The organism is Hyunsoonleella ulvae, from assembly GCF_016827605.1.
Taxonomy (GTDB): Bacteria; Bacteroidota; Bacteroidia; order Flavobacteriales; family Flavobacteriaceae; genus Jejuia; species Jejuia ulvae.
Map to the genome: position 1 here is coordinate 403,700 of NZ_JAEPJQ010000002.1, position 57,671 is coordinate 461,370.

A 57,671-nucleotide genomic window follows, 5' to 3' on the forward strand; every position below is an offset into this window, starting at 1 on the left:
ACATTAATCTTATTATTAGCCATTAGTTGCTTTTCGCTTTCTTATTCGCAAACTATTTCGGCAGATGACAAACTCCACTTTGGTGCTGGTGCCATTATCTCTGGAGGAACCTATGCGTTTATTTACACAGTAACTAAAGACAAAAAAAAGGCGTTTTGGTATAGTTTGGGAGCTTCCACATTAGCTGGCTTGGGAAAAGAAATATATGACAGTGGACAAAAGAATAATAAATTTGATACTGGTGAGTGGGTTGCTACTACTTTAGGTGGATTAACCGTAAGCACAACCATTAGTATCTTTCATGGAAAACAAAAAAAGAAACGTAAGCACGCTCTTGTTAATTAAACGCGCTCTATTCTGGCTCCAATAGCTCGAAGTCTTTCATCAATATTTTCGTAACCACGGTCTATCTGCTCAATATTTTGTATGGTTGATGTACCCTTGGCGGATAATGCTGCAATTAATAATGAAACACCTGCCCTGATGTCTGGGGAGGTCATTGTAGTAGCTTTTAATGTAGATTTAAAATCATGACCTATGACGGTAGCCCTATGCGGATCGCAAAGAATAATTTTTGCTCCCATATCTATAAGCTTATCCACAAAGAAAAGACGACTTTCAAACATTTTTTGGTGTATTAAAACACTACCTCTTGCTTGGGTAGCAACCACTAGAATAATACTCAACAAATCTGGAGTAAATCCTGGCCAAGGGGCATCTGATATGGTTAAAATAGAACCATCAATAAAACTTTGTATTTCGTAACCATCAGTATGTGCTGGAATGTGGATATCATCGCCTTGTTTTTCAACAGTAATACCTAATTTTCTAAATACATTAGGTATTACCCCTAAGTCATTCCAACTTACGTTCTTTATGGTAAGTTCACTTTTTGTCATAGCAGCTAGGCCTATCCAACTACCTATTTCAATCATATCAGGAAGCATTCTATGTTCAGTTCCTCCTAAGCTTTCAACTCCATCAATAATTAACATATTAGAACCTACACCAGAGATTTTGGCTCCCATCCTATTCAACATCTTGCACAATTGTTGTAAATAAGGTTCGCAAGCTGCATTGTAAATTGTGGTTTGTCCTTCAGCCAGAACAGCAGCCATCACGATATTTGCTGTACCTGTTACAGAAGCTTCTTCAAGGAGCATGTATGTACCTTTTAGCTTTTCGGCCTCTACACCATAAAACTGTTCTTCTCTACTGTAACCAAATTTTGCCCCTAGTTTTATTAAACCTTCAAAATGGGTATCTAAACGTCTACGTCCAATTTTATCACCTCCTGGTTTTGGAATATAGCCTTTACCAAAACGTGCTAATAGTGGTCCAACAATCATTATAGAACCCCGTAACCCACGACCATCAATTTTAAATTGATCGGATTCTAAATATTTTAAATCTAAATCATCAGCTTGAAAGGTATAACTACCTTTTGATAGCTTTTCAACCTTAACACCTAATTTTTTAAGTAAATTAATGAGCTTATTAACATCAATAATATCTGGAATGTTGTTAATGGTAACTTTTTCTGGAGTAAGCAAAACTGCACAAAGAATTTGTAATGCTTCGTTCTTTGCACCTTGAGGTTGTATGCTGCCTTTTAGCTTATGACCTCCTTCAATTTTAAATGTTCCCATAAATAAACTTAGTGACGTTTTCTAGAGCGGTTAGAGTTTTTCTTCTTTTTATTGTACTTCCCTTTAGAACGTAAAAGACTACTAGAATCTGATAAATCTTCATCAGAATTTCGTAAGTCTATCTTACCATTGGATAATTCATATAAATGATCATAAATTACCATGTCTTCAACCGTGTCTTTATTCCAGTTTAAAAAACACTTCTTCATGTGATTGGCTATAGTATAGACCAATGCTTCTTTAAGCTCTCCCTCTTCCCATGTATTAGCAACGTCTATCATGGTCTTTATATTGTTACCATAAAAACGATACTTTGGATGGTTTTGAGGATATTTTAAAGGATCTGGACGCTCTGACAGAACTTCTTTAGATGGTTTTGGGAATGGAGATTCTACATCCAATTCAAAATTAGACATGATGAATAATTGATCCCAAAGTTTATGTTGAAAATCTGGAACATCACGTAAATGTGGCTGTAAATTCCCCATTACAGATATTATAGCTTTTGCCAACTTCTCGCGTTCTTCTTTTGTCTCTCTCGTCTTAGCATGGTTAATCATCTTTTGCAGATGACGTCCGTATTCAGGAATAATTAAATGCTCTCTTTCAGTGTTATATTCTAAATTATCAATCAAAATTATGGTGTTAAATTTTCTAATGAAGTATGCGCAAAATACGAAAAAAATCTAAAGACTGATAACGCCTTCTACTTTTTCTGCAACCTCTTTGTATTTGGCAATTACCGCATCTGGATTTTTCATTCTAACATTAATGGAAACACTGGTATATTTTCCATTTTTAGAAGCCACGGTATTAATTACTGCCCCCATGTTATTAAACAAACTTTCTACCTTTTTTATTTTAGAAGTATTTGTCTTTACTATAAATTTATAGAGATACTCGCTAGGCCACAATGCCGTATCATGCAATTGTGCCTTTAGTTTTTTATAAAATTCTTCTTGATTCGAAGTCTCGCCCATATACTTTTTTGAGCTGCAAATATAAGCTTTCCTTTCCATTTTTTTAATAGAAGTTTAATTCCGATTTTTACAAACAAAATCTAAGCATATTGGGTGTAAAACGAATTGTAATTACAGGAGGACCTGGAACAGGAAAATCTACGATAATTAATGCGCTAATTAAGCAGGGTTATACTTGCATGGAAGAAATTTCTAGACAAATAACATTAGATGCTCAAAAAGAAGGTATAGAACAGTTGTTTTTAACCAATCCACTATTGTTTAGCGAGTTACTATTAAAGGGACGTATAGATCAATTTAAAAGTTCTGAAAAAACCGAAAACCCCACGGTTTTTTTTGACAGGGGCATTCCTGATGTTTTAGCTTATATGGACTACATAGGAGATATCTATCCAGATGATTTCGTAACACACGCTAAAGATTACACTTATGATGAGGTTTTCATTTTAAAACCTTGGAAAGCGATTTACAAGAGTGATAATGAGCGTTATGAAAACTTTGCCCAAGCCCAAAAAATCCACAGTTGTCTTCTAGCAACTTATACAAAGTTTAATTACAAACCAATTGATGTACCGTTTGGAACAGTTGCAGAACGTACCAATTTTATCTTAAACACACTTAACTTAAATTGAGTTTACACCCCATTAACATATTAGAACGTTATTGGAAGTTTACCTCATTTCGTGGTAACCAAGAAGCCATCATAAATGCTGTTTTAGAGGGTAATGATGTTTTTGCGTTAATGCCTACCGGAGGTGGAAAATCTATATGTTTTCAAATACCCGCTTTAATAAAAGAGGGTATCTGCATAGTAGTGTCGCCATTAATCGCACTAATGAAAAACCAAGTACAGCAGTTAAACGAAAAAGGTATAAAAGCACTCTGTATTACCAGTGGGATTTCTAAAAGTGAGCTAGACACACTTTTAGACAATTGCATTTACGGCAATTATAAATTTTTATACCTATCGCCTGAGCGTTTACAGCAAGAATTGGTACAAGATCGTATTCGGCAAATGCAGGTAAACTTAATAGCTGTAGACGAGGCACATTGCATCTCGCAATGGGGAAATGATTTTAGACCCTCTTACGCCAACCTTCTGGAATTGAGAAAAATTAAACCTTCGGTTAATATTATAGCCCTAACTGCTACAGCAAAACAAAATGTTGTTGATGATATTACCCATCAATTAGATTTTATAAAACCTAAAATATTTAAGCAGTCTTTTTTTAGATCCAACTTGAGGTATATCGTGTTACATGAAGAAGATAAATATTATCGTTTAGAAACCATTTTAAAAAAGCACAGGCAATCTTCCATTGTGTATGTTAGAAATAGGAAAGCTACAATAGATGTTAGTCATCTTTTAAATTCCAAACATATAAGTACTACCTATTACCATGGTGGTTTAAATCCAACCGAAAAAGAAACTAACATGAATGGTTGGATGAACAATAACATACAGGTTATGGTAGCTACAAATGCATTTGGTATGGGTATAGATAAGCCAGATGTAAAAACCGTAATACATTTAAATTTACCTGAGAGTATTGAAAGTTATTTTCAAGAGGCGGGTCGTGCTGGAAGAGATGGCGCTATGGCATTTGCCGTTGTTTTAAAAAATAAAAATGATGAAGTGCTGGTTAAAAATCAGTTTCTAAAAATATTACCATCGGTAGATTTCATTAAACATGTTTACAGAAAACTAAGCAGTTACTTTCAAATATCGTATGGAGAGGGGTCATACCAAACTTTTGATTTTGATTTTAATAGTTTTTGTAAAGCATATAATTTTAACAGTACGTTGTGCTACAATGCACTTTTAACCTTAGACCGAAATAGTATTATAGCTTTATCAAAATATTTCAAGAATAAGGTTTTAATCAAATTTACAGCGACTAATGATTCTATATACGAATATTTAGAAACACATCCTCAGTTTAATATAGCTGTGAAGTCCATCTTAAGGTCTTATGGTGGTATTTTTGATCATGATACAAACATTAATCCTTCTAAAATAGCAGATAAAGCTTCAGTATCAGAACATGAACTTATTCAAATTTTAAAGCAGCTAGCTAAAGATGAGATCATCACACTGCAACATTCCAAAACCGATGCTCAAATCACTTTTATAGAACCACGGGAAGACGATAAAACCATCAACAGGATTGCTACTACTATCAAGCAGCAAAACACACTAAAAGCACAACAAGTTACATCTGTAATTAATTATATTAACACTAATGATGTTTGCAGGAGCATGCAGCTATTACATTATTTTGGAGAAAAAGATGCCAAACCCTGTGGCGTTTGCTCTGTGTGTACGAAAAACAAAAAAAAACCAATTACCAAAGATTTAAAACATCAAATTATAACACTTCTGGAATCTGGCGAGAAATCATCAAGAGAGATAACCAAAATTTTAGAATGTGATGATGCAGAGACCAAAGCTATGCTAAAATTATTACTGGAGCATCAAATAATAAATATTACAAAAACTAATACATATAAGTTAAGGCATTTATGAGAGATTTAAGAATAGTGTTTATGGGCACGCCAGATTTTGCTGTAACTACATTAAAAACACTAGTAGAACACAAGTACAATATTGTTGGTGTAATTACCGCACCAGATAAACCAGCTGGTCGTGGCAGGAAACTTAACCAAAGCGCCGTAAAAAAATATGCTGAAACTGCTGGACTGCACCTTTTACAACCCAAAAACCTAAAAGACGAAACGTTTATTACTGCATTAAGGGACTTAAAAGCCAACCTACAAATTGTTGTAGCTTTTAGAATGCTACCCAAGGTAGTATGGCAAATGCCAGCGTACGGTACATTTAACCTACATGCGTCCCTATTACCAAATTACAGAGGTGCTGCCCCAATTAATTGGGCCATTATAAATGGAGAAACTACTACAGGGGTTTCTACCTTTTTTATAGATGAAAAAATAGATACTGGGGAAATGATTTTACAGCAAGAAACTACCATTGAAAGCAATGAAGATGCTGGGAGCTTACATGACAAGTTAATGCACATTGGTAGCGAGTTGGTTTTAAAGACCATAAAACTTATTGAGACAAACAAGGTTAAAACCATACCACAAATTGATAGTAAAGATATTAAAACCGCTTACAAGTTAAACAAAGACAATTGTAAGATTGATTGGAACGACAATATTGAAACCATTCATAATAAGATTAGAGGACTTAGTCCCTACCCCGCAGCTTGGTGCGAATTGGTTAACAATGAAAATGTCTTGGATATTAAGATTTACGAAGCTGAAAAGGAGCTCTGTTTGCATGAAAACGAAATAGGAAGTATCATTACCACTAAAAAAAGTATGAAAGTATCAGTAAACGGTGGTTATATACATATCTTAAAAATTAAACTGCCGGGTAAAAAACTCATGGATACAACATCATTACTAAATGGATATAAATTTGAAAACAACGCAAAAATGCGCTAAACCCTTATTATTACTCATTTTGTAAAAACATCGATAAAATGCAGTTCCTTTATTAACAAATGCAATAAGTTATCAACAAAACCTTGTATTTCCCTTGCTATTACTTGCATGGAAGCATAATCCGTATAAATTTGTAGAGGATTTAACGAAAAAAGTTTAACCAATTTATTAATAATTAAAATTTACATTATGAACAAAACAGATTTAATCGATGCAATGGCAGAACACGCAGGAATCACTAAAGCAGCTGCTAAGAAAGCTTTAGAATGTGCACTTATTGAAATAGAAGGTGCTTTACAAAAAGGAAACAGAGTTTCTTTAGTTGGTTTTGGTTCTTGGTCAGTTTCTAAGAGATCTGCAAGAGAAGGAAGAAACCCTCAAACTGGTGCGACTATCAAAATTAAAGCTAAAAACGTTGTTAAGTTTAAAGCTGGATCTGATTTATCAAGCGCTGTAAACTAAGTTTTAGTTTCAGAAAAAAATATAAAAATGCTTTCCTTACTGGAAAGCATTTTTTTTATGCGCCGCTCAAAAGTTGCTTTTTTGATAAAATAATCTTAGATTTAGTTGATTTAATATTATAAGCATGACGAGCACAACCCCAAAAAAAGGCGACTTACTAATTGCAGAACCAGCCATCATTGGAGACGTTTCCTTTAACCGCTCCATTGTTTTATTAGCAGACCACAGTGAAGAAGGCTCTATTGGGTTTATTCTTAACAAACCGTTAGAGTACACCATTAAGGATCTAATCCCTGAAGTAGAGGCTGCATTTAAAGTATATAATGGTGGTCCCGTGGAACAGGACAACCTTTATTTTATTCATAAAGTTCCCAATTTGATACCTAATAGCATTGAAATTTCACTTGGAATCTTTTGGGGAGGAGATTTTAAAAAAGCAGCTGAATTAATTACCGACAATACCATAAGCGAAAACGACATACGTTTCTTTTTAGGGTATTCTGGATGGGATGCTAACCAATTAGAGAATGAACTCAAAGCAAACTCCTGGGTAGTTTCTGAAAATATCTACAAGAAAAAAATTATTGAAAAAGATTATGCCTCTTTCTGGAAAGAGAAAATGCTAGAGCTTGGTGGCGAGTACAGCATATGGTCTAATGCGCCAGAAAACCCTAATTATAACTAAACCAATCGCACTGCTACATTAAGTTTATCTAACAACATTTTTGCTACATCATTAGCAAAATGCTTTTTGCGGTATTTGGTAATGGGCTGTATTCCAGTTATCACATTTGTAATAAACAATTCATCTGCTTTTTGAAGCTCGAAAGGAGAAATTGATGTCTCTTGTAACTCAAAACCATCCAACTGTTTTGCAAACTTTAGTAGTTGTGTTCGCATAACACCTTTTAAACAACCATCGGATAAGGGAGGCGTTTTAATATTATGCCCTTTCACTAAAAACAAATTACCATTTAAAGCCTCAACTACACTTTTATTTGTATTAAGTAGTAAACAGTTGTCTAAATCATTTTCATTAGCGAAAATACTACCCACTACGTTTAAGGCTTTGTTGTTTGTTTTTAATGTAGACAACAATGTAGGTGCCATATAATAGTCTTTAAATAAATCTACCTCATAATCTGCCGTATTAAGTGTATACACATCAATATCCAAAGCTCTGGTACTGATAGTATAACCTACCGAATGCTGTTCTGGCAAATACAATCCGCCTTCTGCCCTATACACAATTAACTTTACTCGGGCATTACCACTCTTTAACCCATTTGCTTCTAGAATCTCTTGAATTTGGGCATTGAGAAACTCCATGGTAAAATCCATAGGTATATCCATACGCATTACCCGCATAGATGCCATTAACCTAAAGTAATGGTCCTCCCAGAATAATACTTTACCATTAGATATTTTTATAGTTTCGAAAACCACATCTCCATAGGCAAACCCCCTATTTTGTATGGAGATACAAGTAGTATCCTCTAGAATCTTACCGTTAAAATTTATCATAAAAAAAGTCCGCTACTTTTATAGATTTAAGTGCGGACAAATATAAGATTAAATAGTGTGGTTTATGCAGAACCCAACACTTGTTTTAAATCTGAAATTTGATTTTCCCAAAGCATTTTTGCCTCTTCTACCTCATCATCCTCAGCAAAATCTGTTACCATTAGGGATACATCTTTTGTAATTTCATCTACTTGAATTCTAATTTCAAAATAACACGAAGCCCCATCCTCCTCATCAGCTAACCATCTAAATTTTACACGCTCTCCACTTTTTTTACTTAGTAACTTCGCTTGCTCTTCACTATCATCCCAAATAAAAGTGAATAATTCTCCACGGGAATTTACATTATCAGAAAACCATTCAGATAAGCCTGATGGCGTAGAAATGTATTGATACAACAACTGTGGTGAGGCGTGTATAGGAAATTCTATCTCAAACTTAATTTTATCGTCCATAAAAGCTATTAAAATATTGTGTGCTCAATATATACATTAATTAATGAGTTTTGCAATTATTTTCAATAATATTTTGCACAAGTTATGTTTGCGAACGTAAATATTGTTTTTATATTTGCAACCTTAAAAAACGGCGAGGTAGCTCAGTTGGTTAGAGCGTCGGATTCATAACCCGGAGGTCACGAGTTCAAATCTCGTTCTCGCTACTAGAAAAGATAAGGGTTTCAAGAAATTGAAATCCTTTTTTATTTTACGATGTACAACATATGTACAACAAAAAGGCCTTAAGTAGATTTAAAAATACTACTCTTTTAAATATTTCTTATTAGTTCTAATTCCTATATCTTTATGAGCCATATACTTCTTCGATATTTGGAACATAATTAACATGAACTGGAACAATATAAGGCCAATAAATGGCTCAATAAATGAAGGCTTTGAAGAGTTTGTCTGTCAGTTAGCCCGAAAAGAAAAAATTCAAAATCAAAAAAAATTTATTAGAAAAGGAAAACCTGATGCGGGTGTCGAGTGTTTTTGGGTCTTTGAAGATAAAACTGAAATCGCATGGCAAGCTAAATTTTTTACGCAAAGTTTCTCTAGTTCGCAATGGTCACAAATTGATGAGTCAGTAAAAACTGCTCTTAATAAACATCCTAACCTTGTAAAATTCATTATCGCCATCCCTCTTGACCCTCCTGATGCTAGGAATGAAGGTACACAATCGTTACTGGAAAAATGGCAAGAGAGAGTTCTTAAATGGCAAGAATGGGCTTCTGAAAAATCAATGAATGTCGAGTTTAAACCTTGGTGGGCATCAGACATGATTAGTCTTATACAAAAACCAGAAAATGAAGGATTACTATATTTTTGGTTTAACAAAGAAGAATTTACAACACCTTGGTTTGTGAATCAAAACAACTATGCAATTGAGGATTTAGGTAAGCGATATACACCTCAACTGAATGTAGAACTTGATATTTCAACAATATTTGATGGTCTCTCTAGAAACACTTTGTTTAAGAAGCGGTTGGAAAATCTCGTCGATAATTTCCTAATCCAAGGTAAAAAGGTTTTAACGGATAAGCATAATGAAATAAGAAAAGATAGCGAAGCATTAAATAGCTTACTAGAACGAGTACATTCTTTGGCTAATGCTATTAGAGTAATGGGAGTAGATGAAATCCCAATAAACTCAATTGAAAAAATATTAGAACCTATTTATTCATTGGCTAACAGAATACAAGATTTTTATTTCTCAGAAGAAAGCAAAATATCTAATGGCGACCGATACTACAAAAAGTTCGGTGGTGAAATTCATCATACAAGAAAATTTTTGAACCAAGCTTATAGCCTAGAAGATTATATTGGAAGCATTGAAGTTAAACTTTCTAGCCTCCCAAGTTTAATCTTGACAGGTAAAGCTGGAATGGGTAAATCTCATTTATTTGCTGATGTTGTAAATAAGCGAAACACCAACAATCAGCTAAGTTTATTTATTCTTGGTCAACAACTCGTAACAGAAGAAGACCCTTGGGTTCAAATTCTAAAAAAACTCCAGATAAGCTGTAATACTGATACATTTTTAGGTGCACTTAATGCTAAAGCAGAAAGCTCTGGACATCGCTTAATCATATTTGTTGATGCCCTTAATGAAGGGAAAGGAAAATATTTTTGGGAAGACAATATTAAATCTTTCATTTCTAGAATATTAAAATATGAATGGCTTGGAGTAGCTTTATCAATACGTACATCATACGAAGACTTGATAGTCCCAATTGATAAAATTGATGAAAGCTTAGCATCGAGATACACGCACTATGGTTTTTACAATATCGAATACGAAGCATCCAAGATTTTCTTTAGTAATTACGGCATAGAGCTTCCAAGCGTACCAATGCTTCATCCTGAGTTTCAACAACCTTTATTTCTTTTGCTTTTTTGTGAAGGTCTGTCTAAAGCTGGATTAACTCGCATTCCGAAGGGGTTTCAAGGAATTACAAAAATTTTAAAGTTTTATTTGGATACAGCAAATAAAAATCTTTCTCATCCCAGAAAGCTTGAATATCCAAGTACAATTAATTTGGTAGAAAAAGTAATTGATGCCTTTGCTGAAATTGAGTTATCGCGCAACATTAATTATATTACTTATGAAGAAGCTTTTGTTGTAGCTGATAAAATCTTGGCCAGTTATTCAAACAAACGTGGATTTTTAGATGATTTAATTTCAGAAGGTGTTTTTTCTAAAAACCTTTTTTGGAATAGTAAGGACGATAAATACGAAGAGGGCATTTATTTTTCCTATGAAAGATTTGAAGACCATTTAAAGGCTAAATTCCTTTTAACCAATATTGAAGATATCGACTCTGCCCTTAGTAAAGAGGGTACACTTTTTAAATATATTGAAAATGGAGATGCTTGTTTGAAAAACAAAGGGTTGTTAGAGGCCTTTTCTATTCAAATACCTGAAACGTATAGTAAAGAACTTCATGACTTTCTTGGACACATAGAAGATTGGGCAGACTATCATACTGCCGAAATTTTTCTTGATAGCCTTCTATGGAGAAAAACAGAAACTATTACTTCAGATTTAACCGAACATTTGAATGTATTATCTGAAAAAAACTATGAGTTAAGTGAGAAAGTATTAGAAACTTTAATAGCGGTTGCTACAATTCCTAATCATTATTTTAATGCCAATTTCTTACACAATCATTTATTAAAGTTCAATCTTCCTGATAGGGATGAATGGTGGATTCCATTTTTAAAAGACCAACTTCATAATCAAGGAAGTGTAACTAGATTGGTAGAATGGGGCTGGAATATGAAAGACAAAAGTCATATTTCAGATGAATCCACCCTTTTAGCTTGTACAATGCTTTCATGGTATTTAGCGAGTTCTGACCGCAAATTAAGAGATTATAGTACCAAATCGCTTATATGTTTATTATCTGAAAGACTGCATCTTGTCCAAGCTCTGTTGCAAAAATTTACTGATATAGATGACCCTTATATATATGAAAGATTGTTTGCCGTTGCCTATGGTAGCTCACTTCGTGCTTCCAATACAGAGTCACTAAAAAGCTTGTCCCTGTATATATACGAAACAATTTTTAACAAAGAGGGAGAAATATACCCCCATGTTTTACTAAGGGATTATGCAAGAGGTGTTATTGAATACGCCGTGCATTTGAGCATCGATTTAGGGATTGATATAACGAAGTGTCGCCCACCATATCAAAGTGATTTCCCTGAAACAATTCCATCCGATGAAGAAATTGACAAATATGATTTTGACTATAAATCTGAAGATTTTAAAGATTATTTCTGGGGTCAAAATATGATTTTGTCATCAATGGGAACTGAAGGCGGAAAGCGTTCTTATGGAGATTTTGGACGATATGTTTTTCAAAGCGCATTCCACGATTGGGAGCTTGACGCAAATAAATTAAGTAATATAGCTGTCAAATGGATATTTGAAAAATATGGATACGATGTTGAAAAACATGCCTCTTTCGATAGGCGTATCGGTCATGGAAGAGGCAGAGATTCTGCCCCTAACGAGAGAATAGGAAAAAAATATCAATGGATATCATTTTATGAAATGTTAGCTCGTGTTTCTGACAATTTCCCGAAATACGAAGGGTACTGGAAAAATAAAAAGGAAGTTGACTTCAATGGACCATGGCAACCATACGTAAGAGATATCGACCCTACTTTATTAATTTCAAAAAAATCTGATTATGATGAAGACGAACAACTCCTAACTAACTGGTGGGATAAGACGCACTCTTTAGAAAATGAAACACCTCATGACAAGTGGCTTGGAGATTCTTCCGATGTACCAAATCCAAAGAGAATTATTAATGTTATTGATGATGAAAAGAATGAATGGCTTGTTTTAGAGGGGTATCCGGAATGGGCTAGTGAAAAAATGTTAGGAGAAGAAAAGTGGGATATACCACATAAACGAATGTGGTGGCATATCAAAAGTTGTATCGTAAGAGAAAAAGACTATGAAACTCTAATATCGAAATTAGAGGATAAAAGATTTTTTGGAAGTTGGATGCCCGAAAGCTCTAACCGATATGAAATTTTTAATAGAGAATATTATTGGTCTTCTGCTTATCAAGATTTTCAAATCCCATACTATGGAGGTGGGCTATGGGAAGAAATTCATCATGATGATTTAGGCTATATTGGAGAGGTTTCTGTAACTGCCGAAAGTTATTCATGGGAAAAGGGAACAGATGCATCTAAAGAGGAAACGATAAATTTCTTAAAGCCAAATAAAATTATCTTCGATGGATTAAAGCTAAAACATGCATTTAAAGCAGGGCAGTTTGTTGATGATGATAATAATCTTATCTGTTTTGACCCATCCGTATACAACCCTAGCCGTAAGTACTTACTCATCAAAAAAGAACCTTTTTTAAAGTTCCTTGATGACAATGACTTTAAGATTTTTTGGGTAGTCCTAGGTGAAAAACAAGTTATAGGTGGTCACATGTCAGGAAGAGAGTTTAATGCTTCACATTGGTTAGAAATTAATGGACTCTATAAAATTGAAAACAAAAACTTAAAAGGCCATCTAAGAACTGAGAAAAAACAATAATTCCCAACGAAACATTATAAAAAGAGAAAAAGAGATCGCTTTGACTTTTGAGGGTCAGCGACCTCTTTTTTTGTGTGTTAAACTATCAATTGCTAAGCTTAATATTCTTTTCTTGAACTTCAAGTAGATTATCATTTACTGGCGTTTTACATACAAGGGAATTATCATTGGCTAATTCCTTTTGAAGCTGATTGATCAATACATGTGTTTCAAACTCTTTTGCTATAATTGCCAATTTACTTTTCAAGGCATCAAGTGAATAGTGTTATACCAATAATAAAAGGCTTCAAGGTTATGTTTCTTTAACTTATTCAATGCAGAAAAATTATGATTAGAAATAACCCAAGATTTCATATCAATTGCTTTATCAAACCTTTCTATATTGATAGCATCAGTATCGAGTTTTTTTGATAAATATGCTGCTTTTGCTACGGCAATTTGTGCTTGTGGTTCTCTAAATTTATCTCCATAAATAAAGCTATTTAACCTACTAACTCCAGATTGCATAACTGTGTAGGTTTCTTTGTCTAACTTACCATAAACACAAAAATTGTGAGAGGTCTTAATGATATCATCAAAAATAATTTTGAAATTGTCATTTTCAAACCCTCTATATATTAACTCTCGTTTAGCTACTTTAATGAAATTTTGCTTTACCGTGTTTAAAGTAGGTACTCTGTCAAAAATACCAGCAATATCATATACTTGTTTCATCACTTCCATAGGTTTAGTTAAAGGCACTCCTGTAGTATTTGGACCAAAGGCTGTTAACTTGTCGCCAAGTATTGCTTCTAACGTTGGTGTTACAACTTTAATGGGAGAGTTATCTTCGGCTAACAAAAAATGAGAAACCTTAGTTTGTTGAATGTTAGCATATGGATTGGTTTCGTAAACTACATCCAATAAGATATAGTTCAGACTACCTTTCATTTTTACTAATGGTTCATAGAATAATTTGAAATGACGTTTTTCAATCTCAGAAACCGCTTTCCTTTCATGCGGCTCCCATTTTATAAAATCGGACTTATTTATGATGTTATCTAAAATAGCCTCTAAATTCTGATCTTTGTTTTCAATTAAAATATCTATATCAATTGAGAATCTTCTGGGTTCTTTTATCATTAACATCAATGCAGTACCACCTTTGAAAATGAATTCTAAATTTTCAACTCTTAAAAGCTCTAATAGAATCAATGCCCGAATTACTTTTTCGATAATTATGGGATCTCCTTTAAATTCTTTTGCTTTTGAAGATATCCATTCACTGGACAAGCTATTTGGAGATATCATCTATACAACGTTTTTTATGAATTGTTTTATAAAATCTCTTTTCCCTCTTCGGTTGGCATAACGTAATAACTTGTCTTCTTGAACAGAATGAAACTGATATATGTTATCGATAATACTTTCCAAATCACGACCTTGATATTCTGGAAAGGTTTTCTCATCAAGGATTAAATCAACAAGTATCTTTTCTATAGTTGGAATTCGTAGATTATTTATTTTTTGAAGTGGTGCATCTGTAATCAAATTCTTTATAATGATTTGATCTTTATTTTCATCAGTATATTTATCGAGTATATCCCTAGTTGGGTTAATAAAAATATTTTTTCTAATATCAGACAGAAAATAAAAAACACTCTCTTCTGCTCCTTTTTCCACTTCTATGATAATTTTATTAATTCCTGGTACGTGAAGCATCCATTGTGACACCCATTCTGTTGACCAAATGGAAATATCTAAGTAAGGGTATTCTTTTTTTAGTATTGCGTATAAATCTTTTATTGCTTTATTTATTAGAGGAGCAAAACGCTTATGCCTTCCAAGTCTGTATTTTCCTCTTCCTATTCTTTGTATGATTCCTTTTTCAAGAAGTTTATATATTCTCCAATTGACTGTATTTTTTTTAACCAAAGAATCTTTATCTTGATAAAAATCGAAAATATTTTTTACCGTTATTGTATCAACATTCTGAAACTTAGCTTTAAAGGGCTCTATGTGTAATTTTTTATCTGCGATAATTTGTACGTTTTAGACAAAGATATAAAAAACTATAATTCGTCACTAAACTTTATTTACTGCCGAATTATAGTTTCATTTTATATAGCAACAAAACACATAAACCACTTATGTTTTGCCAAATTCATAACCCGGAGGTCACGAGTTCAAATCTCGTTCTCGCTACATAAATAACAAAACTAGAATATTAAAAGTCTAAGTGTTTTTTCTAACACCATAAAAATACATGGAATGTTTATCAATTTCAATATCGAAAACTTCTTCAATAGTTTTTTTTATTTCTTGCAAACGCGGATCACAAAACTCTAAAACCTCTCCTGTATCTGTCAAAATAATATGATCATGTTGCCTGTTAAAATAAGACTTTTCATATTTAGCCATATTATCCCCAAACTGATGTTTTCTTACGAGTTTTATTTCCAATAAAAGCTCTATAGTGTTATATAACGTTGCCCTACTAACTCTATAATTTCTAGCTATCATTTTATCATATAGTTCATCAACGCCAAAATGACCTTCACGACTATAAACTTCCTCTAAAATTGCAAAACGTTCTTGTGTTCTTCTCAATTTCTTTTTTATTAAAAAGTCTTCAAATACCTTTTTTACGATTGCAAAGTTTTTGTTTGAGTCCATATTTTTATTTTTAAGAATTAGGTTTACCTACAAAATTTTGATTATTTAACATCATATCAATTCCCAATTCCAATAGAGAACCTTCAATCAAGTTTTGAAGTAAAACTAAGTTTTCATAATCCATAACAAGACTTATTTGAGGTATAGGAGTTTCAAGGAATGTTAATTCATCTACATCACTTTTACTAGTATTTTTAATTAACCTATTTAGTGATTTATTAATAAAATCACTAAACATCAATATTTCTGCTTCAGTAAGATGAAACACGGTTTTACCAAAAACAAAATTTATTTTTTTAAAGTGCTCTAGTGGACAGCGCTTCCATTTAAAAGCAATTCCATAATCATTCTTATAAAGCATATTGATATCATCCATAAACTTTAGTTTAAAAAGAAAACATAATCTACATCTGGTACTGATAATGCAGTAAATGGCTTTTTTGTTTCCTGTAATACTAAATCCTTTAATGCCGAAAATTCTTGCCTATTAAATACCAGGGTTAGATTTTTTTGTAATGTTTGAATAGGTATTTTCCGTTTTACGGGTGTTCTATCGTACACAGCTTGCCAATATTCCACCTCAAGTTCACTAACAAAACTTTGAAATACCTTAAGTTCTTTTTTAGTAAATTCTATACTTATATTATTGAACAGTAAATTATATAATTGGCAACTTTCACAATAAGCAAGTTGTCCGTTACAATTTTTAGCTATTACTTTATGACACATAGTAGTTTTGGTTTTTTAGTAGCAATCGGTTAATATTTGGTTATGCTTTTCAAAAGAAGATATAGGCAAGTTAAAACGTGTTTCCGTGAGATTGTTTAAGGTTGCAAGTACATCATTTTTCATTTCTAAAGAGCCACAAATCATAAGTGTACCACCATTTTTAAGGACACGACATACCAAATCCGCTTTTTCTACTAAAGAATTTTGAACATATCTTCTTTGACTTTCTTCTTTTGAAAAACTCACAAAAAGCCCCGAAAGATTTTGCTTGTAAAATGCAGAATCAATTAAATTGCTATATAACTTAAAAGATGTTTTGGTTCTGCCTCCCCAAAACAAATAAGTCTTTGTTTTATTTGGCTTTTCAGCATTAATCATTCCTAAAAATGGTCCAATACCAGTACCGTTGGCTATCATAATAACTTCTTTGGCATCATTCGGAAAATGAAAACTTGGGTTTTGTTTTATTGTGGCTGTAATCATATCATTTTGTTTTAGCTGACTTAATGTTGAAGAACAAACACCTTTGTCATGTTTTTTTATACTTAACGTGAGATTCTTATTAATTTCTCCAATGGAATACAAACGCGCTTTCGTATCATTTTCAGGAATAATAGAAAGCAAATCGCCTGATTGGATGTTGAGTTTTTGCTTAGGTTTTAACGTTAAAATGAAAGTGTTATCTAAATTTATAGAGGTACGCTCTATAACCTGAAACTTTTGAAATTTCCGCTTTTCCTTTGAAGGTTTTAATCTTAAATCTACCTTAGTGAGATTGCTCCACTGTGACACCCAACTATCAAATTCTGTTTGCGATTGCTCGTTGATTTTTACCAATGGTAACAAAGGCTTAAATTGACTTAGTTTATGAAGCAATGCATCTGTTTTAATGGCAAAATTGCAATAGTCTGGATACAGCTTTGAACCAAAACCTACTACCGAAAATTGAATAGCATTTAAGGGTTTTACCGTATTGATAATGGTTTCAAAATTTCTAGCATTATTTGGTGCATCGCCTTTACCGTATGTAGAAGTAAACACTACTAATTGCTTAGCGTTTTTATAAGTTGAGTACTCATTTAATGAAGAGAGAAATACTTTTTTTCCTGCTTTAACTAAAGCTTTACAAAAGTCTTTTGCAAATACAAATGTATTTCCAGTTTCTGAACCTACTAAAAGAATAATTTCTGATTCATCTTTATCAAAAGTTCCTAGTGTTATTCTTGATTTTTTGATACGTTTTAAACTCATGGACAAACCAGAATATATAAAGAAGAGGATGCTCAAACTAGCCATCAATAGTACTGTAGACCATAAAAAACTCCCCGCTCCCGTATGCAATTTTAAACTTAGTATAGAGGCCATTTGTACGAAGGGATACCGCACTTCACTAACAATTTCTCCAGTATATTGATGCAGTAGTACTTCCTTATTACTTAAGGCTATTTCAAAATAATCTTCTGCATCTTCAGAAAAAGGAAAAGTTAATTTTCTAAGTTGATCTAATGTCGTGTTTTTAAGTAGTGGAATTTCTAAAACATCATTATACTTTGAGTTATTAGAAGGTTCAAAATCGTAATTGTGTGAGATAGTAGTTTTGGGTAGTAACGAAAATTTTTCAGCAGAAAGGTACACTCCTGTTAGCGCAATGATACATATGGGCACTAAAAACCAACGTCCAAAAACTACATGATAACGCTTGTTAATATCGGTTTCCTTTACTTTAGAAAAAAACTTTAGTATTCCGCCCTGCCTTTTTAAGACAAGCACTACTCCAGTAATGGCGATTAAGCATAAAAGCAATGATACTAACCCCACAAAAAATCGACCGATACTTTTTAAAAACAACGACCTATGAAAGTTAGTCATCCAGTTAAAAAAAGCAGATGATTTTTCAATGTCTGCTAGTTTTTTGCCAGAAATTGGGTTGATATAAATTGTTTCACTTTTACCTGCTTTAGTAATTACAGAAGCTTTTACAGCATTAGCATTTGTAATTTCAAACTCAAATACGTCTTTATACTCATTTTTTAAAGCCTGAACAGTTTGCCCTAAAGTAATGTGCGCTAAATTTGAAGTTACTTGTGGTTGCACCACATCAGACATTGATTTTAAAGCTAAAATTCCACCAGAAATAGAAGCCACAACCAAAAACAGGGCAGTTGATGCTGCCAGTAAAAAATGACTATATCTCCATATAGATAATGTCATAAACTTCTGTTTATTGAGGTATTAAACGTATATATCTTATAAACCCTTTACCTTCAACCTTACTTGTTAAGCTCTCTGAAGTTAACTCAAATTGAACATCATCTGTATAGTACTCCTGATCTTCAACAGCGGTTTCAAAACGAATATTGTAGCCTTTATCTAATATATCGGTATCAATATCTAAAACACTTATGGTACGCTCTCCTCCTGCAACGGTTTCGCCAGAAATGGCATCAATATCTGGCCTACGTTTTCCATAAAATTTCCACCACTCAGTTATATCACTATACCACTCTTTATCTGTTCCTTGAACGTATAAGGTTTTCTCGTAAGCTCCTTCTGGATTTAATAGTGAAACCACAACATAAGCTCCCTCGCCAGAATAATTTGTTAACTGTATCATGCACTTCACTTTGGTTGTTTCCGTAGCATTAGTAAACGCTAAAAGCGTAAACAGTAAAATGGTTATAAGAGGTATGTATTTTAATAAACGTATCATCATAATTCTAAAAGAGTTAAACTGAATTTGTTGTTTTGTAATACTTCATTTTCCTTAGCCAAATCCAAAGGTGTTTCCTCAAAATCGGTTTGTATCCTTTTATCTGCACCTTTACTTAAAAGAAATTGTAAGACGGCATTATCCTTTGATTTCATTGCTGAAATATGAAGTGGCGTATAACCATATTTATTCTTTTGATTGATGGGCACATTTAACCCTTCAAGTAGTTTTAAAAGATTAAGGCTATTTTGCTTTACTGCTAAATGCCAAAGGTTATCTTGGTTTGCCTGTTGTGTTGAAAAATCTAACCCTTTAGCTTTTAACAATTCCAGCTTTTTCCTAAAATTGTCTTTAGATTTTTCACTATATGAAGATATAAGGTAGTATACTAAAGAGTTACCCTTAGCATCGGTTATTGTTATATCTGCGCCTTGTTCTATTAAAAAAGCAACAACATCTTCAGAATTACTTTCTACTGCACGCATTAAAGGTGTTATCCCTTTTTTATTTTGGATATTTATATTTTTAACGTGTTCTGAAAGAAATAAAACAGACTCTAAAATATTGCTGTAAGATGCATTGATAAAAGCTGTATTGCCATTCACATCTTTTTGATTCACATCAACTCCTTTTTCAATAAAATACTTGAAAATATCAAGGTCCTTATTTTTATAGGCTAACTCGTGTAAAGGCGTAAAACCCTCATCTGTAATTATATTTGGTTGTAGTCCCAAGTTTTCTAGGTATTTATAAGTTTCTAATGTGTTTTTATGATGCCTCGTGCCTTTTGCTGCAAACATAAAGGCGTTACCTCCTACTGTGTTTAGCGACTTGTACGCAACTCCCCTTTTTATAAGTAGATTTAGTAAATCTATATTTCCTTTTTTAGCAGCATAGTTAAATATGCCATTACCGTTGTTGTCTTCACTATGTAAATTAATACCTTTTGAGACAAAATAATCTATCAAAACATCATCTTTTAAAGCTGGAGCAACTAGTAAAAGTGCATTGGCGCCATCATTGTTTTTTTCTGAAAGTACATTAGCGCCATGCGTTATACAAAAATCATATAATTGAGTATTGCGTTGTCCTGTAACTGCTGCAAAGTTTAATACCGAATAGCCATGACTATCAATAATATCCATTTTTGCACCTTTATCAACAAGGTACTGCATCATTTCTATGTTATCTTTATATGCAGCCCAAAACACATAGGTTCTACCATCGTGGGTTTTCTTATTCACACCATTACCATCTATAGTTAAAAGGTATTTAATAATGTTGTTATCTACCTTTTCAATAAGTCCCCAAGATATGGCATCAAATGCATGTTCGTTGAGTTCAGTAGGATCGTTCCCATCTTTAATAGCTTCCTGTACTTGCGCTAATGAAGGTTTGTTTTTCCAATAAGTTCTATCTAAAAAAACATTAGTTTGAGCACTAACTTGGATTGAAATTAGAACAATAATGATATTTAATAATTTATAACTTGAAACCATATATTACTTACTTTACAAAAGATTCTATAACCTCACTAATAGCGGTTTCTTCATCAATATCATCAGAAAATAAGTGCTTGTATAAGGGTTTGTTTTCTACCTTAGTTTCTAGTGCTAAATCTTTATTCATGCTATAAACGGTATCCCACTTTGCTCTAACCAAAGCCCATTTTGCTTTGTGTTTTTGCCACCAATCAATTGCGCCTTGGCATTTATTATTGGCTACTTTTTTATAGGTGTTATAGCCTTTTTCTTTAGCAATTATTACATCATCAGCTCCAGATGTTCTAACAATTTTTTTATTGTCTTGGTCGTGTACCCAACCATAATCGGTAACCTCATGTCTATTACCTCTTTCTGTAACATTATAATCACTTCTTGTGGTATATTCGCGTCTTGGTAAAGGTGCGTCGGTAGTATTTTCCCAGTAGCTTTTACCATCAACGTGCACCCAAGTCCCAGAACCTTCGTAACGTGGGCTATCATCCACTTGATATACTTTTTGTGTCCACTGCCCTTTTACATCAGCTTTTGGTTTCGTAACATAATTCCAGTTATTATCGCCATTATACATGTAAAAATCGGTGTTTTGGTACACCCAATCCTGCCTCCAATGCTTTACGATATATGGTTTAGATGGATCTCCAACTTGCAATAAATGCTGTATAGACACTTTATTTTTATCATCTATAATCAATTGCGCCCACTCCAAGGCCTTATCAGTTTTGGTCTTAGAAGGTTTGTACAAAGAATCTTCACTGTAATTAAATGTTTCAGCAAAATTGAATGTTACTTCAAAACAGCCACACATACTCTTAATGGCTTCAAGGTCTTCTTTCTTCTTGCTTTGGGCATTTGCACTTAGGGTAAATGTTAAAATCAGTAGCGGTAAAATAGTTAATCGTTTCATTTTTAAATGTTTGAGTTATGTGAATATTAATTTTTAAAAAATCTATTTATTCTTATTTAGACTAATTAAAAATAACTTATATATTTGCAGCAAATTTAATTAAGAATGATTCTAAATAAAAAATATTTAACTATTTATTTTTCATTTTTTTTAGGAGGCTATTCTTTTTCTCAGGAAGCTTCTAGAAAAGATGGAGATTCTATTAAAGTTGAAGCATTAGAAGAAGTTGTCTTAACGGGGCAATACAACCTACAATCCATCAGGAAGTCTGTATTTGAAGTGAATGTGATAAACCGCAAACAAATTGATATGCTGGCTGGTAACAATCTTGCAGATGTATTAAATCAATCTCTTAATTTAAATATCATTCCAAATACTAGTACTGGAAAATCAACTGTGCAAATGTTTGGATTGGATGGTCAATATTTTAAAATACTTGTAGATAATATCCCTTTAGTAAACGACGAGGGTTTAGGCAATAACACAGATTTAACCCAAATAAATTTAGACGACATCAAGCAAATTGAAATAGTTGAGGGTTCTATGGGTGTGCAATATGGAGCCAATGCTGTTTCTGGAGTTATTAATATAATTACTAAGAAAAATTCAAAATATAAATGGGATGTTTCTACGTTTACACAGGAAGAAACAGTTAGTAACGAATATGCTTTGTTTAATGAGGGTAGGCATATACAGTCGTTAAGAATTGGGCATCAACTCACAGATAAAATCAATGTAAGTGCTAACTATAATAGAAACGATTTTAATGGCTTTTTAGATGATAGACAAGGCCCTTATTATGAATTTAATGATGGTTTACGTGGATTTTTATGGCTACCAAAAATTCAAAATACAGGAAAAGCATTAATTAATTTTTCAGGAGATAATTTTCAATCCTTTTATAAGTTCGAGTACTTTGATGAGCAAATTGATCGGTTTTCATCACAAGTTGCAGAAAATTTCAACGCATCCACAAATACAACAAACCCTGTTGGAACTGATGCTATTTTTAACTCCATACGTTTTTTTCATCACTTAAATTTTAGTGGCAAACTAAAACAGCAAATTAATTATGATGTTTCCTTTTCATATCAAAGCCAAAAGCGTGATGTAGAAATGTTTAAATACCGTATAAGAACTAGAGAGAAATTTGATGTAAATGCTTTTGAATTTCAATCTAGAAACGTGTGGTATTCTAGAGGTAACTTTAGTAATTTTTTTAACATTAAGAATTTTAAAACACAGCTAGGATACGAAATTAATAATACCAACGGTTTTGCATCTGAAGAAGCTGGTAGTTTTGATGGAGAAAATATAAGACGAGAACTTGGCAATTATGATGTTTTTGCATCATCAGAAATTAACATAACACCAAAAATTTCTATACGTCCTGGAGCAAGATTAATTGCGTCTACCCTATTTAAACCAAGGACAGCCGTATCTCTAATTTCAAAGTATAATTTAAAAAACGATTTAGAGTTACGAGTACTAGTAGGCTCCTCTCCTAGACTACCAAATTATGCAGAGCTTTACACCTATTTTGTAGATGCTAACCACGATGTAAGAGGTAATGCAGATTTATTACCAGAACAAGGTGCTTCAATTTTTGCACACATAAAAAAGAAATTTTCTTTTGGTAAGGCTGAAACCCCAATTCGCCTACAAAGTAAATTGTCTTTTAACTATTTAAATGTTGAAGACAGAATAGAATTAAGCATAATTAATAATAACCCATTACAGTTTCAATACATTAACATTGATGCTTTTAAAACCATTGGTGCTTTTTTTAGAAATACACTTATTTATAACAGCTTAAGAGCTTCATTTGGTTTGGGTTACTCAGGACAATCAAAAGTTTTAGACAGTAGAACTTTGGCTAACGATGATTATCTATTTGCGCTACAGGCCAACGCCAATGCATCGTATCGCTTTGATAAAATTGGGTTAGTGGCATCGGCATTTTTTAAATTCAATGGGCCGGTTCAACAATTTGTACAACAACAAGACGCTAATAATCAAACTATTTTGGTTAGAGGAGAGCAAGCAGGGTTTAGTATGCTAGATGCCTCTTTTCGTAAAAACTTTGCAAACAAAGCTTTACAGCTAACATTGGGGGCAAGAAACCTTTTTAATATCACTCAAGTAAATACAACCGCAATTGAAGGTGGTGCACATTCTGGACCAGCTAATAACATTCTTTTGGGGTACGGACGATCTTATTTTTTAAAACTATTATATAATATTAAATCTAATTAAACAACAAATGAAAACAAATCTAATATTTATCAAAGCACTTGTAATTCTATTTTTAGTGAGTGCATGTAGTAATGATGACGACGAAGCTGTACTTCAAGACTTTGCAGTAGCTTTTGAGAACCCCTCTGCTAGTTTTCTTGCAACTGATGCAGATAAAGATGTTGTAATTGTGTTTGCACCTGCTGCAACTTCAAATGGTATTGTAACTATTAATTATACTTTAGATAATGCCGAATATGGTCTTGATGGAGACTTTACAACTGTACCTGTTGGTGATGGTGGCACTATTGCTTTACCTTTTACAGCTGGTGCTGAAAGTGTTAGTTTTAAGGTAAATAAATTAAAGACACCTATTGAAGGAGATACTAAGGCTATCACATTCTCAATAAGTCAAGTAAGTTTATCTAATGCTACTGTAAGTGGTAATGTTGATTTTCTATTAAGCTTTACGGAAACTGCCGCATTAGGTGGTGTTATTGCTCCAGAGGTTGGAGGTGTAAATTATACCAATCAAGTATTTATAGATTTAAGCGCTCAAACTACTAACCCAGTAAGAAGGGACGCTTGGGAATTAGCATTTCACTCAGGAGCAGCAAACAAGGTGTTTTTAAATTCTGCATTACGTGTTACAGCTGCCGAACTTTCAGATTTTACGGATTTAAGTGCAGTAACAAGTGCTACAGCATTTTCTCCTGCTTTAGAAATTGATGTATACAATTTATTTACGCAACAGACGGAAACAAAAATTATAAATTCAGTAGAAGAATATAAAGAAGGCGTAAAACAATCTTACTCAATGTACGGCCCATATGCAGACCATATAGATGGAAGCGCAACTGCTATTTCTGAAATTTCTACCACTCCAGACGATAATAAAGTATATTTAGTTTATATGGGTTCTGAAATACCTACAACAGCAGGATCTGGAAGTACTAACCACTCTGGAGATGATAGAGGGTGGTATAAAGTTAGAATTACCATGGATGGCGAAGATTATAAATTGCAATATGCTGAATTAGAATCTACTACCATAAAAGAAACTACTATTGCAAAAAATGCAGACTATAATACTGTTGCATTCAGTTTAAAGGACGAAAAGCTGGTAACTCCAGAGCCCAAAAAAGATAAATGGGATATTAATTTCGCAGGCGTGTTTGGTGCTGAAAACGGACCTACCTATAGCGATTATGTAATTCACAACACATTAGGTGGTACAGGATTATATAAAGTATCTACCAAAGATAGCGAGGGTGTGGCTATTGAAGGCGTACCTACATTTGAAGATTTTTCAATTTCTGATGTTGATAACGCCTCTCTTAATTTTAATGAAAGAAATATTATCGGTAGTGGTTGGAGAGATCCATTTGCCGGTCCAGTAGCTGTTGTAAAGGATGATAGGTATTTTGTGATAAAGGATACTGCTGGAAACTATTACAAATTACGTTTTAATGCTGTAGTTAATGAAAACGGAGAAAGAGGAAACCCAAAATTTGAATATGAATTACTACAATAATTTGATGTTGAATTAGTCTGTCTAAAAAATGATTCATATCAATTATTTGGAAAAGCCTAGCATAATTGTTAGGCTTTTCAGTAAATTAAACTAGCATACTTTAGTATTATCCAATATGTAACTCTAAAATTAAACATTTTGAATACCATAGCAGCTATTGTATTTAAACATTACGAGTTCAAATCTCGTTCTCGCTACAAGATGAATGGAGGAAAAACCCAAGATGTGATGTCTTGGGTTTTTTGTTCACATATAATATCACTAATTGTAATTATTTTTTAAAATAATTCTAAAATTATGATTTTTTTTTATTTCATTTGCACCTGAAAGTTTTTAGCATAGGAACTTTTTAGCTGAACAAAGTGATACCTGTTTTTACGTTCGGGCTTTTGAAAATTAGGAAGTCAAAATCAAAAGCGGCTTATAGGATAAGCACCCGAAATTTAAAGCTAACTTCCGTTATTCTCATATATTTGAACCAAACTTTGCTTGGTTTTATCCCTACGACTATAAATCAAATTCGTATTTGATATATTTCTTTTTTTAAAAATTTTTCTACGGGCTTATCATATACATAAGTCACTTACACTCTATTGTTTTTAAAATAAGATTTCATTTATTATGAATACTAAATACATTGATTTAATCAATCAAACTTTTGATTTTCCACAGCCAGAATTTGAATTGGAAAACAACAAATTATTTTTCCACGATATCAACTTAAACAAACTAGTTGAAGTTTATGGAGCACCATTAAAATTTACTTATTTACCACAAATATCAAATAACATAAATAGAGCAAAAAAATGGTTTGAAACAGCTTTTAAAAAGCATAATTACCAAGGCAATTACAATTATTGCTACTGTACTAAAAGTTCTCATTTTAAGCATGTTTTAGACGAAGCACTAAAAAATGATATTCATATAGAAACATCATCAGCTTTTGATATTGACATTGTTGAAAACCTAAAGAGCATAGGGAAGATAAGTAATAACGCCTATATTATCTGTAATGGTTTTAAAAGAGAGCAATACATTACCAATATTGCTAGATTAGTCAATAATGGTCACCAAAACTGCATTCCTGTTATAGATAATTATGAGGAAATAAACCTTTTATCCAATGAGATAACAGATAATTTTAACGTTGGTATTAGAATAGCTTCTGAAGAAGAACCTAAATTTGAGTTTTATACATCACGTTTAGGTATTGGCTATAAGAACATTGTGCCGTTTTACAACAAGCAGATAAAGGACAACCCAAAAATTCAACTTAAAATGCTTCATTTCTTTATCAATACTGGTATTAGAGATAATGCATATTATTGGAATGAGCTTTTAAAATGCTTAAAGGTATATATCAGTTTAAAAAAGATTTGTCCTACTTTGGATAGCCTAAACATTGGAGGTGGATTCCCAATAAAAAACTCACTGGCTTTCGATTTTGATTATGAATATATGGTAGATGAAATCATCAACCAAATTAAACTATCATGTGATGAAGAGGCCGTTCCTGTACCTAATATCTTCACAGAATTTGGAAGCTTTACTGTTGGCGAAAGTGGTGGTGCTATTTACGAAGTGTTGTATCAAAAACAACAAAACGATAGGGAAAAATGGAACATGATAAACTCCTCTTTCATTACTACACTTCCAGATACCTGGGCTATAAACAAACGTTTTGTAATGCTACCTATAAACAGATGGGACAGCTCTTATGAGCGTGTGCTACTTGGTGGATTAACCTGTGATAGTGACGATTACTATAATAGCGAACAACATATTAATGCGATTTATTTACCAAAGTATGACAGAGATAAACCCTTGTATGTTGGCTTTTTTAACACTGGGGCGTATCAAGAAACCATAGGAGGTTTTGGTGGCTTACAACATTGCCTAATACCAAACCCAAAGCACATACTAATAGATAAAAATGAGAAAGGAAATATTATAACCACACTGTTTAAAGAACAACAAAAAAGTGAAGACCTATTAGAAATCTTAGGCTACAAAAAAGAGCAGTTGGTAAAAGAAAATAATGAAATATTAGAAACAATACACGATTTACATTTTGAAGACAAATAAAATGAAAACAAAAACTTACGCAGGTATTCCTGATAAATATACAAAATTAGAGCAAGCTAAGATTGTTTTAATTCCAGTTCCCTATGATGGTACAAGTACTTGGCAAAAAGGAGCAGACAAAGGCCCTGAAGCTTTTTTAGAAGCTTCAGAAAACATGGAACTTTATGACATTGAAACTGATATCGAGGTTTATAAAGAAGGCATCCATCTAGCCGAAGCAGTAACCGAGAACGATTCTCCTGAAACTATGGTGGAAGCGGTTCATAAGGCTGTTAAAAGCTATATAAAGAAAAATAAATTTGTAACCATTTTCGGTGGAGAACACTCCATATCTATAGGAACCATTAGAGCATTTAATGAAGCATTTAATAATCTAACAGTGTTGCATATTGATGCACATGCAGATTTAAGACAATCATATGAAGGAAGCACTTGCAATCATGCCTGTGCTGTTTATGAGGCCAGTTTACAAACCAATTTAATTCAAGTGGGAATCCGTTCTATGGATGCCAAAGAAAAATCCGTTATGGATCTGGACAAAACTTATTTTGCCCATGATATGGTCGTAAACGATTCTTGGATAGAATCTGTCATAGATCAAATGACTAACAATGTGTTTATAACCTTCGATTTAGATGCTTTTGATCCATCAATATTACCAAGCACAGGTACACCAGAACCAGGTGGGTTGCTATGGTATGAAACTTTAGATTTTCTAAAGCAAGTATTTGAAGAAAAAAATGTTGTAGGCTTTGATATCGTAGAGTTATGCCCAAATGAGAATGACAAATCATCGGATTTTTTAGCGGCGAAATTATATTACAAAATGTTGAGTTATAAATTTCAAATAGAGGAAAACAATGATTATGAAGACACTTATGAAGTCTCAAACAGATTAAATAAATCCGTAAAATTTCATGAAGAAGATGAGTACTAAAGGGGCTATTACTGAGTTTATAGAAAAATATTTTTTGCATTTTAATGCAGCCACTGTAGTTGATGCTGCAAAAAGTTATGAAGCCCAACTCACGAGTGGCTCTAAAATGCTTATTTCTCTCGCAGGAGCTATGAGCACCGCAGAGTTGGGTAAAATATTTGCAGAAATGATACGGCAGGATAAAGTACATATCATATCATGCACAGGGGCCAATCTAGAAGAAGATATCATGAATTTAGTAGCACATTCCCATTACAAGCGTATTCCAGATTACCGAGATTTAACCCCTCAAGAAGAATGGGATTTGTTAGAGCAGGGTTTAAACCGTGTAACAGACACCTGTATCCCAGAAGAAGAAGCCTTTAGAAGATTACAAAAGCACATACATGCCATTTGGAAAGATGCCGATAAAAAAGGAGAAAGGTACTTACCTCATGAGTATATGTACAAAATGCTTTTATCTGGTGTTCTTGAAGAATATTATGAAATAGATTTAAAAGACTCATGGATGTATGCCGCAGCTGAAAAGAACTTACCAATAGTTTGCCCTGGATGGGAAGATAGTACTATGGGAAATATTTTTGCGAGTTATGTTTTAAAAGGAGAATTAAAAGCAAGTACCATGAAATCTGGAATAGAATACATGACTTTTTTGGCAGATTGGTATACTAATAATTCCGATAGGGGTATCGGTTTTTTTCAAATTGGAGGAGGTATAGCAGGAGATTTTCCTATATGTGTAGTACCAATGTTATATCAGGATATGGAACGTACAGATACGCCTTTTTGGAGCTATTTCTGCCAAATAAGCGATTCTACTACTAGTTATGGTTCTTATTCAGGAGCTGTACCCAATGAAAAAATTACTTGGGGCAAACTAGATATTGATACTCCAAAATTTATTATTGAGAGTGATTCGACCATTGTTGCACCACTAATTTTCGCCTATTTATTAGACATGTAAATACAAAAAAATGATACGTAAAATTGTAGATTACCAAAAGTTGAACGAAGATATATTAACTCTTCTAACAAATAAATTTCCAGATGGTTACGATGATGACGATGTTATCACTTTTAGAAATGCGCAAAATGAAATAGTAGAAGCTGTAGAAGTAAGAACAGAAGATACAGTGTATTTAGTGAAAGTAGGTAAACGTCTTATTCAAGCCATGGAAGATTTTGATTTAGATGATGACGATGGCGACAAGGACAATGACGATGGCGATGATTTTGATACAAGTGACTTAAATGATCAAGATTAAAGTATTAAAAAATAAAACTGATAAGATTTTGAAAAGAATTGATAAATCTAGACTGTTGGCTTATAATGGCGATAAATTATTAGTTCTTGAGAAAGTAGGACGCAAAAAGAGGTACTCACTTGCCGGAGGCATTAAGAAAAAGAAAGAAAGTGATTTAGAGGCTTTAATACGAGAAACTTTCGAAGAGATTAACATAAATCTTAACAAAAAAAAATTGACATACTTTATTTCTAAAAAAAGAATTAACAAATATAACATTGAAGTAAACAGGCATTACTTTGTTGCTCCTTTAAAAAGTGGTAAAATAAAAATCTTAGAAGACCACAAATTTAAAGTAGCATCATGGGTATATTGGTATGATGCGTTAGACCATTTAGACAAAGACGACCGCTTTGTTGTAGAACTTTATTTTGGGCAGTTTAATAAAAAAATAAATTAAGCTTTAATTACTATGAAATCACAATTTCACTTATCACTTCCTTGTAAAGACATAGAAGCAACCAAAAAATTTTATTCAGATGTTTTAGAAGTGCCCCAAGGGAGACAAACAGATAAATGGGTTGATATAAATTTGTTTAACCATCAACTAACATTTACGCAATCTGGTGCTTTTGATTTTAAATTCAAAAACTACAAACTAGATGATAACATTTTACCATCGTTTCATTTTGGAGTTATTATTAGTATAAAACAGTGGGGTAAATTGTATAAAAAATTATTACAATCTAACCAAGAAGTAACCACCGAAGTAACCTTTATGGAAAACAAAGTAGGCGAACACCTTTCGTTTTTCATAACAGACCCAAATGGCTATATGATAGAATTCAAAAGCTTTAAAAGCAAAAGAGAAATTTTTGAAACTTAGCCATGAACTCAAACAAGACTAATGCGGTTGCTTTCAAGGTATCCGAAAGCATAAATATTAATTCTCTAAAGACAATTTTTAATCAATTACCCATACATTCTGATAATGATGAGTTGTTTTATAATATAGAGGATGAAAAGTATTTCTATGCTTTTAAGTATGGCATTATCTGTTTTTTTAATTTTTCTTCAACAGAAATTGATACATCAAAAGGAAGGATAGCCTTTGCTTTAAAAGGTACAATTTTTAAAAATCCAGTTGCTGAAAATATAAATATTATATTAAACTCAAGTGAAACCAGTATTGATTTTGACAGTATAAAATTAAGAGACAAAAACCCTGAAAAAATTAGGCTTATCATGCTCAATTTATCGCAATCTGTGGCTTTAGATTTTTACTATAATATTGCTGAACAGATTTTAGAAGACACAAGACGACATACAAATATTCTTGAAGAAAAGGGGAAACTTAATATAAATGGCAAAAAACTAAAACGCTACATTGGCAAGGTTCTAAATGTAAAAAATAAGATTTCTGAAAATCTATACATTTTTGAATCTCATGAAGTTGCAAATGATGATAGAGCTTTGGACAAGTTAAATATCCAATTAAAGAAAAAATTTGATTTAGTAGATAGACATCATAGTATCCATCATCAAATAGATATAGTTAAGGAAAATCTCGATCTATTCAAAGAAATCATGTTCCATAGAGAAAGTAGCAGATTAGAAATAACCATCATCATTTTAATTGTTATAGAGGTCATAGACCTATTCATTTTAAAGTTTAACTAATTCGAAAAAACATAATATAAATTGAGTACAACACAATACAAAGTAGTAGGCAGTGAAGAGTGGTGTATCTTTAAAGATTTTGGAATTCCAGCAATAAAAGCACGCATTGACTCTGGAGCCAAAACATCATCCATACAAGCCAATAATATAAAACCTTTTCAAAAAAAAGGAGAGGAATGGGTTAAATTTGAAGTAAATCCACTTAAGGAAAACCGAAGTATTTCAATTAAATGTGAATCTAAAATATTGGCCAAGAGAACAGTTAAAAGTTCTCTTGGCATTTCAGAGGAACGTTTTGTTATAAAAACCACTTTAACCTTAGGCGAAGATACTTTTGATATTGAACTTACACTAGCGAATAGAGATTCAATGGAATTTAGAATGCTCTTAGGAAGAGAAGCATTATCAGGGCGTTATATGGTTGATGCCTCTTCAACTGATTTACGAATAAAATTCACTCAAGAGGAGATAGAAAAAAAATATGCTCCATTTATACCTGAAAAAACAGGTTTGAAAATTGCTTTATTAGCCAGTAATCCAGAGCTATTCAGCAACAAACGCTTGATGGAAGCTGGCAAAGCTAGAGGGCATGATATGGTATTCTTAAATGTAGAACAAACTTATATGAAATTTGATGCCACTGAGCCCCAAATTCGCTACCGTGGCGGGAATGTAATAGATGCTTTTGATGCTATAATACCAAGAATAAAACCTTCTGTAACGTTTTATGCCTGTGCACTAATACGACAATTTGATGCTATGGGGGTATATTGCTTAAACTCGGCCCAAGCAATAACACAATCTAGGGACAAGCTTTTAGCCACCCAATTGTTTGCTAAAAATGATATTCACATTCCAACTACTGGTTTTGCAAATTCTCCCTTGGACACCAAAGATTTAATTAAAATGGTAAACGGAGCACCATTAATTGTAAAACTGTTGGAAAGCACACAAGGAAAAGGAGTTGTTTTGGCAGAAACCAACAAAGCGGCGGAAAGCGTAATAAATGCGTTTAAGAGCGTTAAAACCAATATACTAGTACAAGAGTTTATAAAAGAAGCTAACGGTCAAGACATAAGATGCTTTGTAGTTAAGGGCAAAGTAGTAGCTTCAATGCAACGCCAAGCTGCAAAAGGAGAATTTAGAGCTAATATACATCAAGGAGGATCAGCATCTAAAATTAAAATCACTTCTGAGGAGCGAAGACTTGCAGTAAAAGCAGCAAAAATTTTGAACTTACCCGTTGCAGGTGTTGATATTATTCGTTCAAACAAAGGGCCACTTTTATTAGAAGTTAATTCCTCCCCAGGTTTAGAGGGTATTGAAAATGCTACAGGGTTGGATATAGCTAACATTATGATTGAAGCTATTGAGAAAAAATTAAAGTTCAAAAGATAAACTTATAAAAACCTAAATACATCGTAAAGGTTATAACAGATGTAATAAAGCTGAAAAAATGACGCTTTCACTTTTCAAAATTATAAGTTAACGCGAGTTCGGCGTAAAAACTCACATATATTAATATTTTACGCTTACCCAATATATCATTTCTTATGCCGAATTCAGTTTAAGTTGAGAAAACAAAAATTACTGGTTAAGACCCTTTAACCACATTATTTTCAAAATTTCAATAGACTAAATACGCCAAGCCTTTTCTGTTAAAAAAATCATATTATTAATATAGCAATGTTGCACTTATTTAATTATATCTTATATTTAGACAAGACAAAACCTTACTATAATTACACAATAAACTAGATATTATGTTACAAAGAAAATTTGACGAGATAGTTAAAAAAGAATACCCAAATGCTAAAGATGCTAAAGACACTTCCATTCACTATTTAGGAAAAATGCAGTCTGAATACAATGTTGATATTTCCAAAGTGCTTATGGCAACATCTGTTTGTTCAGATGATATTAATATCCCATCCACTACATTCTTTAATGTATTATTTGGACCTTTTATTATGGGAGGTTTAGGTGGTATTCCTTTTGTTGGACAAACTGGTATGACGGCATTTGCCCACCATATCCCAGATGAAGGTAGTGCATTTATATTTTACGGCCCTCATATTGGAATTACTCTAGAAGGAGAATTAGGTAAAATGTACCGCCCTAGAATGGAAGAGAAAGGAAATTCTTGTGGTGCTTTAATGTTAGCATTAAGCAGACTAGAAAATGCTAGTTATACGCCAATATTAAATGATGATGATTACCAACAAATGAAACTTGAGGAAAGTTTGTTACCATATAGAGAAGATATTTTAAATAGTGACGCACCGCAAAAAGCCATTACTGAAGCAACCTATAAAATAATTGATAAAAAAATACACGAACACCTTGAAACTTGTAAAGACGAGTTTCCTGTAGATACAGTAACACTCTTAGGAGGTGTTATTATTAATACAGGCCATGGTATAGATGATTATTTTGATGCAAGAAATTTTGAAGTGATAGACTTAAAAACCATGAAAAGCGCTGTATAAGTTAACGTGTGGTTTTAAAAACACGTATTCAATTCCTATTTCTTGGGAATTACAATTAAAACTGTAATCATTTACATATTGAAAGGAAACCCTTGTGCGCGACATAAGGGTTTTTGTTTTTAATCAAAAAAAAGTCTCCCAAGAAGCTCTAATTATCAAACAAAATTAGTGCTATATATATTTATTGCAACTAAGTTGCATTATATTTGCAAGTAACAAAATAAATAGTCATAGCACAATATGCCGTACAGCAGAAGAAAGTTTATAAATTTTTTAGGTAAGGCTAGCATGGGTACACTTGTAATCCCACCCTTTATAGCAGGTTGCGGTAACCATACAACTCCAACCAAAAATGGAGAACTGTCTAAAGCACAATTAAAAATTTTAAAGGATGTAATTTTAGAAGGACTAACACCATCCGATAAAGATGATTTACTGTTGGCTAACGGTCTGGATTATCACGTAATTTTAAAATGGGGAGATGCCATAAACAATACAGATACATTTGGATTTAACAATGATTTCATCTGTTTTATTCCTTTTAACGCCAACACCCCTAATGATGGATTGTTATGGGTAAACCACGAATACATCAACTCACTTTACATTTCAGGGTTTAACGCACGGGAAACCCCAATTAAACACAAAACCAAAGCGCAAGTTGAGAAAGAAATGTACAATATAGGAGGCAGTATTGTAAGAATTAAAGAGGTAAATGGAGCATGGGAAGTAGTAAAAAACGATCCGCATAACAGACGCATTTCTGGACATACACCTATTAAAATAAATTGGGACTTCCCCATTATGGGTAGTACCGAAATTATTGGCACCAATAGTAACTGTTCTGGTGGTATTACACCTTGGAATACCTTTCTAACTTGCGAAGAGAATTATGATAGCTGTTTTGGCGAAACCCAGTACGACGAGAATAACAAAGCTATCCATAAACCTAGTCATTATGGTTGGGAACAGTTTTACAATTATCCTCCAGAACATTATGGCTGGGTAGTTGAGGTAAACCCAAAAGATGGAAGTGCCCAAAAACATATTGCTCTAGGACGTTTTGCTCATGAATGTTGTACACTTTACGAATTAGAGGACAAACGTGTTGTAGCCTACACAGGAGATGATAAAAACAACGAACATCTGTATAAGTTTATTTCCTCCAAACCAGGATCTCTTAAGGAAGGCACCCTTTATGTGGCAGATACACTTAATGGCAAGTGGTTGCCTTTAGATTGGGAGCGCCAACCAGTTTTGGAAAGTAAATTCAACAATCAAACCGAAGTTTTAATTAGAGCTAGAGCAGCAGCTAAACTAATAGGAGCAACACCGCTAAATCGCCCAGAGGATATTGAAATCGACCCCATTTCTGGAAATATATTTGTATCACTAACCAACAATTTAGATAAAAACGATTACCATGGTTCTATTATGAAAATTGAGGAAACCAATGGTAAATTTGATGCATTAACCTTTAAAGCTTCAACTTACATTGCTGGTGGCGAAGATAACGGGTTCTCCTGCCCCGATAATTTAGCCTTTGATTTATCTGGTAATCTCTGGATAACATCAGATATGTCTGGAAGTGCCATGAATAAAGAAGATGGCCCATACATACCCTTTAAAAACAACAGTCTCTTTGTGATTCCAAGGCATGGTAAAGATGCTGGTAAAGTAATTAGGGTAGCCTCAGCACCTCGTGATGCAGAACTTACGGGTCCATGGTTTTCCCCAGACGGAAAAACACTTTTTTTAAGTGTACAGCACCCTGGAGAACAAACAAAAAATATAAATAGTCCAACAAGTAAGTGGCCTTTTGATGCAGATAATATTCCTAAACCAGCTGTAGTAGCCATTACAGGAGATTTGATTGAGAAAATGAATCATCTTAACCAAATTGAATCTTAAGCAAGATTAAATAGTTATATATGAAAAAACTACCCGTAACCGTATTAAGTGGTTTTCTAGGAGCAGGAAAAACCACATTACTCAATCATATTTTACATAACAAAGAAGGCTTAAAAGTAGCTGTTATCGTGAATGATATGAGTGAAGTAAATATTGATGCGCAATTTATAGAAAACGAAAATACACTTTCCAGAACAGAGGAAAAATTGGTTGAAATGAGCAATGGCTGCATTTGTTGCACCTTACGGGAAGATCTTATGATAGAGGTTAAAAAATTAGCTTCACAAAATAAATTCGACTACCTGCTCATTGAAAGTACAGGTATTAGCGAACCCATTCCTGTAGCACAAACCTTTACTTTTGAGAGTGAAGATGGTACCATAGATTTAAGTAGATTTAGTTATGTGGATACTATGGTAACCGTAGTAGATGCCTTTAATTTTTTAAATGATTTTTCGAGTTCAGATTATCTAGTATCAAGAACGCTTACCAATATTGATGGTGATGATAGAACCATAGTTAATTTACTTACCGATCAAATTGAATTTGCTAATGTTATAATTATTAATAAAGAAGATCTTGTAACTCAAGAAAAATTAGAGGAAATAAAAGCTATTATCCATTCATTAAACCCTGAAGCACGTATCATTACAACGTCACAGTCTAACGTAACATTAAACAATGTTATCAATACTGGGTTATTTGATTATGAAACAGCAGAAGCCTCAGCGGGATGGATTAAAGAATTAGAAAATGAGCATGTCCCCGAGACTGAAGAATACGGTATTAGCTCTTTTGTTTTTAGAAGTAAAACACCATTTCATCCAGAACGCTTTTTAAACTACCTAAATCAAGATTTTCCACAAAATATCATTAGAAGTAAAGGACTGTTTTGGTTAGCATCCCGATCTAAACAAGCATTAATTTGGAGTTCTGCTGGAGGATCTTGTAAAGCAGATAATGCGGGGGTTTGGTGGGCCTCAATGCCTTTTTCAGAACGTAGTAACTATGCCGCATTTATTGAAACCCAAACGCAAATCGAAGCTAATTGGGATGCTCTTTTCGGGGATAGAAAAATAGAATTGGTATTTATTGGGCAATATTTAGACAAGCAAACCATGATAGATCAATTACATACTTGTGTACTTACCGATGCCGAAGTACAATTATGGAAAGATGGTCTTTTTCCTCAAGTTGACCATTGGCCAATCCCAAACCATGAGCACTCTAATTAAATATAAATCAAGTTTTATAACATATAATTAAGTAAAAAAAATGAAACAAATAGCCCTAGTAATCGTATTGTTATCAGTATTAGCATGTAACCGTATAAAGGAGGAAAAGAGAGTAATAGTAAAAGGGGAGAATGATGCTGTATTAGTTATAAAAACGCCAAAAGCGAGGTGTTACAAATGCCAAAATATAATAGAAAACGGTCTTAATAACTTAAGTGGTGTAAGCCAATCTATTTTAAATTTAAATACTAAAGAAGTATCCATCGTTTACACTCCAGAAAACACAACACCCGAAATTCTTAATGCGACAGTTGAAGCATTGACAGAAAAAATACCCTGCAAATAATTAAGATCGTTAAAATGATTAAAACTGAAAATCTCACATTCCATTATAAAGAAGGAGAACAAGCGTTTTCGTTCCCAAACATAAATTTAAAAGTACAAGACGATCTGCTTATTTTAGGGAAATCGGGAATAGGAAAAACCACTTTTTTGCATCTTTTGGCTGGCTTGTTACAACCAGTAACTGGCAATATTATTATCAACGACACTAACATCAATACATTATCACATAGTAAATTAGATAAGTTTAGAGGCAAAAATATTGGGTTGGTTTTTCAAAAAAAACATGCATTACAATCTTTAAGTCTTGCTAAAAATCTGGAAGCTCGCCTATTCTTTAGTAATAAGGCTATTGATAAATCTAAAATTGATGCATTATTAGAAGAATTAGACCTATTAGAATACAAACATAAAACACTAAATACGCTAAGTGAGGGCCAGTTACAACGGTTAGGTATAGCTATGGCTGTAATACACCAGCCTAAAGTAATTTTGGCAGATGAGCCCACCTCTAGTTTAGACGATGAAAATTGCAAAATTGTAATTGAACTCCTAAAACAACAAGCCAAACAAAATAATGCTCATTTAATAGTTATTACGCACGACGCAAGAATTAAACCATTCTTTCAAAATACTATTGCCTTATGAATATCTGGAAGATAAGTTTACACAACATAAAATCTAAGCCATTATACACAGTTTTAAGTGTATGCGCTCTGGCATTAAGCATCTTACTCCTTTTAGGAATGAAGCAATTAAAAAACTCTTTTGAGCATCAATTAGAAAACAACCTTGGAGATATAGATTTAGTAATTGGTGCCAAAGGTAGTCCCTTACAATTAACTTTGGCATCAGTACTACATTTAGATAATCCAACGGGTAATATTCCTTATAATGAAGCAAAAAAAATAGGTAAGAACCCCCTAATACAATCTGCTGTACCAATTTCTTATGGCGATAATTATAAAGGTTACAGAATCGTTGGTACAAACACAGAAGCGTTTAAAAAGCTCTATGGGGCCGACTTAGAAAAGGGGCATAACGTGCAAAAAACTTTTGAAGTAGTGCTTGGGCATACAGTTGCAGTACAGTGCCAACTTTCTATTGGGGATACTTTTTTAAGTTCCCATGGTTTGGTAGAAGCAACAGATGCAGAGGTACATGATGACAAATTTGTAGTTGTAGGTATTTTAAAACCCACACAAAAAGTAATAGACCGATTAATTATAACCCATTTGGAGAGTATTTGGGATGTACATGATCACGATCACGACGAAGAACACAATGAAGTCGATCATGATGAAGCACACGACGAACATCACGATGAGGAACATCATGGGGCTGATCACGATAAAGCACAAAACGAACATCACGATGAGGAACATCATGGGGCTGATCATGATGAACAACATGACGAACATCGCGACGAAGAGGACACAAAACAAATTACATCGCTATTGGTATCTTTTAGAAACCCTACAGCTTATTTAACATTGCCAAGAACCATTAACGAACGCACCAATATGCAAGCAGTATTACCAAAATACGAGCTGGATAAACTCTACAATTACATGGGTATTGGTATAAAAACCATCACATGGATTGCTTATATCATTCTATTAATATCAGGTTTAACCATTTTTATCAGTCTATACAAAATGGTAATAGAACGTTCTTTTGAATTAGCATTGTTACGTACCTATGGTGCTACACCGTCTCAATTAATACTCATGGTAGCTTATGAGGGGATTATCATAGGGCTACTAGCTTTTATTTCTGCACTATTGTTTGTAAAAACATTGCTTCCTAGCCTATTTAAATTTTCAAAAACCAACTTTAATGAAAGCTTGCTTCAGGAATTACCTTTACCAGACGTATTTCAAATAGGTGGTATTGTATTTATTATTATATTACTATCAATAATAATTGCGGTTTATCCCATTATGAAGATGAAGATTTCAAAAATTTTAAGCAATGAAAAATAGCATCCTTTTAGTATTTATACTTGTATTAAGTACAACCTGTTTTGCCCAAAAAAAAGTAACCTGGGAAGATTTATCTAAAGTGACATTTACCGACAAATATTTTCCTGAATATGATGCTGTTTTTATGTATCCAGAGTTTTCTGATTCCGTCAAGGCTCTAGAAGGAAAATTAATTACCATATCTGGTTATTTTCTTAATATAGACCCAGAAAGGAAAATGCACATTTTATCTAAAGGCCCTATGGCTTCTTGCTTTTTTTGTGGTGTTGGAGGTCCAGAAACCGCCATTGAACTTGAACTCTCTTCTAAATCAAAATTCAAAACAGATGATATTGTAACCGTTACTGGCACATTAAAACTTAATGCGGATGATGTGAGACATTTTAATTATATCCTAACAAAATGTGAGGCTAAATACAAGGAATAAGCAATATTACCACAAGCCTGTCTAATAACCAAAAGTAGAATTATCAAAAAAGAACATCTAAAAACTTTAGATAGAAATAAATCATCATGTCTAAAATAAACATAGGAATCATAACAGTAAGCGACAGAGCTAGCGCAGGAGTTTACGAAGATTTAAGTGGCAAAGCCATAATTGCTACCCTACAAGAGTACTTAATTTCTAAATGGGAAAGAGTATATAAAATAGTTCCAGATGAGCAAGAGACCATAGAAAATACCATTATAGATATGGTTGATAACGAGCATTGTTGCTTGGTAGTTACCACAGGTGGTACAGGCCCTGCTAAAAGAGATGTTACCCCAGAAGCAACTGAGGCAGTTTGTGATAGGATGATACCAGGGTTTGGAGAACTAATGCGTGCAGAGTCCTTAAAATATGTGCCAACTGCAATTCTTTCAAGACAAACCGCAGGACTAAGAGGTAATAGCTTGATTATTAACCTGCCTGGAAAACCAAAATCTATTAGAGAATGTTTAGATGCTGTTTTTCCCGCTGTCCCCTATTGTATTGATCTTATGGAGGGGCCTTTTTTAGAGTGTGATGAAAAGGTTATAAAACCTTTTAGACCAAAGAAAAAATAAAGCTTTGAATATGGAATCTATTGTAACCCTTGTTGGTTTTTTAGGGGCTGGCAAAACTACACTTTTAAAACAATTAATAGATGGCTTTAACAATAAAGGCTGGCAGCCTTTTGTTATTTTAAATGATTATGAAAATGCGCATTTAGATGCCCAACAACTCTCTGAAAAAATTAAAGAAAAATCTATAAAAGCACTAAGTGGAAGTTGTATATGCTGTAGCGGTATTATGGAACTTAGAAATATAGTAAATAGAATTCCTGAACGAAAAAAAGGTATTACCCTTATTGAAGCTAATGGCACCTCAGATGCCTGTTCTCTTATTGAATTTTTAGGTGTTGGCCTTAACCAAAGGTTTCTCCCTCCTATTCAAATATCTGTAGTTGATGTGAAAAATTGGCAAAGGCGGGAAACTCATAATGAGCTTGAAGCCAATCAAATACAAGTCTCATCGCTTATCGTATTAACACATCTTGAAAATATACATTTTGATAGAAAATCTGCTGTTATTCAGGATATTAAATCTTTAAATCCCACAGCTAAAATTATTACCTTGGAAGATATTGATATAGAGCTGCTTCCAAAACTATTGCCATCAAACAATGCACCACAAGAATTTGAGCACCTTAAAGCCCATTGGGCTTCCTGTTCTGTAGACTTACCAGAATTACCACATATAGATTATATTTACAAAATTTGTAATGACCTACCCAAAAGTATACTTCGCGTAAAAGGTTGTACAAAGATAGGATTAGATAAAAGCTATACCTACTTTGAACGTAAACCAGATGGAGAAATCTTTTTTAGACCTTTCAACGGCATTCCGATTACAGGCAATAAACTTCTTACTATTGGCCCAGGAAGCACACCTTCAACACTTAATAAAGCCATTAAAGATTGCTTTTAAAAAAAATAATTATTTGAGATAACAATCAACAACAATTACTACATTCCCCTATCATAAGTAAACTTATAGAATCTATTTTATAACCTTTTACAAATGGTAAAGAAAAATTTACAGGTAGGCATTCCATTTCTCCACAGGTTTTACACTGAAAATGTGGATGAACATCATTATGGGTATCACAAGAGCAATCTTGGCATTTGGCATACCATTTAAGACCTCCTTTACCTATAAAAGAGTGTACAATACCATCGTCCATAAGTTTATCTAAGATACGGTACACTGTGGTTTTGTTCATTTGAGATTCTAAAGATTTTACTAAATCTACTACTGATATAGCATGATGTTCCCGCTTAAAGATATCCATCAGTATTTTTACCTGTTTCGTCTTCCTAGTAATTCCCATAACGCAAATATATTGCAACCTAGTTGCATTTTAAATAATTCTAGAGTAATATTGCAACTTTGTTGCATTAAATAGTTTTCAGATGACTTTTGCCATCAATAAATCAGATTCTATAGGAATTATATCAAGTAGCTTATGCCTATTACATTGCTTAGCAACTCCTTTTTTATTTGCTGCCCAAACTCATGTTATGGCTTGCTGCGAAGGTAAACCACTATGGTGGTCCAGTCTTGATATAATATTCTTATTCATTTCTGCTTTAGCAATATATAAATCTAGTGCGAGCGTATCAAAAAAATGGGTTGGTAATGCACTTTGGATATGTTGGTCTATGCTAGTTTTTATAATTGTTAACGAAAAACTAGGGTGGTTTAGCATTCCTGAGCCTACCATATACATACCATCGTTAAGCTTAATAGTATTGCATTGGTACGGAAGTATGTTCTGCCAATGCAAAAATGAAAAATGCTGTGCTAATCAATCTTAGTTGCTATGGACAAAGATAATATTGAATTTTTAGGGGATAATCATATAGCTTCAAGCATAGAAACACCATTACGTTCTGATGCCTTTGAAAAATCTGATGATGAAAAAATAGCTAATATTCAGATATATTTCCAAAAAATAATGGAAGAGTTAGGTTTAGATATTACTGATGATAGCTTATCTGGCACACCATATCGTGTAGCTAAAATGTATGTAAAAGAACTTTTTTATGGTTTAGACCCTAAAAACAAACCTAGACTATCTACTTTTGATAACAAATATGGTTATAAGAAAATGTTGATCGAGCAAAATATCACTATCGACTCATCTTGTGAACATCATTTCTTACCGATAACAGGTTTTGCCCATGTTGCTTATATTCCAGAAGATAAGGTTATCGGACTCTCAAAATTGAATCGATTGGTAGATTATTATGCACACAGGCCACAGGTACAAGAAAGACTGTGTTTACAAATCTTAAAAGATTTACAGGAGGTTTTAAAAACCAAAAGTGTTATTGTTATGATTAATGCAAAACACTTGTGTGTATCCTCAAGAGGCATAAAGGATAAAAGCAGTTTTACCACAAGCATAGAATATGGTGGACACTTTGAAGATAAGGCATATAGAGATGAATTTCTTAATGCTATTAATTATGAGGTTTAATGAGGTTTAGGATTGTGTTCCACACTATGTAACAAAGTAATTACATCTATAATTAAAGATTATAAAAACAAAAAGTCAAGAATTAATTCTTGACTTTTTCTTTTAGGATAGTAAATACTATTAACTTACTTTAAATATTTACTAACTCTTAGCCAAATACTACTACCGTAGTAAACTACAAAGGGGTCTCCGAAATTACTACTCTTCTTCTTTCATCCAGAAAGGTGTAGCAGCAAACCAAAGGAGTGTACCTATTAACATAAATATTTTCATGTTGGTAGTATCTATAGTGCCTACGAATGAAAGTATACTTACTAACAGTATCAAAACACCTATGGATACCCCACTAATTAATTTTAATATCTTCTTCATAGTTTAAGATTTTTGAAGTTTCATAATAAGTACATATAACACACTGGAGGCAATCCAACAAGGTATTACTGCATAGGCAGGAAACACACCTTTATCAAAAATAAAGTATAACCCTAGTGCCACTGGAATAACCCAGGCCAATAAAACAGCCATATTAAAGCTAGATCCTTTTTCATCTGCATAATCTTGTGTAAAGCCCATTTTTTTTGCTAGATAATGGTTAACAAAAATTACCCCTCCCATGGGCCCTAAGATGGTACCATACAAGCCTACAAAATCGAGCAACTTACTTGATAGCGTAGGGAAAATACCTGCAACTGTAGCCACAATGCCTGCCAAAATTACACCTGAATACGCTTTTGCATTAGCAGGAAATAAACTTTGAAAAGCAAGCCCTGCACGATAAATGGTTGGGTTAGCTGTTGTCCACCCAGCTACAATCACACAGATGATTCCTGTCCATCCTACAACACTCCAGGCTAAAGCCCCTGGGTTAGCAGAAATATCGCCAGTTAATTTTATTTGTGCTGCTAACATAAATGAAGCACAAATCCACGCCATGTAATGTCCTAAAAACATCCCTATAGAAGGGCCCCATCCTGCACGACTATCTTTTGCAAAACGCATAATGGATAAATCAGACATTCCAAAATGCATAGCTGCATTACATAACCAAGCAAAGATTACAATTTTCCAAAAACCAAAATCCACTTTACCGTTAACAGACTGTACCACACTTATCCCTTTATCCCATTCTGTTAATAAACTTTTCCATGAATCAACCTCCATCTGCGATAACGCCGATAATCCACAAGCAGCAAACACAACAATCATCCATGGCGCAGCAATATTGGCAAATTTAGATACTGTATTATAACCTGCTGCTGCAACAATTGCCATTACTAAACCTACAATAATAACAATCCCTGAAAAAGCTGGACTACTTAAACCAAAAATATTTTCGGGCACAGAAAAACGTACGCCGAAGGGGATTCCAACAGCACTGGCCGAAACCGTAATCATAGCACCTGCTAAAAAACAAAAAAGTACCCCATTAACCACGTTGTAAACTTTAACCAAATGCTTTCCTGCAATTTTTTCTAATTGATAATATAAAGTTAGTTTACTTGATACAGCTATGGGAGCCACTATATACCTCCAAGTAAGGATAGCTAAAATGTTACCGATAAACAATCCTAGAATTAAATCCTTTAAACTAGCACCTGCAGCTAGAAAGAGTGGCCCAATCATAAATTCGGTACCAGCAGCATGTTCGCCCGCATACATTCCCAAAAAAGATTTCCAACCTTTTAATCTTGATGCGGGTACTGGGGTTCTCTCAAACTCTCCACCACCAACGTCTTCTATTTCTACTGATGTTTCACTCATATTATTTAGTTATTCGTTAGTTGTATTTCTTTTTAATTAATCCTTTTAAATAAGTGGATAAGAACGAAAATATGATGCTTGTCAGATTTTTGCATCCTGTACTATACTGTTTAACAAATACAGAAACCTACTTAAAAAGCGCATATAAAGATGAAGATAGTAAAAGCTAAGGACATGTGTGTACAGGACAATTTTAATTCTGTAATAACGTATTTTGTCTAACTTTAGTAAACCAGAAAATAATTTGTAAACTTTTAAAAGTACCTTAAAATGAAAAAGTTAGTTTTTATAGTATTAACCTTCTTTCTCTTAACCAGTTTTAACCAAACCCCTAACATAGAAAAAACCTTAAACGCTATCAATGATGGGTTTAAGACTATGGAAGTAAAACTATTACAATGGCCAAAAGCATTACGGCCTGAATTAGGACAACTAAAAGACACGGCTTTTATTGCTTTTCCTAAAACGAAACCAAAACACAAAATACCACTTCTAATATCGCTTCATGGTGCTGGTGGAAGAGCTTGGTCGATCGAGGAACAACTTAAACGCTCTGCAAAAGTTAAAGGGCTTTCCCTTGCGGAATTAGCAGGAAAAGATCTGATATTGTTAGAACCCAATTCTTATGATAAGTGGGATCCTAACACGTTAAACATCATGCTAGATTATATCCTTGAACAGTATTCCCAAATAGATCAAAAGCGTATTTATGTTATGGGGCATAGTATGGGTGGTCGTGGCACTTGGGATTGGATACTACAATCTCCTGAACGTTTTGCAGCTGCTGCTCCTTGTGGATTTAGTGGTGTATCGGAAAATGATAACGTAGAAACACTTATCGCACTTCCTGTATTTGGTATGGTAGGTGGCGAAGATGGCAAAAACGTAGCTTCTGTAGAAAAAATGACCTCATTATTAAAAGCCGCAGGTAACAAAAATGTACAATACATAGCGTTTCCAGGGGCTAATCATCCTCAAGGCAATAAAAAAGTATTTAGTAATATAACATGGATAGATTGGATGCTTAATTTTTCTTCTACGAATTAAGCAAAACTCATACTAATTAAAAAACAAAAAACCCAACTAGAAAGTCAAATTTCAGCTGGGTTTTTAAACTATCAATCATTAATCTAGTATCGAATACCCAGATTTATTTTATTAAGTGATTAGGAAAATCACTGGTGTTTTCACAGCATAACTGTTCCATAACCTGTTGTAATTCGGTTTTCAACAGAGAAATGGTATGGTTACCTCCTTTTTTACCTAAAGCTGATACGCCGTACATAAAAGAACGCCCCATAAACGTAAATTTAGCACCACTTGCCATAGCTCTAGCTACATCAGGACCAGAACGAACACCACTATCCATCATAACTTCTATTTGATCTCCGTATTTTTCTGCAATAGTAGATAATGGTTTTACTGTTGATTGCCCTGCATCAAGTTGACGTCCTCCGTGATTGGATACTATAATACCATCAAGTCCTAATCGGATAGCTTCTTCTGTATCATATTCTGAAGCTACACCTTTAAGGACTAGCTTACCTTTCCACATATCTCTAATTGGCTTAATCTTTTCTTCGTTTAAACGACCGCTAAAAGTTTGGTCCATAAACTTACCAAGTTGTTTTAAATCTAACCCTTTTGGCATATATGGTTTTAGAGTTTCAAAACTAGGAATACCATATTTTAAAGTTTGTAAACTCCAATGAGGATGTGTAAAACCTTGCAAAATATTACTTAATGTCATTTTAGGAGGCATTGCAAGACCATTTCTAATATCCCTTGGTCTGAAACCAAATGTTGGCACATCACAAAGAATAACCAATACTGGGCATTCTGCAGCTTTTGCTCTGTTTATAATATCATCCCTAAGCGAATCTTCGGCAGGATGATATAATTGAAACCAAGCCTTACCTTCTGTTAATTCACTTGCACGTTCTATACTGGTTGTAGTAACCGTACTTAATATAAAAGGTATATTATGCTCAAAGGCAGCCTTAGCCAATATTTCAGGAGAGTTAGGCCACATTAAACCTTGAAGACCTACAGGAGCAATTCCAAATGGCGCATCATACTCTACACCAAATAATTTGGTTTTTAATGATGAGCCATGGTGCTTCCTTAAATAGTTGGGCTTTAATTGCACCTCCCGTAATTCAGAAGTATTGCGAATTAAATTTACATCCTCATTGCAACCTCCATCCAGATATTCAAATGCAAATTTTGGTATCTTTTTTTGAGCCTTTTTCCTTAAATCATCTATTGATGGGTAACGTGTATCAAAACTTATTGCCATAATATTATGCTAAAAATTTCTTTCTTAAATCCTCTACCTGCTCGTCATTTATCGGTACCATATCTCCTAATGAACTACCTAGAACAATAGATTTTGCACTAAATTCTGCTACTTCCAAATAATCAAAAGTTTGCAGTAGCTTATCTCCTGTTATAATAACTGAATCGTTTTCTATAATCAATGCTGTTGGACAATTATCTACTATTTCAGAGTTATTATTTTTTCTAAAATGATGTCCATATTTTACAAAATTTATATCCTGTAAAAATATCCAGCTTTCAGGAATAGTTCTTACATTTAAATATTCTCCTGTAACACCAAATGCCATAAGATATGGGGATTGGGTCATGATAATAGAGTTAACCTTGGGATTTCTATTGTAAATTTCTTGGTGAATCCAAGTAGCCCTACTTGGTATTTTTCCTGCTTCCCGCTTACCTCCTTTTATCTGTACGATATCATCCAAACCTAAATCCCACCTATCCACATCTGTTGGCGTGATTAAAAAATCATTGTCTTTCCAACGCATAGATACCGTTCCATAGGAACCTATCATTAAACCTTGTTGACAGGAACGTTGCACTATTTTACATATCTCTAAACGCTTTTCTACTTCATCTGATGTATAATCAGTGCTGTCCATCTCTGGCAAAACACCAGTTGCTTGGGATTCGAACTCTTCTATTTGCGCATCTGTTAAATATTTTGGTGTTCCAATTTGCGAACCGTATACTATTGTTCTTGCACAAAACTCTAAAGCTTCAAAACGATCATATGCATCTGTTAAATCACTTCCTCCTAAAACAGTACCATGGTTTTCCATAATTACCGCCTTGTACCCTTTTTTAAACTCATCTGCAATTACATCTCCCAAATCTTCACTTCCAGGTAATCTATAATCAGCGTAACCTATTGGACCACATATATGCTTTGCTTGTGATATAATATTTGTGTTTGGTATTTGCCGCACTATACTAAATGATACCAGTGCTGGTGGATGCGCATGAATTACCGATTTTATATCTGGTCTTGCCTCATAAATTGCTTTATGAAACGGAAATTCTGAAGATGGTTTATGCTTTCCAATTATAGTACCATCTTTTTTAACACATATGATGTCTGACGCCCTCAAAGAACCTTTATCTATTGCTGAAGGGGTTACCCAAATATCTCCTTGCTCATCTATAATAGATATGTTACCACCAGAAGTTGTGGTCATACCTCTTTTATATACTCTACTGATGATTTCTGTGATTTGATCTCTTGGGTGGATCAATTTTGTGTTTTTTGACATTGTGTTGCGATTTGGAAATATATTCTTTAATTACTCTTTAGTATAATACTTTATACTTTGGTTACCCATTAACTATAAAAGGCACATGCTTTTTAAGCGCATAATTTTGTTTTAAAAATTTAGAATTCAACTTTTTGTCTGAAATTGAAATAGCCGCTCCTAGCGCTGAACCTAAAGACGCATCAGTAGTGCTTAACTTTTTATCATTAAAATTATGAGACAGTAATTTTATATAAATATCATTATTGCTAAAACCTCCGTCTACATATATCCGAGCTATTTTATCGGTTCCCAATGCTTCTTTAATACACTTAATTTGTAGAAGTACAAGCTCTGTCATTAATTGGTGATAAGCATGTTCATACTTATTATAAAGAAAAGCTGTTTTCTCTGGCATGTTTTCATCTACGAGACTTTCCCATTTAAAACAATTCTTGAAGTCCTTCTTAATCTCCAAATAAGTATCATAATCAAAATCCACATTACGATGATACTCATCATCTACACCAAAGTGCTTGTTGAGTTTCTCTACCTGTAATTTATATTCATTCCCTAAAAATACGCGTGTTGCCTTAACAGGTTTCCCATTAATTCGCATGTAATTAAGGGTATCACTGTTATAATCTTCATTTACAGTATTTTCGTCCGTAAATGGATTAAACACTATACTCCAAGTGCCTGTTGATACTAAAACAAACTTTTTCTTTATACTTCTTACATAAGGCAATAAAGCTGCCGAACTATCATGAATACCAACACCAATTTTTATTCTACTGCCATTGTAATTCATGTTTATACTTGTTTCAGTTGAAACTATTGGGGGCAGTATCTTATAAATACCTTCTTTGTAAACCCAATCGTGATAATCCTTCTTACCAAAATCCCATAGTGCTGTATGGCATCCAATACTAGTGTATTCACTTAACGGAATCCCTGTAAATATGTAACTTAGATATTGCGGTAAATGCAAAGAGTATTTTATTTTAGCATAAACATCAGGCTGTGTATACTTTAACCAATATAACTGTAACCCAGAGTTAAGCATACTTAGGTCAACACATCCTGTAGTTTTTAAAAATTCTTCACGTGGTCCATACTTCTCGAAAAAAGCATCTATTATTGACTTTGGTAAGGGTTTTGTGTAGTTATAAAGCGGTGTTAATGGGTTTCCATTTTCATCTATATGTACAAAACTAGCACCATAGGTAGAAAAATTGATTGCTTCAACATCAAACTCCTTTTTTTCCAATATACGGTCGAAAACTTGTTTTAACCATTTTTTTAAAGCAGGAAGGTTTTCTGTTGGGTGCCCATCTTCATCTTCTACTTCTTCAAACGAAATATATTCTTTGTGAACTTCTTTGAAGCGTTTGTCAAAAAGGAAAAACTTTTTATTGGTTTTACCTATATCAAAAACCGCTGTAACTTTTTGCTTCATTTTTATGGCTATAACCCTGTTGCTACTGTATTTTTACCTCTTTCAGTAATTAAAGTATCTCTCACTCCTAAATCACGATAAGCGTTTATTGGACTTAGTGCTCCTCCTGTATTTAAACGTGCTTTTTCTAATAAAGGTCTAACATCTGTTCTATAAGCACCTTGTAAAATTTCTTGACATTTTACAACGTCATTATCCAACTGTGCTGCTCTAAGAGCATTTTGGTCTATTAACATTGCTTTTGCATAAGCTTCTTGAATTGCTTCTAGAGATTGTATTAAATCTTCTAGAGGATCTTTAACGTTGTGGCTTGCATCAATCATCCATGCTAAATCAGGATTTTGTGGATTGTTTTGCATGCCATATACCAATTCGTTAAAAATTAAGAATAACGCATAAGGCTTAATACTTCCTACTGTTAAATCGTCGTCCCCATATTTGCTATCGTTAAAATGGAACCCTCCTAATTTACCTTTTAATTGTAGGATAGATACAATTTGCTCGATGTTAGAGTTAGGTAAATGATGTCCTAGGTCTACAAGAGTATATGCTTTATCGCCACAACCGTTAGCTAACATTAAAGATGCTCCCCAATCTTGTATTACTGTACTGTAAAAGTTTGGTTCGTATGGCTTGTATTCTACTAATAGGCTCCAATCATCTGGGAGCCCCTTGTAGATATCAATTAAACTGTCCTGCGTATTCTGAAAAGCTGTTTGAAAATTATTTTGTCCAGGGAAACAAGATCCGTCTGCCAACCAAACAGTTAAAGCTTTGGATCCTAGTTTATCTCCAATTTTAATAACATCTAAGTTATGTTGTATAGCTTGTTCTCTTACTGCTTTACTTGTATTACTTAAAGAACCATACTTATAAGTTTCAGCAGCATCTTTTTGATCTTGGAATGTATTGGAGTTTACAGCATCGAACTTAATATTTAAAGCATCTGCCTTTTCTTTTATCGCTGCATAATCTGATGGGATATCCCAAGGAATATGCAATGATACAGCACCTGCTGTTTGCGTTAAGCTGTGTAGAATACCTATATCATCAATTTTTTGTTCTAGACTTGAAGGTTCTCCATAAAATGAAAAACGACCAAAACGTGTTCCGCCCGCACCTAAAGCCCAACTTGGTATAGCAACTTGAAAGTCTGATAGTTTTGACACAATTTTAGAAACATCATGCCCCGATTTACTTAATTTATTTGCCAAAAAATCATAATTCTCGTCATGACTTTTTATACTCTTTTTATTGTTTTCTAATATTTGTTCTTGCTGAATCTTCATGTTTTTTTACCATTTAAAAGAAAAGAAACTCCCATAAAATTACAAGAATTTTAATGGAAGTTTTCTTTTTTAACTAAACTAATCAAATTACTATTACTTTATTTTTATCTATCTGACGAAGGCATTTGCCATTCCACCATCAACATTAATAATGTTTCCTGTAGACTTGTCTAGAATACCTACCAGAGAAAATACGCCATTTGCAATATCGTCTGGAGTAATGATTTCATGCAACAGATTTCGTTTTGCATAAAATGCTGGTAACTCCTCTACTGTAATTCCATTTGCTTTTGCTCTTCCTTCAGCCCAAGCACCTTCCCATATTTTACTTCCTACAATAACACCATCTGGGTTTACTGTATTTACTCTTACTTTATCTTTTGCTAACTCAGCAGCTAATAAACGTACCATGTGCTGTTGTGCAGCTTTTGCTGTCCCATATGCCACGTTATTTGGCCCTGCTACTAATCCATTTTTACTTGCAATAGCGATGTAATCTCCACCTAAACCTTGCTTACGAACTATAGCTGCAAATTGCTTGGCTAAATCAAACTGTCCTTTTACTAAGATGTTTTGTAAAATGTTCCAGTCTTTGTCTGTAGTATCTTCTAATGGCTTAGAAATTGCTAATCCTGCACTATGTACAATAATGTCTACACCTCCAAATTCTAAAACAGCTTTTTTATAGGCACTCTCGATAGATTCTGTGCTTGTTACATCACATACTGCATATGTAGAAACATCTCTCTTGTAAGTTGCGTTTGCTTCAATTAAAGCTTCTTCATTAATATCAGTTAAAACCACATTTGCACCTTCTGCAGCCAGCTTATCTGCAATAGCTTTACCTATTCCTCCACCTGCTCCTGTTACTAAAGCTACTTTCCTTGATAATGGTTTTTCCTTGGGCATACGTTGTAATTTTGCCTCTTCTAATAACCAGTACTCGATATTGAATGCTTCTTGTCTTGGTAAAGACGTGTAAGATGTTATAGCTTCTGCACCACGCATTACATTAATAGCATTAATGTAGAACTCACTGGCTACACGTGTAGTTTGCTTGTTTTTTGCAAAACTAAACATACCAACACCTGGATATATAATAATTACTGGGTTAGCATCTCGAATAGCTGGGCTATTGTCTACTTTACAAGTGTTATAATAGTCTTCGTATTCTTTACGGTAAGCTTCAAACGCTGGCTCTAATTTCTTTAAGATTGCATCTGCATCAGATAAATCTTCATTCTTATCTAACTCTAATACTAATGGTTGTATTTTAGTTCTTAAGAAGTGGTCTGGACAAGATGTTCCTAGAGGTGCTAAACGCTCTAAATCGTTACTGTTGATGTACTCCATTACAACATCGGTATCGGAGAAATGACCAATCATTCTGTTTTCTGAAGAACATAAACCTCTTAATAAAGGCATTAACTGCGCTGCCTTTTCTAAACGCTCTTCTTTTGGTAAACTCTCTACTTTTTGACCTCCAAATACAGGGCCTCCTGCTTCTATTTTCTTAGTGATATAGTCTGAAGCCATTTCGATTACTTCCAAACTGTTTATGTAACACTCGTAGGATGTATCTCCCCAAGTAAATAAACCGTGGCTTCCTAATACGATACCTCTTATTCCTGGGTTATCAGCTAAACACTTTTCTAACTGTAATCCTAAATCGAAACCTGGCTTTTGCCATGGCACCCATCCCATAGTGTCTCCCCAAATTTCTTTGGTAACTTTTTCGCTATCCTCAGCTGCCGCAACTGCAATGAGTGCATCTGGGTGTAAGTGATCGATGTGTGCAAATGGTAACAACCCGTGTAATGGTGTGTCGATAGATGGTGCTTTACTATCTAAATCGTAAATACAATGGTTAAACAAACCAACCATACGATCTTCGTCATGAAGTCCTTGATATACGTTCTTTAAGTCTCTTAATCTTCCTGTATACAAGCCAGCTATACCAGAACGTGTTAATGTACCAATATCTCCTCCTGAACCTTTAACCCACATTACCTCAACATCTTCATTAGTTAGTGGATCTTTTTCAATTGTCTTACAACTTGTATTACCGCCTCCGTAATTGGTAATTCTTAAATCAGCACCTAAAATATTAGAACGGTATAAGAATAATTCAACTTGATTGTCTCCTAACGCTGCGGCTTTTTTTTCATCCCACAGATAATCTACGTATTTAAAGGTCTTGGTTATGTTTTCCATTTTCTAGAATTAATATAATGTTTGTTATTCAAAAATAAATTAGCGACCAATGATTTCTATCCTGTACTATACTGCTGTTTTTGATTTTATTTTTGTTGAACTACTCTTTATAATATTGTTTTTGGTTTTTAGATAGACAATATAATGGTAAAAGCTCCTTGCATCAAACAAAAAACACCCCATATAATACTGACTACAAGCATTATATGAAAAACAAACAACTATTACAACAAAACCGACTGTAAAATAATCTTACAAATAAATTACTGCTTAGTATGTAAAACTTTAATTTAATAGCGAAATTTCTAAATATTCAAAAACAAAAGCTTTACTTTAGATGTTGGTCCAAAAAAAGCTTTAATTTTGGAGAATAATCAGAATAATTCTTAAAATTACCAGAGAATCTTATGGATATATATAAGTTTATAAATATTGATGAAAATTCGAGGGTGCCCAAATATCAACAAATTGTTGATTCTGTAATAACCAATATATCAAATGGAAATTTTAGCATAGACCAAAAAATACCTTCTATCAATAGGTTTAGTGAGGAATTTTATTTATCCAGAGATACTGTAGAGAAAGCATATAGTATACTTAAAGAGCGGAATATTATTACCTCAATTAGGGGCAAAGGGTTTTATATATCGAGAACAAAATTAATTTCTAAAGTCAATATTTTATTTCTTATAAATAAGCTTAGTAATTACAAGTTAAGAACATACAATCATTTTATAAATAACATAGGCGCCAACTCGCATACCGTTTTACATGTCTATCACTGTGATGAAACTCTATTTTTAAATCTTTTAGAGAAGAATAAATCTGCTTTTGATTATTACGTTATCATGCCTCATTTTAAAACCGAACATTTAAAGCATGTGAGCTTTACTGAAAAGGCTTTAAAAATATTAAACAAAATCCCCAAAGATAAATTAGTTGTTCTTGACAATGTTAAGCCCAACCTTAAAGGAGTGTTGGGGGAAATATATCAAGATTTCGAAAATGATATTTATGAAGCTCTAAGCAAAGTAATCAATAAGATTAAAAAGTACAAAAAAGTTATTCTCACTTATCCTGACAAATCGGTTTATCCTTATCCGAGACGAATTTTGCATGGCTTTAGAAAGTTTTGTGTTGAACACAAATTAGATTTTGAAATATTAGACAAAGTCTATGAAGACATGATTCTAAAAAAGGGAGATTTATTTATAACCATAGAGGAATCTGATTTGGTAAATTTAGTAAAACAGGTAAGAGAAGACGAGTATACTTTAGGTAGTGATATTGGAATTATTTCTTATAACGAAACCCAACTAAAAGAATTACTTGGTATCACGGTAGTTTCTACTGATTTTAAAATTATGGGAGAAACCGCTGCTGAAACTATTTTAAATAAAAAGAAGACTTCTTTAAAAGTTCCATTTCATATTATAGAGAGAGACTCTCTTTAGAAAGTTTAGGTTACTTAAATATTTGTCTTCCGCAACTATTTAGCAAGCCTATCAATCATATTTTTTAAAGTATGTGTTTGATGCGTTTGTTTTTATAACTTCATTTTTATAAACTAACTTTCTCCCATCTCCTATATATATACTTTGTAGCTTACTATTAGCATTCAATGTAATAACCGCAAAAGTGCCATCAAAGTGCAAATCTAACTCAGCACTTTTAAAGACCTCGTTTTTAGATTGCGTAATTACATACTGAATTAAAGTTTCAGAAGGTGTTTTACTCACAATTTTTAAGCCTTTATAAAGTCCGTCTTGTTCAATTTTAGTAACTGATTGAATAGATGGCGTTTCCTTTTCATCATAAGGCTCAAAAACCACCACAAATGGATTCTTCCATGCCTCGCCTTCTTTCCTAATAACTAAGGTTGGTGTTGGCTTATCATCATAAGGCTGAGGGGACTCAAAAGTAGTTGGAGCCTTTACTTTGGTATAAGTTCTGCTTTCAAAACCCGGAATATGCAATTGCATAAAAATATCATCTTGTTTTAATTTTTTTGTATGAAATGTAGCTTTGACATCTCCTATGTAAGGCTTTGATGTTTTTACATCTTCGAAAAAATGCCATCCTGGGTGTCTATAAACTTTATTACGTTGCCATGGCGCATCTGCATTCGCCATAAATCTGTCAGGAGTTTTTTGAAATTTTAAATCCTTATTTTCAAAAGTGAGTTTATCGCCTATATTATGATATAAGTAGTCGTGATATTCATTTGGTAGTCTGGATTTTGAGCGAAACACATCCATATAATACCCCGTAGTTGGCGAGGTTCTAATTAAAGCCAAGGTTCGTTCTTGTGTGGCTTCGGCCTTATCTCCTTTATCATCCTCAAAACTTGTTAAACTAAAAGAATGATATGGGGACACGCCTTCCAATCCAACTTCAGGTTCTATAGAAATGAGTTTTACTTTATTCATCCCTAAATTAACCCAGCCACCTTCACCTTGAGAACTCCCGTTTACGATTACCGTATTATGAGCTGCAAAAATTCTGGAGTAATTTTCATGAAGGTCAACCCCATAGCGATTTCTGCCGTTATCTACTCCTAAAACTTGCCCTTCACCGTATAATTCAATATTCATACCTTCTGCATGCCCATGTACCATGTGAGCACCACCAACAAAACACATTAAACCATCTTTGGGGTTATTTGTACTACTTAAATTACGCTGTAAAACAATACCTGCATGATACACTCTATCCGTCCGTGACAAGTCTACATTTGTAGATGCATTATCAAAACTGCCATCGTACCAAAATAAGGCCTCAACCCCTTTTCTTTTATATTTCCTCTTACTAATTGCCCTATTAATAAGTGGTGCAAATTTATTTTGAATTTCCGTTAACCCATCCATCTTAGCCACGACATACGCATCGTCATAAGCTTCATAAGGCACATGAGCATGCCTATGTCCATCTCCCCAACGCACAATTTCATTGTTAGGATATACAAAATAATCTAGTCGTGGTAAGGCATGCAATACATTGGAATGCTTTTCCCCCAATCTTAAAGTTGGGTCGTATTTATTTAATACCAACATCAATCTTGCTAAAATGGATGTCGTATGGTTTAAGTATTGAGAGGTTTCTGGCCAAATATCGCCTTCATTTTTATAATTTTCAACCATAATATCTAAGGCATCTTGGTTTTCAGTACTTTCGGTTAAGAAATAGGACAACCATTTTTCTCGCTCCGTTTCATCATCCATCGCTAAGGCATTATACACCAAGCTAGGTGCTTCTAAAACACAGTGGTTTGATCCTGTTTGCCCATAATTAACAGTAATATTTGCGTAACCTTTAAATACTTTTTGAGCCTCATCAAAAGGAAAATTTACTTTTTTGTTTTTAATGATATCAAAAGCCTTCCCTTCCTTTTTAAGATAAGGATGGATAAAATCATAAATTAACGGCAGTCTATACCCTATAACACGTACCTCACGGAAGCCATCATACGGAAATAACCAACCGCCTCTTCCTCTCCAAGTAGATACTTCAGATTGCTGTACTGCTTTTAAAAACGAATATAAAATGCTACTTGCCATGTAAGCATATTTCTCATCTTGGGTTATGTAGTACATGGTACCACAATCTAAAGCCACTTGTAAATGTGCAATTAAAAGTTCGGCAGGTTTCCAATCTTCATCAGTTGCATTATCCAAATTTTCTTGAACACCATTCCTTATATGTGTTGTTTTAAAAAATGGCGGAAAATGATTTTGTTGTTTTTTAGACCAATTAAAGGGTAATTGTTTAATATATGCCTCTGGATTTTTATAGAATATATCTACTTGCTTATCGGTTTCCTTTTGCAAGTTGACATAAATCTCTTTTGCCCAACCTTGAGTTTCAATTTTATTGAGTATTTGTTGACGTTCAGAAGCTTTTACTAATATAAATGGACGTTCTGGAGCTTGAGACCATGCCTTAAACTGAGTTATGGTAATTAATGCCAATAATACATAGCAACCTCTTATCTTTAATTGTTTTAATAGTTTCATTTGCTGTATTATTTTATTAATTCTTTTTACTCACATTTTATCAGTTTAATAGGTCCCTCGAGACCTACTGATGTTAGTGGTTCATTTTTGTATCTATTTGTCCATCTATTTACAGCTGGGATATCTAAAGATAAACAATAGTTTGACAGAACTGTGGTATAGTGAATTTCAATAGCGTTTTCGCCTTCCTCTAGAACATCAGATACAGGATACATCGCTCTTCCATACCAACGTTTATCGACTTTTTTACCGTTTATGTAAAGTTCTGTAATGCCTTCATTCACATTACCTAAACCTAAATGTGTAATAGCGTCTTCAACAGTAATTTTAGTCTTATAGATAAGAGTTCCAGCAAACGTATTTTGCGTTTTATCTTTTGATGCGCCAAAATCCTGTAAAGCATTCATATTCCAGGTAAAACTTTTACCATCAACCCTTTTGCCTTCAACCGTCCAATTCGTATTTATTTCTTTAGAAAACGTCAACTCGGTTTTCTTATCCATAGATTTTATCTCTGGTTGTAC

Annotated in this window: 54 protein-coding genes and 1 tRNA gene (2 of these 55 running past the window's edge); 31 read left to right on the forward strand and 24 right to left on the reverse strand. The window is 33.5% G+C overall.

The features are described 5' to 3' along the window. A protein-coding gene (locus tag JS605_RS07410) for a hypothetical protein (protein WP_203257062.1) crosses the window boundary here: on the forward strand, positions 1-345 show its 3' portion. 6 nt of this gene lie to the left of the window's left edge; 345 of the gene's 351 nt are visible here — the last part of the coding sequence; its start codon lies off the left edge, out of view; it ends in the stop codon at positions 343-345. On the opposite strand, the gene murA is transcribed toward JS605_RS07410, so the two are convergent. The 3 genes from murA to JS605_RS07425 are packed head-to-tail and all read right to left on the reverse strand — an operon-like array spanning position 342 to position 2,629. After that, positions 342-1,649, reverse strand: a complete 1,308-nt coding sequence (gene murA, locus JS605_RS07415) for a UDP-N-acetylglucosamine 1-carboxyvinyltransferase (protein ID WP_203257063.1) — start codon at positions 1,647-1,649, stop codon at positions 342-344. The two genes, JS605_RS07410 and murA, sit on opposite strands and share 4 nt — an antisense overlap. Before the next feature lie 8 nt (positions 1,650-1,657). Next, a complete protein-coding gene (locus JS605_RS07420; RefSeq protein ID WP_203257064.1) occupies positions 1,658-2,284 on the reverse strand; it encodes a DUF4290 domain-containing protein in 627 nt (208 codons plus the stop codon). A gap of 51 nt (positions 2,285-2,335) precedes the next feature. After that, positions 2,336-2,629 (reverse strand): DUF493 family protein, encoded by a 294-nt coding sequence (locus JS605_RS07425; RefSeq protein ID WP_203257391.1) that lies wholly within the window; start codon positions 2,627-2,629, stop codon positions 2,336-2,338. An 89-nt stretch (positions 2,630-2,718) separates the two neighbouring features. Here JS605_RS07425 and JS605_RS07430 point away from each other — a divergent pair, with 89 nt between their 5' ends. From JS605_RS07430 to JS605_RS07450, 5 genes are all read left to right on the forward strand, one after another. Beyond that, positions 2,719-3,261: an AAA family ATPase gene (locus JS605_RS07430; protein WP_203257065.1), complete on the forward strand. Its 543-nt coding sequence runs from the start codon at positions 2,719-2,721 to the stop codon at positions 3,259-3,261. Then, positions 3,258-5,156: a RecQ family ATP-dependent DNA helicase gene (locus JS605_RS07435; RefSeq protein ID WP_203257066.1), complete on the forward strand. Its 1,899-nt coding sequence runs from the start codon at positions 3,258-3,260 to the stop codon at positions 5,154-5,156. The genes JS605_RS07430 and JS605_RS07435 overlap by 4 nt, the downstream gene beginning before the upstream one ends. Further along, positions 5,153-6,100 carry a methionyl-tRNA formyltransferase gene (gene fmt / locus JS605_RS07440; protein ID WP_203257067.1) on the forward strand — a complete coding sequence of 316 codons (948 nt, stop codon included), beginning with the start codon at positions 5,153-5,155 and terminating at the stop codon, positions 6,098-6,100. Before JS605_RS07435 ends, fmt begins: the two co-directional genes overlap by 4 nt. A 189-nt stretch (positions 6,101-6,289) precedes the next feature. Next, positions 6,290-6,562: an HU family DNA-binding protein gene (locus JS605_RS07445; protein WP_130935332.1), complete on the forward strand. Its 273-nt coding sequence runs from the start codon at positions 6,290-6,292 to the stop codon at positions 6,560-6,562. 124 nt (positions 6,563-6,686) lie between these two features. Then, entirely contained in the window at positions 6,687-7,247 is a 561-nt protein-coding gene (locus tag JS605_RS07450) for a YqgE/AlgH family protein (protein WP_203257068.1), read from the forward strand. Here the strand turns inward: JS605_RS07450 and JS605_RS07455 are convergent. Further along, complete coding sequence (locus JS605_RS07455; protein WP_203257069.1) at positions 7,244-8,086, reverse strand: aminotransferase class IV; 843 nt, start codon at positions 8,084-8,086, stop codon at positions 7,244-7,246. The two genes, JS605_RS07450 and JS605_RS07455, sit on opposite strands and share 4 nt — an antisense overlap. A 62-nt stretch (positions 8,087-8,148) precedes the next feature. Further along, positions 8,149-8,541 carry an START-like domain-containing protein gene (locus tag JS605_RS07460; protein ID WP_203257070.1) on the reverse strand — a complete coding sequence of 131 codons (393 nt, stop codon included), beginning with the start codon at positions 8,539-8,541 and terminating at the stop codon, positions 8,149-8,151. A gap of 132 nt (positions 8,542-8,673) precedes the next feature. On the opposite strand from JS605_RS07460, the gene JS605_RS07465 reads away from it, so the two are divergent. Both JS605_RS07465 and JS605_RS07470 read left to right on the forward strand, forming a co-directional pair. Continuing rightward, positions 8,674-8,747, forward strand: a tRNA-Met gene (locus JS605_RS07465). 182 nt (positions 8,748-8,929) lie between these two features. Further along, positions 8,930-13,153, forward strand: coding sequence for an ATP-binding protein (locus JS605_RS07470; RefSeq protein WP_203257071.1), 4,224 nt, complete (start codon positions 8,930-8,932; stop codon positions 13,151-13,153). Between the two features lie 243 nt (positions 13,154-13,396). Here the strand turns inward: JS605_RS07470 and JS605_RS07475 are convergent, their stop codons facing one another. From JS605_RS07475 to JS605_RS07515, 9 genes are all read right to left on the reverse strand, one after another. After that, positions 13,397-14,443, reverse strand: a complete 1,047-nt coding sequence (locus JS605_RS07475) for a nucleotidyl transferase AbiEii/AbiGii toxin family protein (RefSeq protein WP_203257072.1) — start codon at positions 14,441-14,443, stop codon at positions 13,397-13,399. Then, positions 14,444-15,067 carry a DUF6577 family protein gene (locus tag JS605_RS07480; RefSeq protein ID WP_203257073.1) on the reverse strand — a complete coding sequence of 208 codons (624 nt, stop codon included), beginning with the start codon at positions 15,065-15,067 and terminating at the stop codon, positions 14,444-14,446. It lies immediately after the preceding gene. Positions 15,068-15,367: 300 nt separating this feature from the next. Further along, entirely contained in the window at positions 15,368-15,808 is a 441-nt protein-coding gene (locus JS605_RS07485) for a Fur family transcriptional regulator (protein ID WP_203257074.1), read from the reverse strand. Positions 15,809-15,818: 10 nt separating this feature from the next. Next, a complete protein-coding gene (locus JS605_RS07490) occupies positions 15,819-16,184 on the reverse strand; it encodes a hypothetical protein (protein WP_203257075.1) in 366 nt (121 codons plus the stop codon). Positions 16,185-16,189: 5 nt separating this feature from the next. Beyond that, positions 16,190-16,537, reverse strand: coding sequence for a DUF6686 family protein (locus tag JS605_RS07495; protein WP_203257076.1), 348 nt, complete (start codon positions 16,535-16,537; stop codon positions 16,190-16,192). Positions 16,538-16,552: 15 nt separating this feature from the next. Further along, positions 16,553-18,748: a PepSY domain-containing protein gene (locus tag JS605_RS07500; protein ID WP_203257077.1), complete on the reverse strand. Its 2,196-nt coding sequence runs from the start codon at positions 18,746-18,748 to the stop codon at positions 16,553-16,555. A 10-nt stretch (positions 18,749-18,758) separates the two neighbouring features. Continuing rightward, positions 18,759-19,247 carry a DUF2271 domain-containing protein gene (locus JS605_RS07505; protein WP_203257392.1) on the reverse strand — a complete coding sequence of 163 codons (489 nt, stop codon included), beginning with the start codon at positions 19,245-19,247 and terminating at the stop codon, positions 18,759-18,761. After that, positions 19,247-20,746, reverse strand: a complete 1,500-nt coding sequence (locus JS605_RS07510) for an ankyrin repeat domain-containing protein (RefSeq protein WP_203257078.1) — start codon at positions 20,744-20,746, stop codon at positions 19,247-19,249. The genes JS605_RS07505 and JS605_RS07510 overlap by 1 nt, the downstream gene beginning before the upstream one ends. 7 nt (positions 20,747-20,753) lie before the next feature. Next, entirely contained in the window at positions 20,754-21,656 is a 903-nt protein-coding gene (locus JS605_RS07515) for a DUF6607 family protein (RefSeq protein ID WP_203257079.1), read from the reverse strand. Positions 21,657-21,761: 105 nt separating this feature from the next. Between JS605_RS07515 and JS605_RS07520 the strand changes: the two genes are divergently transcribed. The 19 genes from JS605_RS07520 (at position 21,762) to JS605_RS07610 (ending at position 41,284) form a co-directional block, all read left to right on the forward strand. Then, positions 21,762-23,912 carry a TonB-dependent receptor plug domain-containing protein gene (locus tag JS605_RS07520; RefSeq protein ID WP_203257080.1) on the forward strand — a complete coding sequence of 717 codons (2,151 nt, stop codon included), beginning with the start codon at positions 21,762-21,764 and terminating at the stop codon, positions 23,910-23,912. Positions 23,913-23,919: 7 nt separating this feature from the next. Further along, the gene (locus JS605_RS07525) at positions 23,920-25,425 is read left to right on the forward strand and encodes an HmuY family protein (protein WP_203257081.1); all 1,506 of its coding nucleotides are present in this window, start codon (positions 23,920-23,922) and stop codon (positions 25,423-25,425) included. 621 nt (positions 25,426-26,046) lie between these two features. Continuing rightward, positions 26,047-27,510: an arginine decarboxylase gene (locus tag JS605_RS07530; protein WP_203257082.1), complete on the forward strand. Its 1,464-nt coding sequence runs from the start codon at positions 26,047-26,049 to the stop codon at positions 27,508-27,510. A gap of 1 nt (position 27,511) precedes the next feature. Continuing rightward, the gene (gene speB, locus JS605_RS07535) at positions 27,512-28,447 is read left to right on the forward strand and encodes an agmatinase (protein WP_203257083.1); all 936 of its coding nucleotides are present in this window, start codon (positions 27,512-27,514) and stop codon (positions 28,445-28,447) included. Then, positions 28,437-29,411 (forward strand): deoxyhypusine synthase family protein, encoded by a 975-nt coding sequence (locus JS605_RS07540; protein WP_203257393.1) that lies wholly within the window; start codon positions 28,437-28,439, stop codon positions 29,409-29,411. The genes speB and JS605_RS07540 overlap by 11 nt, the downstream gene beginning before the upstream one ends. A 10-nt stretch (positions 29,412-29,421) precedes the next feature. Further along, on the forward strand, positions 29,422-29,712 hold the full coding sequence (locus JS605_RS07545; RefSeq protein ID WP_203257084.1) for a hypothetical protein: 291 nt from the start codon (positions 29,422-29,424) through the stop codon (positions 29,710-29,712). A 28-nt stretch (positions 29,713-29,740) separates the two neighbouring features. Continuing rightward, on the forward strand, positions 29,741-30,151 hold the full coding sequence (locus tag JS605_RS07550) for an NUDIX hydrolase (protein WP_203257085.1): 411 nt from the start codon (positions 29,741-29,743) through the stop codon (positions 30,149-30,151). 12 nt (positions 30,152-30,163) lie between these two features. Next, complete coding sequence (locus tag JS605_RS07555) at positions 30,164-30,577, forward strand: VOC family protein (RefSeq protein WP_203257086.1); 414 nt, start codon at positions 30,164-30,166, stop codon at positions 30,575-30,577. A gap of 2 nt (positions 30,578-30,579) precedes the next feature. Continuing rightward, positions 30,580-31,371, forward strand: coding sequence for an RMD1 family protein (locus JS605_RS07560; RefSeq protein ID WP_203257087.1), 792 nt, complete (start codon positions 30,580-30,582; stop codon positions 31,369-31,371). Positions 31,372-31,392: 21 nt separating this feature from the next. Next, positions 31,393-32,769: a 30S ribosomal protein S6--L-glutamate ligase gene (rimK, locus tag JS605_RS07565; protein WP_203257088.1), complete on the forward strand. Its 1,377-nt coding sequence runs from the start codon at positions 31,393-31,395 to the stop codon at positions 32,767-32,769. A 365-nt stretch (positions 32,770-33,134) separates the two neighbouring features. After that, complete coding sequence (locus tag JS605_RS07570) at positions 33,135-33,860, forward strand: hypothetical protein (protein ID WP_203257089.1); 726 nt, start codon at positions 33,135-33,137, stop codon at positions 33,858-33,860. 288 nt (positions 33,861-34,148) lie between these two features. Next, positions 34,149-35,771: a PhoX family protein gene (locus tag JS605_RS07575; protein ID WP_239000297.1), complete on the forward strand. Its 1,623-nt coding sequence runs from the start codon at positions 34,149-34,151 to the stop codon at positions 35,769-35,771. A 20-nt stretch (positions 35,772-35,791) separates the two neighbouring features. After that, on the forward strand, positions 35,792-37,006 hold the full coding sequence (locus JS605_RS07580; protein WP_203257091.1) for a GTP-binding protein: 1,215 nt from the start codon (positions 35,792-35,794) through the stop codon (positions 37,004-37,006). Between the two features lie 40 nt (positions 37,007-37,046). After that, the gene (locus JS605_RS07585; RefSeq protein ID WP_203257092.1) at positions 37,047-37,352 is read left to right on the forward strand and encodes a cation transporter; all 306 of its coding nucleotides are present in this window, start codon (positions 37,047-37,049) and stop codon (positions 37,350-37,352) included. A gap of 14 nt (positions 37,353-37,366) precedes the next feature. Beyond that, positions 37,367-37,996, forward strand: coding sequence for an ABC transporter ATP-binding protein (locus tag JS605_RS07590; protein WP_203257093.1), 630 nt, complete (start codon positions 37,367-37,369; stop codon positions 37,994-37,996). Further along, positions 37,993-39,333: an ABC transporter permease gene (locus JS605_RS07595; protein WP_203257094.1), complete on the forward strand. Its 1,341-nt coding sequence runs from the start codon at positions 37,993-37,995 to the stop codon at positions 39,331-39,333. The genes JS605_RS07590 and JS605_RS07595 overlap by 4 nt, the downstream gene beginning before the upstream one ends. Continuing rightward, complete coding sequence (locus tag JS605_RS07600) at positions 39,323-39,760, forward strand: hypothetical protein (protein WP_203257095.1); 438 nt, start codon at positions 39,323-39,325, stop codon at positions 39,758-39,760. Before JS605_RS07595 ends, JS605_RS07600 begins: the two co-directional genes overlap by 11 nt. An 86-nt stretch (positions 39,761-39,846) precedes the next feature. Further along, a complete protein-coding gene (gene mog / locus JS605_RS07605; RefSeq protein WP_203257096.1) occupies positions 39,847-40,380 on the forward strand; it encodes a molybdopterin adenylyltransferase in 534 nt (177 codons plus the stop codon). Between the two features lie 10 nt (positions 40,381-40,390). Beyond that, the gene (locus JS605_RS07610; RefSeq protein ID WP_203257097.1) at positions 40,391-41,284 is read left to right on the forward strand and encodes a GTP-binding protein; all 894 of its coding nucleotides are present in this window, start codon (positions 40,391-40,393) and stop codon (positions 41,282-41,284) included. Between the two features lie 25 nt (positions 41,285-41,309). Here JS605_RS07610 and JS605_RS07615 read toward each other — a convergent pair whose 3' ends face one another. Then, positions 41,310-41,687: a Fur family transcriptional regulator gene (locus tag JS605_RS07615; protein WP_203257098.1), complete on the reverse strand. Its 378-nt coding sequence runs from the start codon at positions 41,685-41,687 to the stop codon at positions 41,310-41,312. 82 nt (positions 41,688-41,769) lie between these two features. Between JS605_RS07615 and JS605_RS07620 the strand changes: the two genes are divergently transcribed. After that, positions 41,770-42,174, forward strand: coding sequence for a MerC domain-containing protein (locus JS605_RS07620; protein ID WP_203257099.1), 405 nt, complete (start codon positions 41,770-41,772; stop codon positions 42,172-42,174). A gap of 5 nt (positions 42,175-42,179) precedes the next feature. Beyond that, positions 42,180-42,839: a GTP cyclohydrolase I FolE gene (gene folE / locus JS605_RS07625; RefSeq protein WP_203257100.1), complete on the forward strand. Its 660-nt coding sequence runs from the start codon at positions 42,180-42,182 to the stop codon at positions 42,837-42,839. A 198-nt stretch (positions 42,840-43,037) separates the two neighbouring features. Here the strand turns inward: folE and JS605_RS07630 are convergent, their stop codons facing one another. Next, a complete protein-coding gene (locus tag JS605_RS07630) occupies positions 43,038-43,211 on the reverse strand; it encodes a hypothetical protein (RefSeq protein WP_203257101.1) in 174 nt (57 codons plus the stop codon). A 3-nt stretch (positions 43,212-43,214) separates the two neighbouring features. Continuing rightward, complete coding sequence (locus tag JS605_RS07635) at positions 43,215-44,600, reverse strand: purine-cytosine permease family protein (protein WP_203257102.1); 1,386 nt, start codon at positions 44,598-44,600, stop codon at positions 43,215-43,217. A 270-nt stretch (positions 44,601-44,870) separates the two neighbouring features. Between JS605_RS07635 and JS605_RS07640 the strand changes: the two genes are divergently transcribed. Next, positions 44,871-45,647: a carboxylesterase family protein gene (locus JS605_RS07640; protein ID WP_203257103.1), complete on the forward strand. Its 777-nt coding sequence runs from the start codon at positions 44,871-44,873 to the stop codon at positions 45,645-45,647. A 103-nt stretch (positions 45,648-45,750) separates the two neighbouring features. Here the strand turns inward: JS605_RS07640 and JS605_RS07645 are convergent, their stop codons facing one another. From JS605_RS07645 to JS605_RS07665, 5 genes are all read right to left on the reverse strand, one after another. Next, positions 45,751-46,899 (reverse strand): alpha-hydroxy acid oxidase, encoded by a 1,149-nt coding sequence (locus JS605_RS07645; RefSeq protein ID WP_203257104.1) that lies wholly within the window; start codon positions 46,897-46,899, stop codon positions 45,751-45,753. Positions 46,900-46,903: 4 nt separating this feature from the next. Beyond that, the gene (locus JS605_RS07650; RefSeq protein ID WP_203257105.1) at positions 46,904-48,193 is read right to left on the reverse strand and encodes a class II aldolase/adducin family protein; all 1,290 of its coding nucleotides are present in this window, start codon (positions 48,191-48,193) and stop codon (positions 46,904-46,906) included. A 61-nt stretch (positions 48,194-48,254) separates the two neighbouring features. Beyond that, entirely contained in the window at positions 48,255-49,631 is a 1,377-nt protein-coding gene (locus JS605_RS07655; protein ID WP_203257106.1) for an FGGY-family carbohydrate kinase, read from the reverse strand. Between the two features lie 8 nt (positions 49,632-49,639). Continuing rightward, positions 49,640-50,920 (reverse strand): sugar isomerase, encoded by a 1,281-nt coding sequence (locus JS605_RS07660; RefSeq protein ID WP_203257107.1) that lies wholly within the window; start codon positions 50,918-50,920, stop codon positions 49,640-49,642. Between the two features lie 108 nt (positions 50,921-51,028). Further along, on the reverse strand, positions 51,029-53,134 hold the full coding sequence (locus tag JS605_RS07665) for a bifunctional aldolase/short-chain dehydrogenase (RefSeq protein WP_203257108.1): 2,106 nt from the start codon (positions 53,132-53,134) through the stop codon (positions 51,029-51,031). Positions 53,135-53,541: 407 nt separating this feature from the next. Between JS605_RS07665 and JS605_RS07670 the strand changes: the two genes are divergently transcribed. After that, positions 53,542-54,588: a GntR family transcriptional regulator gene (locus tag JS605_RS07670; protein ID WP_203257109.1), complete on the forward strand. Its 1,047-nt coding sequence runs from the start codon at positions 53,542-53,544 to the stop codon at positions 54,586-54,588. Positions 54,589-54,639: 51 nt separating this feature from the next. Here the strand turns inward: JS605_RS07670 and JS605_RS07675 are convergent, their stop codons facing one another. Then, positions 54,640-57,147: a heparinase II/III domain-containing protein gene (locus JS605_RS07675; RefSeq protein WP_203257110.1), complete on the reverse strand. Its 2,508-nt coding sequence runs from the start codon at positions 57,145-57,147 to the stop codon at positions 54,640-54,642. Between the two features lie 26 nt (positions 57,148-57,173). After that, a protein-coding gene (locus tag JS605_RS07680; RefSeq protein ID WP_203257111.1) for a glycosyl hydrolase crosses the window boundary here: on the reverse strand, positions 57,174-57,671 show its final stretch. It continues 2,379 nt past the right edge of the window; only the last 498 of its 2,877 coding nucleotides appear in the window; the start codon falls outside the window, past its right edge — the gene reads right to left on this strand; the stop codon is at positions 57,174-57,176.

What these genes read in the sequence shown, in the direction of transcription:
- murA (WP_203257063.1), bottom strand. Translation starts at nt 1,649, where the DNA reads ATGGGAACATTTAAAATTGAAGGAGGTCATAAGCTAAAAGGCAGCATA.
- JS605_RS07425 (WP_203257391.1), bottom strand. Translation starts at nt 2,629, where the DNA reads ATGGGCGAGACTTCGAATCAAGAAGAATTTTATAAAAAACTAAAGGCA.
- fmt (WP_203257067.1), top strand. Translation starts at nt 5,153, where the DNA reads ATGAGAGATTTAAGAATAGTGTTTATGGGCACGCCAGATTTTGCTGTA.
- JS605_RS07445 (WP_130935332.1), top strand. Translation starts at nt 6,290, where the DNA reads ATGAACAAAACAGATTTAATCGATGCAATGGCAGAACACGCAGGAATC.
- JS605_RS07450 (WP_203257068.1), top strand. Translation starts at nt 6,687, where the DNA reads ATGACGAGCACAACCCCAAAAAAAGGCGACTTACTAATTGCAGAACCA.
- JS605_RS07455 (WP_203257069.1), bottom strand. Translation starts at nt 8,086, where the DNA reads ATGATAAATTTTAACGGTAAGATTCTAGAGGATACTACTTGTATCTCC.
- JS605_RS07460 (WP_203257070.1), bottom strand. Translation starts at nt 8,541, where the DNA reads ATGGACGATAAAATTAAGTTTGAGATAGAATTTCCTATACACGCCTCA.
- JS605_RS07470 (WP_203257071.1), top strand. Translation starts at nt 8,930, where the DNA reads ATGAACTGGAACAATATAAGGCCAATAAATGGCTCAATAAATGAAGGC.
- JS605_RS07475 (WP_203257072.1), bottom strand. Translation starts at nt 14,443, where the DNA reads ATGATATCTCCAAATAGCTTGTCCAGTGAATGGATATCTTCAAAAGCA.
- JS605_RS07485 (WP_203257074.1), bottom strand. Translation starts at nt 15,808, where the DNA reads ATGGACTCAAACAAAAACTTTGCAATCGTAAAAAAGGTATTTGAAGAC.
- JS605_RS07490 (WP_203257075.1), bottom strand. Translation starts at nt 16,184, where the DNA reads ATGGATGATATCAATATGCTTTATAAGAATGATTATGGAATTGCTTTT.
- JS605_RS07495 (WP_203257076.1), bottom strand. Translation starts at nt 16,537, where the DNA reads ATGTGTCATAAAGTAATAGCTAAAAATTGTAACGGACAACTTGCTTAT.
- JS605_RS07500 (WP_203257077.1), bottom strand. Translation starts at nt 18,748, where the DNA reads ATGACATTATCTATATGGAGATATAGTCATTTTTTACTGGCAGCATCA.
- JS605_RS07505 (WP_203257392.1), bottom strand. Translation starts at nt 19,247, where the DNA reads ATGATACGTTTATTAAAATACATACCTCTTATAACCATTTTACTGTTT.
- JS605_RS07510 (WP_203257078.1), bottom strand. Translation starts at nt 20,746, where the DNA reads ATGGTTTCAAGTTATAAATTATTAAATATCATTATTGTTCTAATTTCA.
- JS605_RS07515 (WP_203257079.1), bottom strand. Translation starts at nt 21,656, where the DNA reads ATGAAACGATTAACTATTTTACCGCTACTGATTTTAACATTTACCCTA.
- JS605_RS07520 (WP_203257080.1), top strand. Translation starts at nt 21,762, where the DNA reads ATGATTCTAAATAAAAAATATTTAACTATTTATTTTTCATTTTTTTTA.
- JS605_RS07525 (WP_203257081.1), top strand. Translation starts at nt 23,920, where the DNA reads ATGAAAACAAATCTAATATTTATCAAAGCACTTGTAATTCTATTTTTA.
- JS605_RS07530 (WP_203257082.1), top strand. Translation starts at nt 26,047, where the DNA reads ATGAATACTAAATACATTGATTTAATCAATCAAACTTTTGATTTTCCA.
- speB (WP_203257083.1), top strand. Translation starts at nt 27,512, where the DNA reads ATGAAAACAAAAACTTACGCAGGTATTCCTGATAAATATACAAAATTA.
- JS605_RS07540 (WP_203257393.1), top strand. Translation starts at nt 28,437, where the DNA reads ATGAGTACTAAAGGGGCTATTACTGAGTTTATAGAAAAATATTTTTTG.
- JS605_RS07545 (WP_203257084.1), top strand. Translation starts at nt 29,422, where the DNA reads ATGATACGTAAAATTGTAGATTACCAAAAGTTGAACGAAGATATATTA.
- JS605_RS07555 (WP_203257086.1), top strand. Translation starts at nt 30,164, where the DNA reads ATGAAATCACAATTTCACTTATCACTTCCTTGTAAAGACATAGAAGCA.
- JS605_RS07560 (WP_203257087.1), top strand. Translation starts at nt 30,580, where the DNA reads ATGAACTCAAACAAGACTAATGCGGTTGCTTTCAAGGTATCCGAAAGC.
- JS605_RS07570 (WP_203257089.1), top strand. Translation starts at nt 33,135, where the DNA reads ATGTTACAAAGAAAATTTGACGAGATAGTTAAAAAAGAATACCCAAAT.
- JS605_RS07575 (WP_239000297.1), top strand. Translation starts at nt 34,149, where the DNA reads ATGGGTACACTTGTAATCCCACCCTTTATAGCAGGTTGCGGTAACCAT.
- JS605_RS07580 (WP_203257091.1), top strand. Translation starts at nt 35,792, where the DNA reads ATGAAAAAACTACCCGTAACCGTATTAAGTGGTTTTCTAGGAGCAGGA.
- JS605_RS07585 (WP_203257092.1), top strand. Translation starts at nt 37,047, where the DNA reads ATGAAACAAATAGCCCTAGTAATCGTATTGTTATCAGTATTAGCATGT.
- JS605_RS07590 (WP_203257093.1), top strand. Translation starts at nt 37,367, where the DNA reads ATGATTAAAACTGAAAATCTCACATTCCATTATAAAGAAGGAGAACAA.
- JS605_RS07595 (WP_203257094.1), top strand. Translation starts at nt 37,993, where the DNA reads ATGAATATCTGGAAGATAAGTTTACACAACATAAAATCTAAGCCATTA.
- JS605_RS07600 (WP_203257095.1), top strand. Translation starts at nt 39,323, where the DNA reads ATGAAAAATAGCATCCTTTTAGTATTTATACTTGTATTAAGTACAACC.
- mog (WP_203257096.1), top strand. Translation starts at nt 39,847, where the DNA reads ATGTCTAAAATAAACATAGGAATCATAACAGTAAGCGACAGAGCTAGC.
- JS605_RS07610 (WP_203257097.1), top strand. Translation starts at nt 40,391, where the DNA reads ATGGAATCTATTGTAACCCTTGTTGGTTTTTTAGGGGCTGGCAAAACT.
- JS605_RS07615 (WP_203257098.1), bottom strand. Translation starts at nt 41,687, where the DNA reads ATGGGAATTACTAGGAAGACGAAACAGGTAAAAATACTGATGGATATC.
- JS605_RS07620 (WP_203257099.1), top strand. Translation starts at nt 41,770, where the DNA reads ATGACTTTTGCCATCAATAAATCAGATTCTATAGGAATTATATCAAGT.
- folE (WP_203257100.1), top strand. Translation starts at nt 42,180, where the DNA reads ATGGACAAAGATAATATTGAATTTTTAGGGGATAATCATATAGCTTCA.
- JS605_RS07630 (WP_203257101.1), bottom strand. Translation starts at nt 43,211, where the DNA reads ATGAAGAAGATATTAAAATTAATTAGTGGGGTATCCATAGGTGTTTTG.
- JS605_RS07635 (WP_203257102.1), bottom strand. Translation starts at nt 44,600, where the DNA reads ATGAGTGAAACATCAGTAGAAATAGAAGACGTTGGTGGTGGAGAGTTT.
- JS605_RS07640 (WP_203257103.1), top strand. Translation starts at nt 44,871, where the DNA reads ATGAAAAAGTTAGTTTTTATAGTATTAACCTTCTTTCTCTTAACCAGT.
- JS605_RS07645 (WP_203257104.1), bottom strand. Translation starts at nt 46,899, where the DNA reads ATGGCAATAAGTTTTGATACACGTTACCCATCAATAGATGATTTAAGG.
- JS605_RS07650 (WP_203257105.1), bottom strand. Translation starts at nt 48,193, where the DNA reads ATGTCAAAAAACACAAAATTGATCCACCCAAGAGATCAAATCACAGAA.
- JS605_RS07655 (WP_203257106.1), bottom strand. Translation starts at nt 49,631, where the DNA reads ATGAAGCAAAAAGTTACAGCGGTTTTTGATATAGGTAAAACCAATAAA.
- JS605_RS07660 (WP_203257107.1), bottom strand. Translation starts at nt 50,920, where the DNA reads ATGAAGATTCAGCAAGAACAAATATTAGAAAACAATAAAAAGAGTATA.
- JS605_RS07665 (WP_203257108.1), bottom strand. Translation starts at nt 53,134, where the DNA reads ATGGAAAACATAACCAAGACCTTTAAATACGTAGATTATCTGTGGGAT.
- JS605_RS07670 (WP_203257109.1), top strand. Translation starts at nt 53,542, where the DNA reads ATGGATATATATAAGTTTATAAATATTGATGAAAATTCGAGGGTGCCC.
- JS605_RS07675 (WP_203257110.1), bottom strand. Translation starts at nt 57,147, where the DNA reads ATGAAACTATTAAAACAATTAAAGATAAGAGGTTGCTATGTATTATTG.